The organism is Rhodanobacter sp. G2-10, assembly GCF_055809185.1.
Genome location: NZ_CM147900.1, coordinates 743,138 through 799,849, shown reverse-complemented (window position 1 = coordinate 799,849; position 56,712 = coordinate 743,138). Strand labels below are relative to the sequence as shown.

Genomic DNA, 56,712 nt, shown 5'->3' with positions numbered 1-56,712 from the left:
GGCGACATCTTCGAGATGGCGCAGTGGTATCCGCGCCTGTGCGTTTACGACGACCTGCGCGGTTGGGACACGCAGCCCTACCTCAACAGCGAGTTCTATCTCGAATACGGTGACTTCGACTATCGCATCACGGTGCCGTCGGACATGCTGGTGGTCGGTTCCGGCGAGCTGCTCAACCCGCAGGATGTGCTGACCGCGACCGAGCGTGCACGGCTGGACAAGGCGCGCCACAGCGATGCCACGGTGATGATCCGCTCGGCCGCCGAAGTCGGCGACCCGGCCAGCCGACCGAAACACGGCGGCACGCTGACCTGGCACTTCGCGATGAAGAACACGCGTGATGTGGCCTTCGGCGCGTCCAAGGCCTATATCTGGGATGCCGCCCGCATCAACCTGCCCGACGGCAAGACCGCGCTGGCGATGTCGGCCTATCCGGTGGAAAGCGCTGGCGACAAGGCCTGGGGCGTGGCCACGCAGAACCTGAAGAAATCGGTCGAGTTCTTCTCGCGCACCTACTATCCGTACCCGTATCCGGTGGCCATCAACGAGGCCGGCACCGCTGGCGGCATGGAGTACCCGGGCATCACCTTCGACCACAAGAAAGCCGCCGGACCGGTCTTGCGCATGCTGATCGCCCACGAGATCGGGCACACCTGGTTCCCGATGATCGTCGGCAGCAACGAACGGCGCGATGCGTGGATGGACGAAGGCTTCAACACCTTCGCCGACGTGTACGAAGCCGAGGCGTTCGACGGCGGCAAGTTCGCGCCAAAGCGCGACAGCGAATACGCCCCCGGCAAGGGCACCCCGGCCGAGCAGATCGCCGCCATCCTGAAGGAGGCCGACGCGCCACCGCCGATGACCCTGGCCGACGCGATCCCGGAGAAGTACCGTCACCCGATCAGCTACTTCAAGGCCGCCTTCGGCCTGGTCCTGCTGCGCGAGCAGATCATCGGACCGGAACGCTTCGACCCGGCATTCCGTCGCTACATCGCCACCTGGGCGTACAAGCACCCCAGCCCGTCGGATTTCTTCCGCTTCATGGAAAGCGACACCGGCGAAGACCTGGGCTGGTTCTGGCGCGGCTGGTTCAAACACAACTGGCAGTTCGACATGGCCGTGCAGAAAGCCGCCTACACCGAAGGTGACTACCGCAAGGGCGTCGACGTCACCGTGGCCAACCTCGACCAGCTGGTCCTGCCCGCCACGCTGCGACTCGTCTACGACGACGGCAGCAAGCAGGACGTGCGGGTGCCGTGGGAAACCTGGATGCAGCACCACAGCTATGTGATCCACGTCGATGGCGCGCGCAAGCTGAAGTCGATCACGCTCGACCCTAACCGCGATTTGCCGGATGCGGACCGCAGCAACAACGCCCTGGCGATGCCATAGACGTCTGCATGGGCCGCCAAGGCACCCGAAGTCGGAGCGCGCGCACTGGAAAGCGTGCAGAAAGAAACCCGATCTAGATTGCAGATCACCCTTTCTGCGAACCGATCCTCCATGGCCGACTGGACCATACTTTGTGATTTCGACGGCACCATCGCCGTGGAAGACGTCATCGACTCCCTGCTGGATCGGTACGGCCGACCCGGCTGGGAGGTGCTGGAGCGCGATTGGCGAGCCGGCCGCATCGGCTCGCGTGCCTGCATGCGCGGCCAGGTGGCACTGCTCGACATGCACCGCGACGAGCTGGATGAGCACCTCTCCCATCTGTGGATCGATCACGCGTTCCCGGGCTTCGTGACCCGGGCGCGCGAACTCGGCGTGCCGGTCCGCGTGGTGAGCGACGGGCTGGATTACGCGATCCACGCCATTCTTGGTCGCTACGGGCTGGACGACATTCCCGTGATTGCCAACCGGCTTGTGCCGGCCGAGCAGCCGCGGCGCTGGAAACTGGAGTCGCCACACCAGGCAGAAGGCTGCGCCAGCGGCACCTGCAAGTGCGCGTGCGTGGCCCGCGCGCGCGCCGACGGCGCCAGGCGCACCTTGCTTGTCGGCGATGGCGTTTCGGATTTCTGCGCAGCCGACCGCGTCGATTTCGTGTTCGCCAAGCACCGGCTGATCGAACACTGCCGCGCCGCCGGCATCGCCTATGTGCCGATCACCGGTTTCGAGGATGCACTCGAGCTGCTGCCGCAGCTGCTCGACGGACGTCTGTCGGAGCCGCTCGCCACCGCCGCCATTTCACTCTGACCGATTACCCCAGGATCGACCATGAACGTTTTCGACAAGAATGCCCAGATCGCGATCGACGATGCCCAATTGCTTGCCGACGAGGCGAAGTACAGTTCCTTCGGTGACACCGTGCACTACGTCGATCCGCCGAAGATCTTCCGCAGCTGCGAAGGCAGCTACATGTACGACAGTGCCGGCACGCCATTCCTGGATCTGCAGATGTGGTATTCGGCGGTCAATTTCGGCTATGGCAATGCGCGGCTCAACAACGTCCTGAAGCGCCAGATCGATCTGCTGCCGCAGGTCGCCAGCCAGTATCTGCACCAGACCCGCATCGAGCTGGCCAAGACGATCGCCGTGGACGCGAAACAGAAATTCGGCCTGGACGGTCGCGTGCATTTCAACGTGGGCGGCGCGCAGGCGATTGAGGATTCGCTCAAGCTCGTGCGCAACTTCAAGAACGGCAAGAGCCTGATGTTTGCCTTCGAGGGCGGTTACCACGGCCGCACGCTGGGCGCATCGTCGATTACCTCCAGCTACCGCTATCGCCGTCGCTTCGGCCACTTCGGCGAGCGCGCCATGTTCCTGCCGTTTCCGTATCCGTTCCGTCGCCCCCGGGGCATGACCGCAGAGGAATACTCCGACAGTTGCGTGAACCAGTTCGCGCGCCTGTTCGAGACCGAATACAACGGCGTGTGGGATCCGAAAACGAACCAGTGCGAGTACGCGGCGTTCTACGTCGAGCCGATCCAGGGCACCGGCGGTTACGTGATTCCGCCGATGAACTTCTTCCGCGACCTGAAGAAGGTGCTGGACCAGTACGGCGTCCTGCTGGTGGTCGACGAAATCCAGATGGGCTTCTGGCGAACCGGCAAGCAATGGTCGATCGAGCACTTCGGCGTGACACCGGATGTGCTGGTGTTCGGCAAGGCGCTGACCAACGGATTGAACCCGTTGTCAGGCCTGTGGGCACGCGAGGAGATGATCAACCCGACGATCTTCCCGCCCGGCTCCACCCACTCCACCTTCAATTCCAACCCGCTGGGCACGTCGCTCGGTCTGGAGGTGATCCGCATGGGCAAGGAACTGGATTACGAGACCACCGTGCCGGCCAAGGGTGCACATTTCCTTGCCGGCCTGCGCGACTTGCAGAAGCGGCACAAGGAGATCGGTGACGTCGACGGTCTGGGCCTGGCGCTGCGTGCGGAAATTTGCACGGACGACGGCTTCACGCCGAACAAGGCGTTGCTCGACCGCATGGTCGACATCGGCCTGGCCGGCGACCTGGAGCATCGTGGCAAGAAGATCGGTCTGGTGCTGGATGTGGGCGGCTGGTACAAGAACGTCATCACCTTCGCACCATCGCTGGAGATATCCCACGAGGAAATCGACCTGGCCATCGCACTGCTCGATCAGTTGCTGACCAAGGCCAAGCAAACGGCATGAACTGGCATCTGTCACCACGCTGCATCCTCCAGAATTCGAGAACATCATGAACGAGGAAAATTCCGCCGCCACCGTGCAGGATCGGGTGATCAAGATCATCGCGACCCAGACCAAGCTCGACCCGGCGCAGATACACCCCAGCTCGACCCTGAAGGACCTGGGCGTCGCCTCGCTGGACGCCATCGAGGTGATCTTCGACATCGAGGAAGCCTTCAACATCACCTTCCCCGATCAGGGCGCCAACTTCGACAGCGACACCGTGCAGCACCTGGTGGACGCCGTGACTGCTGCCCTGGCCACGCCGGACGAACACGCCGCAGGCCAGGCGTGAGCGAGCCGACCGGACGTGCCGTTGCCATCACCGGCATGGGCGCCATCAGCGTCCATGGCGAGGGTGCCGAGCCATTGTGGCGCGCGCTGCGGGAGGGACGCAGCGGCATCGCCCCGCTGCGCCACGAACGCGCCGCCGAGTTGCGGGTGAAGATTGCCGCGCAGGTTCCGCAAACATTCGACCCGGCCGGGCACTTCGACGAGCAGCTGCTGCCGCTGCTCGACCGCACCTCGCAATTCGCGCTGATGGCCGCCAACGAGGCGATACGACAGTCGGGGCTTGCCTTCGGCGACGATGCGCTGTCGCTGCGCACGGGCGTGGTGGTGGGCACCGGCGTGGGTGGGGAAACCACCCAGGACGAGCAGAGCCGGCGACTCTACGCCGAAAACGCAAGCCGGGTTCATCCACTGACCATCGTCAGGCTCATGAGCAACGCGCCGGCCAGCCAGATCAGCATCGTGCACGGCCTGCGCGGGCCATGCTTTGCCGTGGCCAGCGCCTGCGCGTCGGCCAACCATGCCATCGCGCAGGCAGCGATGATGATCCGTGCAGGCCTCATCGACGTGGCGATCGCCGGTGGCAGCGAAGCCTGCCTGACCTACGGCGCGCTGCGCGCCTGGGAGGCCATGCGCGTGCTTGCCGACGATACCTGCCGCCCCTTCACGGCGCGTCGCCGCGGCCTGGTCCTCGCCGAGGGTGCCGGCATCTTCGTCCTCGAATCGATGGCGCATGCGCGCGCGCGCGGAGCAACCATCCTGGGCGAACTTGCCGGCATCGGCATGAGCGCGGATGCCGCTGACATCGCCGCGCCCGATCCCGCCGGCAGTGCGCGCGCGATGCAGTTGGCCCTGGCAGACGGCGGGCTTGCACCGGAAGATGTCGACTACATCAATGCGCACGGCACCGCGACGCTGGCCAACGACGTCAACGAGACCGTCGCGCTGCATCGTGTATTCGGCGCACATGCCGCCGCGCTCGCGGTGTCGTCGACCAAATCGATGCACGGCCATGCGCTGGGTGCCACCGGTGCATTGGAACTGGTGGCGGTGCTCGGCGCCATCCGCGACGGCATCGTGCCACCCACGGCGAATTTCGATGAAGCCGATCCGGCCTGCGACCTCGACTACGTGCCCAATGTCGCGCGGCCGATGGCCGTGCGCGCCGCGCTGAGCAATTCGTTTGCCTTCGGTGGTCTCAACGCGGTACTGGCGGTACGCGCCGCACGCTGACGCAGGCCGGGCGCGGCCATGGACCTTCGGATGACGTATATCGCCCAACTTGAGCCGGAGAACCTGCTCGAACAATTTCTCGCCCATCCACCGATCGGCTTTCATGCCGAGCGATCGGCGTCGGGCGTACCCACCTTCGTGGCCCCGTTCGACCTGCTGACCACGGCCGACAGCGCACTGCGTCAGCGCGTGACCCGCCTGCCCGGCTATCGCCACTGGGGTCGCTGGCTGCGTTGGCGCACGCGTTTCGTCGGCTGCACGGTCACCGAATACGCTCCGCTGACGGACAACGTGTCCGCCAGCGCACTGGCCGATCAGCTGCTCGACCGCTTCGGCCATGATTGCGCATTGCTGGTGATCAAGGATCTGGCCCATGCCTCACCACTGCTGGACGCGCGTGCCAACGCCTACGCCGCCGCGTTTGCGCGACAGTGCGAAACCCGTGGATGCGTGCTGCTCGAGGGCATGGCCCTGGCGTGGGTGCCGATTGATTTCACCACGCTCGATGACTACCTGGCACGGCTTTCGTACAGCCGGCGCAAGAGCATTCGCCGCAAACTGCGTTCGAAGGGCGCGCTGCAGATCGATTGCGTCCGCACCGGCGCGACCTGCTTCGACGACGACGACCTGATCAGCCGGTTCTACGCGCTCTATCGCAACGTGTATGCACAGAGCGAGATCCACTTCGACCTGCTCAGCGAATCCTTTTTCAGGGCCGTGCTGCGCGATGGCAACAGCAGCGGATGCGTATTTACATACCGCGACGGCAACGACCTGATCGGCTGGAATCTGTGCTACGAGTACCGGGGCATGTTGATCGACAAGTACGTCGGCTTTGCCTATCCGCCCGCGCGCGATCACAACCTGTACGTGGTCAGCTGGATGGAGAACCTCGCCTACGCCCGCCGCCGCGGCCTGAGCCACTACGTGGCCGGCTGGACCGACAGCGAGATCAAGCGTCAGCTCGGTGCGCGCTTCTGCAGCACGCGGCACGCGGTCTATGTGCGCAATCCGCTGCTGCGCTTCGCATTTCGCCACCTGGCGCACTGCTTCGAGAGCGAGCCGCTGCAACCCGCGCTACTCACCGGTCGCGCCTGATGCACACCGTCGTGCTCGATCTCGATGGTTCCACCGGACCGCTGCCCGGACGACTGGTGGTCCCGCTGGCGCACCTGCAGGAGGCGCTGCGTTTCGGCTGCCCGCTGGCGACACTGCGCAGATTCCGACAGGCGCTCGACGACACCTTGCCAGAGGCTCATGGCACCGTGATGCTGGGCAGCGGCGACTTCCACCACCTCAGCTGGCCACTGGTGGAACGGGTAGCCGGCCCTGCGCCTTTTCAGGTGGTGGTGCTGGACAATCACCCGGACAACATGCGCTTTCCCTTCGGCGTGCATTGTGGCTCGTGGGTGCGCCGGGTAGCGCTGATGCCTCGCGTCAGCCATGTGCATGTGGTGGGCATCTGTTCGAACGATATCGGCCGCGGTCACGCCTGGGAGAACTACCTTGCGCCGCTCCGGCGCGGCAAGCTTAGCTACTGGAGCGCGGGCGTCGACACCGGCTGGGCCGCGCGCGCCGGGCTGGGTCACGCGTTTCACGCATTCGACGACGTGGCCTCGATGACACAGGCATTCTGCGCTCATCAGCGCATGCAGCCGCAGCCGACCTATCTCTCGATCGACAAGGACGTCTTTGCGCAGGACGTGGCGCGAACCAACTGGGACCAGGGCCGGATGCAGCTGGAGCATGCCGCCGCGATCATCCGGAGCTTGCATGGCGGTCTGGTGGGCAGCGATATCACCGGCGAGATTTCAGTCTATCGCTATCGCAGCTGGTGGAAGCGCAGGCTGTCTGCCATCGACGAGCAGCCCGTCGTGGATGACGCGTCGCTTGATGCGTGGCAGCGCCAGCAGCATGAGTTGAACCTCGAGCTGCTGGCCATGATGAAGCCGCTGACAAGGGCGGCAACGGCGTGAGCGGGTCGCCGTGCGGCGGCGCCCGCCCGACGCAAGCTCAGTCGTCGCCGTTGTCGATGGAGTTCTCCAGCACCTTGCCGTCTTTCGCGTCGACACCGATCTCGTGGGTCACGCCCTTGGCAACGATGTCGAACGAGTAGCGCAGGCCGCTGCCGCCATTTTCCTTTTCCAGTTCTTCCTTGGCGATCCTGCCGGGCTGCGTCCGGAGCGCGATCGCCCTGGCCTGGGTCATGCTGATGGCGGCCTTCATGTCGGTCTTGCCGGCTGCGTCCGTCGTGGCCGCGAATGCCGCACTGGCGAAGGCGAGTGTTGCGATGAAAAGTGTGAGCTTGCGCATGGTGTGCTCCATAAGGTTGCGTTCGATTACAGTCCCGCCAGCGAAATCATGCTGCGGTTCGGGAGCGTCGAGCGTGACAGGACGAACTTAGGTGGCGCTTATCCCGCGCGACGGCGAACATGACGACGAGTGTTCAGCGCAGCACGCGTTCCAGCTCCTGGCAGATGCGCTCGAAGCAATCGTCGTCGAGCCACGGACTGTTGCTTATGGTCAGGCTGCGGCGGGCGAAGTCCCGCGCACGCGGCACCGGCACCTGCGGCACGCGGTCGGCCAGATAGCCGTAGTCGGGCAGCGCGTGCACGAACAGCCGGCTGACCCCGATGCCGGCCGTCCACAGCGCCGCCAGCGCGGCGTCGCAACGCGCAGCGTCGGGCAGACGCAACAGCAGGAACGGCCAGCTCCCCTCGGTCTCCGGCGCGGCATCGAATATGTGCAGGCCCGGGATCTGGCGCAAGCGGTTGATACGCACGCCGGCTTGCTGCCGTAGCTGCCGGATGAAGCCGGGCAGCCGCGCCGCGGCGCGCGCGCCCACGCCCTGCCGCCAGCGCCCGACCCGATGCAGCGGAATGAAGCGTGGAAACTCGTCGCCGACGGCAGCTACCGGATCGCCTCGGCGCAGCGCGCGGCGTAGTGGCAGGCCATATGCAAGTCGCAGCGCGCGCGGCCGGTACAGCGCGGCGAGGCCGAGCAGTTCGATGGATCGTCGCAACTCCCGACGCGCGATGGCCGGCAGCTCTTCCGCCGCGGTCCGCGCCAGCGCGTCGCGCAGCGCGTCATCGCGCGAAAGCAGCAAGCCGCCTTCGTAGATCGACAGGCCCTTGCCCGCGGCCAGGCTGAAAAAGGCGATATCGCCGCGCAGTCCCACGCTCGCGCCGCGATCGCGCGCGCCCAGTGCCTGCGCGGCATCCTCGATCACCCACGCGCCGACCGCGCGCGCCGCAATCAATGCCGCGTCGACATTCGCCACCAGTCCGCCGAGATGGGTCGGCATGACGGCCAACGTGCGCGTATCGCAGGCCTCGGCCAGCGCGCGCGGATCCATGTCGTAATGTCCGTCGCTGGCGTCGCACAGGCGCAGCTCCAGATCGAGGCTGTGCACGGCAATCGCCACCAGCGGACAGGTGTAGGCCGGTACCACCACCACGCGACGCTGCGGCGCGCGTGCACTCAGCGTGCGCAGGGCCAGCCACAGCGCCGCGGTGCCGGAACAGGTGAGCAGCAGCGGCGGCGTGCCCAACTGCTGTGCCAGTGTGGTGGTCAGTGATGCATGGCCACGCGGCCACAGATCCGTCAGTCGCAGCGGCAAGCCGGCAGTCGGCGGAATTTCATGCCGTGCGCGCACCGGCGTGCCTCAGCGGCGAACGGGGTCGGGGGAGCTGCGCTCGGCAAGCCCCAGGCAGACGATACCGGCGAGTATCGCCAACGCGCCGATCAGCTTGGGCATGGTCAGCGGCTCGCGGAACAGCCAGACAGACAGCAACATCACGCTGATCACTTCCAGATGCGAGGCCGCGAAGGCAGGCCCGATCGGCGCGTGCTTGAGCAGGCTCATCCAGGTGAAAAAGGCACCGAGGTAGCCGATCACGGCGCCATACACCCACGGCTGGCCGAAGACCCGCAGCAGCCAATCGAGATTGGGCTCGACCGGCAACGCATGGTTTCCGGCAAGCTTGAATGAGACTTGGGTGAGCGTATCGAACGCCATCAGCAGCACGAAACCGAAGAAGTAGAAACGTCTCATGAGCCCATCCCCACGATCGCCACGCCCAGGCTCACCAGCACGATCCCCGCCACGCGCAGCCGGGTCAGCCTTTCGCCAAACAGGACGCGCCCGGCGAGCATGACCGCGACGATGTTGATCGATCCCAGCAGCACCCCTTCGGACAGCGGCAGCAGCGACAGGAACGCGATCCACACCAGGAACTCGAACACGTAGCAGCCCACGCCCAGCCACAGCCACGGCCGCGCGACCATGCAGCGCCAGCGGGCCAGGCCATCGCCGGCCTCGGGATCGCCGGCGGCCGCCTTGAAGGCGAGCTGGCCAGCCGTGTCCAGCAGCACGTTGGCCAGCCACAGCACGATGGTGAGCAACGGCATGGTCAGGCGGCCTCGGCGCGCGCCACGCGAGCGGCGGCGATGCCGTCAAAGAAGCGCACCGAATGCTCGATCAGGGTACGCCGCTGCTTGTCGATGGTAATCATGTGGTAGCTGTCGTCGAGCAGCAGCAACTCGGTACGCGCATTCACCCCGTGCAGCACGCGCTCGGCGTTGCGCACGCTTGCCACGTCATCATGGCTCGCGTGGGCAACCAGGCACGGCGCGGTCACCTGCCCGAGTTGGCGACGCACCTGCACGGAAAGCTGCTGCAGCTCGGCCAGCGCAAACCACGGATTGCCCAGCAACCCGGCCACGGTACTGTCGCCGCTGAGCATGGCTGCGCTGATCTGCGCGCGCAGCCTCTCGTCGCGCACGCCGTAGGGCGGCCGCTCGAGAAAGGCGCGGCCGCGGCCGAGGCCCAACTTCTTCACCAGCGGCAGCAGGAACGACAGCCGCGCCGTCCAGGGAATGCTCCAGCCGTCGTAGCGGAACGTCGCGCCATATACGCCGACGCCGGCGACCTGGCCGGGACAATCCGCGGCGAGCTTGAGCGAGAGCAGTGCCCCCATCGAAAGGCCACCGACGAACAAGTGATCCACGCGCTGAAGCAAATGCTCCGCCGCCCGCTCCACGCTGGCGTACCAGTCGTGCCAATCGGTGGCAAGCAAGTCATCAACGTCACCACAATGTCCGGCCAGTTGCATGCCGTACACGGTGAAGCCCGCCTGGTTGAGTCCTTTCGCGAGCAGGCGCATCTCCATCGGCGTACCGGTGAGTCCGTGGATAAGCAGCACGCCGCGGCGGTCGCCTTCGAGCAGGAAGTCAGTGGCCTTGATCACGGCATGCTCCGATGGGTGGAATGGGTGCGGCGCACGTCGCGCTCACTGCGGCGAATCCGCGGCCGGGGCGGCCGCAGGCTTGCCAAACTGCACCAGCACCCGTTGACCGATGCGCAGGTGCTGCGGCTGGTCGAAGGCCACCACGCAGCTCACCGTGCGTTCGTTGAGTCGCTGCTGCGGATCGTCAGCCAGTACGGAGGGTCCGACCACGCTGCCGATGCGCACGACGTGGGCCGGCCAGCGATGTACCGCGCCGCCGCCATCGCTGCTGACCACGGCCGGCATGCCCACCTTCACCGCGTCGACCAGCGCCTCGCTGAGCTCGGCACGCACGATCGGCGGCGTCTGCGGCAGCAGGGTGAACAAGGGGCCTGACTGGGGTGACACGCTGGCGCCGGGCTGAGCGAACACGCCGATGACCTGCGCCTCGATCGGCGCGCGCAAGGTTCGCAACTTGAGTTCGTAGCGCGCGCTCTGCAGTTTCTGCCGGGCCATGTCTACCGCGGCTTCAGCCGAAGTCTTGCTGGCCGCCAGCTCGGCAACCGTGCCGCGTGCCGCCTCCGCGCTCTGCGCATCACCCGCGCCGGCCTTGGCCGCTTCGCCCAGGCGCTGCGCCTGCTGGCGAGCCAGCACCTGCTTGCCCTTGAGCAGATCGACCCGGGCCCGTGCCTGCACCAGCGCCGCTTCGGCCGCCTGCACCTGCAGCGTGGCCGGCTCCGGATCCATGCCGGCAAGTACCTGACCCTTGGTGACGTGATCGCCTTCGTGCACGGCCACGCTGACCAGCGTGCCCTCGCGCGGCGCATCCAGCTGCAACAGGCCGCCTTGCACTTCCACGCGACCACGCGCCACCGCCGCATAGCTTGTGGCCGCGGCCGTGCCGTCAGCGGCAGGCGTGCGGCTGGAGCAGCCGGCAACCAGCAAGGTGGCAAACATGGCGCAGGGCAGCAGGCGCATCCGGAGAAGGTTCATGCGGGAATTCCTTTGATCACGAGGGCCGGTCCACGGGCCGCCTGTCACTGAGTACGCGACCGTCCTCCATCATGATCACGCGATCGGCGTGGCGGATCAGGCGCGGATCATGGCTGACGCATAGCACGGTGGTGCCGTGTGCATGCGCAATCCGATGGAGCAGGTCGATGATGGTCTGGCCATTGGCCGCATCCAGCGAGCTGGTGGGCTCGTCGGCGAACAGCAGCTCCGGCTGCTTGGCCAGGGCGCGGGCAATGGCCACGCGCTGCTTCTCGCCACCGGAGAGTTCGGCGGGCCGCAGTCGCATGCGATGGGCCAGGCCGACCTCTTCGAGCGACTGGGTGGCGCGCTCGCGGGCCTGGGCGCGACTGAGGCCCAGATAGTCCAGCGGCAACTCGACCTGTTCCAGCGCCGTCAATGCGGGAAACAGGTTGAAGCCCTGGAACACGAACCCGGTGTGGTGCAACCGGAAGCGCTCGAGCGCGCGCCTGTCCAGGCGAACCAGGTCGCTGCCCAGCGCCGTCACGCGCCCGGCGTCCACCGGTTGCAAGCCGCTGAGGATCGCCAGCAGAGTGCTCTTGCCACAGCCCGAAGGGCCGGAGATGAGGGTGAGTTCGGCCGCCTCGATGCGCAGCGAGAGGTTTTCAAGCACTTGCGTGCGCACGCGGCCCGAAACGAAAGCCTTGGCGATGCCTTCGGCCTGCAAGGCCGGGGCGGCGGCGGCCAATGCGATCGGCATGACAGCGCTCATCGCAGCAGGGTCGCCGGATCGGCGCGCCGCAGACTGCGCATCGCGACCAGCCCGGAAACGGCAGCCAGCGCCATCGCCAGCAGCACGCAGGCAAAGGTTACCGGCAGGTTGATGACCACCGGCACGTCCTGGCTGCGCGCCAGGGCCAGTACCAGGATACCCAGCACCGTGGCACCGACCAGACCGATCGCGCCGACCCAGCAGGCCTGCTCCAGCACCACCCAGCGCAGATTGCCCACCCCGACGCCGAGCGCATTGAGCGTGGCATATTCGCGCACGGAACCGGCCACCGCGCCCATCAGCGTCTGGCTGGTGATGACCGCACCGACCAGGAACACGATGCCGGCCAGAAACACCACGCCGGCGCCGGCCCCCGTGTCCAGCATCCAGTACAGCACCGAGCGGCGGGCAAACGATTCGGCCGTCCAGACCTCGTACGGCGCAAAGCCGCGACGGTCATGCAGGCGCTGCACCACGGCATCGACTCTGGCCGGGTCGGCGACGCTGGCCACCAGATAAGTCGGGCGCCCGGCGTCGTTCGGGTCGGTGTCGAGTTCACGCGCGGTGTCGAGCGAACTCACGATGTTGACACCGCCCAGCGCGCGCAAACCCGAAGCGACACCCACCACCCGCACGCGATGGTTGTTGATGGCCGCCTTGTCGCCCACGGTGACACCGAGCTTGTCGATGTCGGCACGGTCGATGATCACGGCATCGGGCGCGCTTAGTCGGGCCCGCAGCGCAGGCGTGAGGGCACGCGAAAACATCAGGCCGTCCGCGCGCGGATCAATGCCCGAGACGAACACCGACTGACCCCCGGTACCGTGCGGGCCACGCCAGTCGGCATCCACCCACAGGAACGGCTCCACCCGCGTCACCGCCGGATCCATGCGCAGACGCATCGCCACATCCGGATCGATGGCACGCCCCAGGTTCACGCTTTGCGTGCCCGGATAACCCACCCACAGGTCAGCCGACGAACCGGTGATGTACACGCTGGCGCTGCCGAAGATGCCCAGCACCAGGGCGGCCTGCAGCAGCTGCAGCAAGCCGGCGAAACCGATGGCGACGATGGCCGGCAGGAAACGCCGCCATTCGTAGATCAGCGTCTTGCGGGCAAGCGCCACCATCAGTCGCGCTCCGTTGAAAGCACAGGCGCCGGACTCGGCGGGAGGGGTTGCGCGTCGTCCGGCAAGGGAGCACCGCCGAGGGCTTTGTACAGGCTGACAAAAGCCACCCCGCGCGCCGCACGCGCATCGATCGCGGCGAGCCTGGCCCGGTCGAGCGCCAGCGCGCTGTCGAGCTGGTCGATCCGGTTGTCGAGTCCGAGCTGCACGCGCCGCGTGATGGCCGCATGCGTGCGGGCCGAGGCGGAGGCGGCCAGCGTGGCCTGCCGCTCGCGTACCTTCTGGCGTGCCAGTTGGCCCAGCGCGTTTTCCACTTCGGCGACACCGTTCAGAACCACTTGTCGATAGGCAAGCACCGCAGCCTTCAGCTCGTGATTCTTGGCATGTGACTGCGCCTGGAGCAGGCCCCAGTCGAACAGCGGTATGGTCAGAATGGGGCCGGCCGAGGCAATCGCGTTGTCGTTGGTGCGGCGATGCGTGGTGAGATTGGTCGACCACACGATCGAGCCGCCGATCCCGATGCTGGGAAACAGGTTGGCGTGCGCGATTCCCGCGTCGCCAGCGGCGCTCAACACGTCGGCCTGTGCCCGTGCGATGTCCGGGCGCGTGCGCAGGAGGTCGGCCGGAGTGGTGGTCACCGCCAACTGGCCCAGGTCCGGCAGCGCCGCCGGAGCCAGCCAGGCCGGATCGGGTTCCGGTCGGCCGAGCAGGGCCGCCAGACTGTGCGCACTGCCATCGGCTTCCTGTGTCGCATCGCTCAGCGAGGCGGTGGCCTCGGCCAGCGCCGCTTCGGCTGCCGCGACGCGATCGGGCCCGACCAGATGCAGGCGCTCGCGCACCCGCCACAGCTCAAGCTGCTGGCGACGCGCATGCTGCGCCTGCGCCTGCACTGTCATGCGCTGTTGCGCCGCGCGCAGCTCCAGCCAGTCACGCACCACCTCGCCGACCAGCGAAACGCGCGCCTGCTGAAGATCCGCTTCGGCCGCGTCCCGGTTGCCTTCGGCCTGGCGGCGCGCGGCCGTGCCGCGACCGAACAGGGGAAACTCCCATACCGCATCAAAGCCGGCCACCAGGAAGGACGCGCTCGCATCCGGATCGATCGCGTCATCGGTCTTGGCACGTACGGACGGCAGATAGGGCGCCGTGGCCACCCGCGCCAGCGCGCGCGCCGCCAACAGGTGTTCGTGCGCAGCTGCCACATTCAAGTTGTCATGCAGGGCGGTATCCACCAGCGCATCCAGCTGCGGATCGTGGAAAGCATGCCACCAGCCGCGCAGGTCGACCTGCTCCGCACCTGCTTCCGTCGCCTGGCGCCACTGCGCCGGAATCGACGGCGACAAAGGCTGCAGCGGCTCGCTGGCGCAACCGCCGAGTGCCAACGCCAGCGCGAACGCCAGCAAGCCAACACGGGCCGCGCTACGCGTGGCAGCGACGGGACCGCTGCGTCGTGCGCCCGCTGACGGGATCGGCGACACGGAAGAACCGACAGACGGATCAGGGCACTGGCACATCATCACGGCAGTATGCATCCGGAGTGTTTCACGAACTTTTCGCCAGGGGCGGGAACTGCACCGTCACCCGCAGGCCGCCCCCCGACGCCGCACCGAAGGCCACCCTGGCGTGGTGCTTGCCGGCGATCTGCTGGACGATGGCCAGGCCCAGGCCCGTACCACCCTCGCGCGCGCCGGGTGCACGATAAAAGCGCTCACCCAGCCGCGCCAGCACCTCCGGCGGCGCGCCCGGTCCGTTGTCCTCCACCTGCAGCAGGACGCCGTGGTCGGGCAGCGGCAGCACGCTCACCGTTACCCGCGCGCCCGTACCGGCGTAACGCAAGGCGTTGTCGATCAGATTGTCCACCAGCTCCTGCAGACTGGCCACATCGCCGCTCACCAGGGCGCGCTCGTCGGGACCGCTGTAGCCCAGGTCGATCTCCACCTGCAGCGCTTCGTGGATGCGGGTGGCAACCAGCTCCGGCACCACGCGGGCCAGATCCACCGGCTGGTTGTGCTGCGATTCGTGCCACGGGTTCTGCGCACGGTTCAGGGCAAGCAGCTGGGTGGAGGTTCGCGCGGTGCGCTGGGTCAGCCGGTGAATATGCTCGAGCGCGTCCTTCACCGTTTCCGGGCTGACCCCGGTGAGCGCACGCTCGGCATGCAGGCTCAGACCAGCCAGCGGCGTACGCAGTTGATGCGCGGCGTCGGCCATGAAACGTTCCTGCAGCGCGAGCACGGTACCAAGCCGTGCAAACAGGCCGTCGATGGTGCGCGTCAGCGGCAGGATTTCCACCGGCACGTCGGTGTCGCTGATCGGCCCGAGCTCGTGTTCGCGTGCGGCCAGGCGCCGGGTCAACGGTTGCAGGATGCGCAGCCCGCGGGTGACGCCGAGCCAGACCAGCAACAGCATGCTGAGTATCAGGATCGTCTGCAGCGGCACTGTCAGCAACAGGATCTGTCGTGCACGTTCGTGCCGGTCGTGCAGCGTCTCGGCAATGCTCACCGTCAGTATTTCGGCGGGATCGTCCGGAGAGCGGATGCTCAGCTCGGCCGCACGCAGCGCCTTGCCGTTGACGCTCGAGTCGAACAGCCGGGGGCTGCCGCCGACCGGAGGCGCGGCCGGTTGCGGAAACGGATCGTTGCTGCTGAGCAGCCCGCGCCGGTTGCTGCGCACCGTGTAGTAATTGTGCCCGTCCGGATCGTATTCGAGCAGGAACCGCGCCTGTGCCGAAAGGTCGCCGGAGATGCGCTCGGACAGGAACATTTGTGCCAGCGTGCGTACGTCGTCGGCAAGGTCGCTGTCGTGAACCCGGTTGGAGTAACTCAACGCCACGGCATACGTCACGCCGGCGTCGACTAGCAGCAGCGCCAGCATCGGAACGAGCAGGAACAGCAGCAGGCGCCGACGCAGGCTGGGGGACTTCGGCACAGTGGTGCGCTCACGCATGCTTGTCTTCTTCCAGCAGGTAGCCCAGCCCGCGAATGGTACGCACACTGGCCCCGCTTCCCTTGAGCTTTCGCCGCACGCGATGGACGGCGATGTCCAGTCCGTTGTCGGTGAGGTTCTGATCCCAGGCGCAAAGTGCCTCGATCAGCTGGGCGCGGTTGGTCACCCGGCGCACGCGCGCGGCAAGCGCCTCCACCAGCCCGAACTCCCTGGCCGTCAGGTCCAGCGCCCGGTCGTCCACCCAGGCGCGCCGGCCCGGGATATCCAGGCGCAGACGACCAATCATCAAGTGCTGGGCGCCACGTGCCAGTGATCGACGCAGCAGGGCGCGCACGCGCGCCTCGAACTCGGCCAGTTCGAACGGTTTCACCAGGTAGTCGTCCGCGCCCAGGTCGAGCACGCGCACGCGGTCATTGAGTTGATCGCGAGCGGTGATCACCAGCACCGGTACCGGGACCTGACGGCCACGCAGCGAGCGCAATACCTCGGTGCCATCCAGTCGCGGCAAGCCGAGATCCAGGATCACCAGGTCGTAATCGACATCCTTGAGCGCGTGCTCGGCCATGACACCGTCGATGACGTGATCCACCGCATGTGCGTCGCCCCGGAGCGTCGCCACGATGGCGGCGGCAATGGAGGTGTCGTCTTCAACGAGCAGAATACGCATGAACGATTCCTGGCGGTAACACGGGCGCTGCGCGATCGAAAGACGCTTGGCCCACCCTGCTCCACGGGTGCGGCGAACGCGGGTCATGTAGCGGCACGGCGGGGACGATTCTGGCTGGCCGATTGTCGGCAAGGGCAGGGGTATCCAAGTGACCTGTACCCTCCGCTGGACGTAGTGTGCGACGCGCGGCTTAGTTGCACCTTATGGCTTGCGAAGTTTCCGCCGTGCATCCCTTTCGCGGAAGCCGGTTGCGACCACCTCGCCGCGACATGCCCCGGGGTGAAAGCCCGGCTCGCTGCAGCCCATCCGGCCGGGAAAATCCAGCGCCCGGGGTATCCCTGCCCGCGCCTTCACGTCGATGCGCGCAGCGTGTCCGACGCCGAACGATTTTCGGTCGCCGCCGACCCTATGCCGCCCGCATGGTCGGACTGCACGCGTCTGAACCAGCGCGCCGCCCTCATGGCGACCTCGCCGGGGGCCAGCGCGTGCGTGTCCAGCGCCTCGTTGCCCGGACCATAGGGGGCGTACTTGGCAGGGTCGGTGGTGTTGAAAAGTCCGAGCGTCGGCGTCCCGCTTGCGGCGGCCAGATGCATGACACCGCAATCGGCGCTGATGAAGCCTTGCATGTTGGCGATCAGCGAGCCCAGTCGCCGGAGGTTTTGCGTGTAGAACGGCACGAACCTCCCGCCGATCTGGGAAGTACCGTGGGCAGCAACCAGGTCGACGATCTGCACTTCGGGGCAGCGCTGCCGGAAGGTTTCCAGGAAAATCGCCCACCAGGCCTCGTCGTACCGCTTGCGACCGGTGGCGTTGGTGAAGATGCCAAGCACCGCCACGTTGCGGCGGTCGTTCTGCGGGCACAGGCTGGCCAGCACAGGTGCAGCCTGCAATTTTTCGTCCTGGCTCAGCCCTATGTCCAGCGCTGGAAACGGTGTGTCGGGTCGGCGTCCCGAGTAGGCGGCGCGCAGCAGATAGACGCTGCGCAAGGCGTGGTGTACCGGAGCGTCGAGCATGCGCCATGCCGAGTCGGGATACGCTTCGGCATCGGGAAATCCCAGCTTGTAACGCGCCCTGGCCATGCCCAGTGCGAGACGCCCGGACTGCGAGCCGTGGCATGCGTCGATCGCCAGGTCGTACCGCTGTCGGCGCAGCTCGCGCAGCAATGAACACGTGCCGGGCAGATGCCGCGCCACCCTGCGCGGCACGGCGAACACCTTGCGTACGCGGAACCGATTGGCGAACAGTGTCGAGGCAACCTCCGAGGCAAGGATGTCGATCTCGGCCCCCGGGTAGAGCAGTTCCACTTGCCGGATCAGCGGACTCAGCAGCACCGCGTTGCCAAGCCGATGGTTGGGACGACAGATCAGCACGCGATGGATGCCGTGGGCAGGCAGGCCACCTGGCTCGCACAAGTCGTCGTTCAAGCGGTGGAAGCTGCGGCGAAACGACGAACCGACCGCAAGGCGACGCAAGCGATCCCAGACCGAACCGGAGGTCACTGCCGACAGCCATGCGCCGGCAGCTGGTGATTGTTCAAACGCGATTGAAGTGGCTTTCATGACGCCACCGTAGAGCCGGTGCCTTTTCGCAGTCTTTCTAACGACTCCGTAACAACGACGACACTGAAGCACGATGCAGCCGTGCGCTGCTCTCGCTGTGCCACTGCGACGCGCGCGCATGCAACGCGATGGCGTGTGTAAGCCAGGCGAAAGCATGGCCGAGGATGCTTGCGCGCAGAGGGTCGCTATTGGCCTCGCCGAGAGGGAGCATCACCATGCGCACGTTGACGGCATACCTGCTCGTCCTGACTCTGCTTGCGGCAAGCAGTGCCGCCCAGGCCGCGGGCGGCCCGTTTGGCATCGACCATCGGCTGCACTACGACAACAGCGGCATCTGGAAACGCGACAACCAGAAGGTACTGATGTACGGCACGATACTCACTGTTGCCGGCGGTGCGCTGGCCTTCGGCGACGACAACAAGCTCGGCGATACGTTCTGGCGCTCGGTGGATGCGATGGTGCTCACCAGCGTGACCGTGACCGCCACCAAACACGTCTTCCGCCGTGAGCGCCCTTCGGCCACCAGCAACCCGGACGAATGGTTCAAGAGTTCGGGGGCGCAAAGCTTTCCCAGCGGCGAGGTGTCGACCATTTCGGCAGCCGTGACTCCGTTCATCGTCAACTACGGCCACGATCACCCGGCGGTGTACGCGTTGGCCTTGTTGCCCGCGTATGACGCCGTGGCGCGCATGAAGACGCGCGGACACTGGCAGAGCGACGTGCTGGTGGCGGCTGCGGTCGGCACCGGCTTTGGCATCTGGGCCGCCAGACGCCACTCTCCGCTGATCCTGGGTTGGCTCCCCGGCGGATTCCAGGTCGGTTTCGTGCACCACTTCAAATAGCCATCCGTTGCGGCGACGTGTCGCGGTACCGGCGATGTCATCTTGCACCGCGCGGAAACGTGACCTCGACCCGCAAGCCGCGTCCCCATGGCGCATCGAGCAAGGCGATCTCGGCGCCGTGCAACTGGGCCACGCGCTGCACGATCGACAGTCCAAGCCCGTAGCCGTCGCCACGACCGCCGGCCTCTCGATGAAAGCGTGCGAACACATCGGCGCGGCGCTCGGGCGGAATGCCCGGGCCGTCGTCGGTCACGTCGATGCGCACGCGCCCCCCGGCATGGCTCAAGGCCAGTTCCACCCGGCCGCCACCCGGCACATGCCGCAACGCGTTCTCGACCAGATTCCGCAGCAGCGCCGAGATACCGGCGGGAAAGCAGGCCACGTGCACGGGCGCATCGGGCAATTGCAGGGACATGTCCACCCGGGCGTCGGCAATCACGGGAGCCAGTTCGTCCACCACCTCCATCGCCAGCGGCGCCAGGTCGACCACCTCGCGCGTGCCGTCCGCCGCTCCGGATTCGAGCCGTGCCAGCACCAGCAACTGCTCGACCCGCCGTGCCAGCAGGTTGAGCGCCGCATGCGCCTGCTCCAGCGTGGCCGCCGCCTCGGCCGGATCCTTGTTGCCCTGCGCGTCCTCCAGACTGATCAGGCTGGTGGTAAGCGGCGTGCGCAACTCGTGCGCAACATCGGCACTGAAGCGGCGTTCACGCTCCAGCGCATCCTCGAGCAAACCCAGCTGGCCGTTCAGCGCGTCGATCACCGGGCGCAGTTCGGCCGGCGCTGGCGAGAGTGTGATCGGCTCGCGACTGCCAGGCGCGCGCACGGCGAGCAGACGCGCAAGCTGCTCGAGTGGACGCAAGCCGCGCTGCACGGCCCAGCCCACCAGCAGTGCAATCAATGGCAGGCCGATCAGCAGTGGCAGCGAGTGATCCAGCAGCAGCGCGTGCAGGATGTCGCGCCGACTGTCGTAGCGCTCGGCGGCGCGGATGCGCGTGCCGCTTTGCGGGTCCCACAGGGTGTACGTGCGCCAGCGGTAGCCATTGAGTCGAAGGTTGCGAAACCCTTCGTCGCTGGCCGGCGGTGGCGGCAGCCCTGCGAAGTTGGCGGTAGCCAGGCGCACCTGGCCGTGCGCGTCGATCACCTGGAATGCCACTTCGGTCTCGAACGTGCCGTGCCCCACTGAAATGGTGGCGTCGGATGACCCGTTGAAATCCCCCAGCTTGCCCGCCGGCGAGGCGAGCGCATCGATTCCGGTGGTGCGCAGCAGGAGTTGCAGGGTGTGGGCGGATTGGGCGAGACGACCGTCGGACAACTCGTTGATCTCGCGCAAGGTGGCATTGAAGCTGAAGATGCCCACCGGCACCAGCACCGCGATCATGACCGCCGTGACCAGCCAGCGCAGCCGGCGCCGCAGGCTTGCTGCCCTCATTGTGGATTCCGGATCAGCATGTAGCCGAAGCCGCGCACGGTCTGCAGGATGTCTGCGTCGAGCTTGCGGCGAAGCCCGTGCACCAGCACCTCCAGGGCGCTGCGGCCAACGACGTTGTCCAGGCCGTAGATGGAATTTTCCAGCGCCTCGCGACGAACGATGCGGCCGGCCCGCTCCATCAATGCCTGCAGCAACGCGAATTCACGCCGGGTCAGGTCCAGCCGCTCACCGCGGAAACTGACCTCGGCACTGGCCAGATCCATGCTCAGCGCACCGGCTTCCAGCCGGTTGTCGGCCAGCCCGTGCTGTCGTCGCATCAGCGACCGGATACGCGCGGCCAGTTCCTCCAGATGGAACGGCTTCACCAGGTAGTCGTCGGCGCCGGCGTCCAGGCCGGCCACCCGCGCATCGAGGCCGTCGCGCGCGGTCATGACGATCACCGGGGTCGCCACATGCGCACGGCGTGTCTCGATCAGCACATCCAGGCCATCACGACCCGGCAGGCCCAGATCCAGCAGCACCAGGTCGGCACTGCCATCGGCAAGCGCAACCAGGGCCTCCCGACCATCGCGCAGCCAGGTAACGGTGTAGCTCAGCCGCTCCAGTGCACGCTGGATGGCGGCGCCGAGCTGGGCATCGTCTTCGACCAGGATGATGTGCACAGATCTCTCCACTACCAAAGGCCGCCGACGCCCTGCAGTATGAACCCCGACGCTTTGTGGAAGCTTAGGGCAACGCTGGACAGGGTGGCGAGCATGCCGAGCGCGGCATGTGGATCGGCATGGCCGTTTGTCGCTCATAAGCTGATCGAAAGGCGCGGCCGCTAAGGTTGCACGGCCGCCCCGGATTCGTGAGCCGCGCACCGGGACGGATCCAGGCTCTTGTTGCGCGACACGTTCCTCCCACTTTCCATTCAATCGCCGGGAAACACGCCAGACACCATGGTTCGACCCTCCATCACCCATCTGCGCCGCACTGCGAGACCAAGGCTGGTCGCGTGGCTGGCGATCGCTCTGGCGCTGGGCGGCTGCGCGACGTATCAGGCAGAGCCGCTCGGGAAGGTGCAGGGGGTCAAGAGCGTGGGCGAGCTGGCGGCGCCGCTTGCCGACACGCCGTGGCTGCCCGCCCATCGCTTCGATCCGGGCGACGGGCTGGACGTCACCGAGCTTGCCACGCTGGCGGTGGCCAACAGTCCCGAGCTCAGGCTCAAACGCGATGCACTGGGCGTGTCGCGCGCGCAGGCCTTTGCCGCCGGCCTGCTGCCCGATCCGCAGCTGAGCCTCGGCGAGGATTTTCCGCGCAGCAGCGCGCCAAACCTCACCTCGGCCTTCAACCTGGGCATCAGTACGGATCTCGGCGCCCTGCTCACCCGCTCCACCCGCGTGGCGGCCGCGCAGGCGCAGTCGCGACAGGTCAATCTCGATCTGCTTTGGGCCGAATGGCAGACCGTGGCGAAGGCGCGACTGCTGTTTGACCAGGTGCTCACGCTGCGCTCCACGCAACAGCGCCTGACGCAGGAACTCGCTGCCCTGGCGCCGATCACGCGCCAAGTGCAGATGGCGCTGCATGCGGGCAATCTTACTTACGATGCCGCAAGCAGCGGGCTGAATGCACTGGCGGACGTGCGCCAGCGGCTTGCCGACAATGCCGTCGCGCTGCACCAGGCCGAGGCGGACCTGCACGGCCTGCTGGGGTTGGCGCCGGACGTGCCACTGAAGTTGAGCGGGGAACCTTACCGCACCAATCCGTCGCCAGCGGCAGTGCAACAGGCGCTGGGCGACTTGCCGCGACGACGGCCCGACCTGCTCGCGCTGCAGGCGGGCTACGCTTCGCAGGAGGCTGCCCTGCGAGGCGCCATCCGCGCGCAATTCCCGGCCATCACGCTCGGGCTCAACACCGCGCGAGATACCAGCGCCATCTATACCCGAGGCTTCAGCATCGGACTGACGCTGCCGCTGTTCGACCGCAACCGCGGCAATATCGCCATCGCCAGAGCCACACGCCAGCAGCTGCGTGATGCCTACGACGCGCGCGTGCTCGCGACGCGCACCGATATCCATCGACTCACCATCGACCTGGCGACGCTGGATGCCGCCATGCACACGCAGGCCAACCACGTCGATGCGCTGGCACGCGCGCGGCGGGCAGCCGAGCACAGCTGGCAGCAGGGTTTGCTCGACTGGCCGACCTACCTGGCCATCCGCGCCAATGCGCTCGGTGCCGACCTCCGCGCCATCGATCTTCGCCAGCAGCAGGCCACGGCCGCGATCGCTCTCGATGCGCTGCTCGGCAACACCGGCCTGGCGCCGGCGGCTACTTCCGTCAAAGGCTCTACCCCATGAGGCCAACCTTCTTCCCCGGCATAACCCGCCCACTCCTGTTGCTTCTGCCGATGCTGGCCACACTGATCGGCTGCAGCGGCGGCGGTGGTGACGCGAGCGCGGCCGACAACAAGGGAGTTGTCGCCATCAGCACCGCGCCGGCGCAACAGCGGGTATTCCATGACACCGTACAGGCGTGGGGAAGCGCGACCAGCGACCCGCGCCGGGCACGCACGCTCAGCCTCGGCCACGGCGGCCGACTGGAGGCACTGAAGGCAAGCGTCGGCGAACGGGTCCTGCGCGGCCAGCCATTGCTGGTGATCGCGCCCGATCCGGCCAGCCGCAGCGCCTACCAGCAAGCGGTGGCTGCGCGCGATGCGGCGCAATCGGAGCTGGACCGCACGCAGCAACTGGCAGGCCAGCGGCTGGCGACGCAATCCCAACTGGCCGCCGCACGAAAAGCCCTGGCCGATGCGCGGGCAACGCTGGAGGCGCAGCGTGCGCTCGGCGGCGGCAGCGCGCAGGAAACCCTCGCTGCGCCGACCGACGGCGTGGTGACCGCGATCAACGTGGCGCAGGGTGACCGCTTTCCCGCCAACGCCGCCCTGCTCACCTTCACCCCGCGCCAGGCGCTGGTTGCCCAGCTCGGCGTGCAACCGCCGGATGGCGCCAGATTGCACCCCGGCATGACGGTGCAACTTCACGCCGTCTACGGCGCCGCCAAGCCCCTGACCGGCACGCTTGCCGTGATCGGCGCGGCCATCGATCCACAGACTCGCCTGCTGCCGGCGCAGGTCACCCTGCCTGCCGAGGCCAGTGCCACTCTGGTTGTCGGCGCGCCGCTGCAGGCCAGTATCCAGACCAGCGATTTCACCGCCTGGGCGGTGCCGCGTGACGCGGTGCTGCACGACGACAAGGGTGACTACCTGTTCCAGGTCGAACATGGCCGGGCCAAACGCGTGGATGTGACGCTGCGCAGCAGCCAAGGTGACCCGGTCGGCGTCAGCGGTCCGCTCGATGCCCGGGCCAGGGTCATCGTGAACGGGGTCTACGAACTCGAGGACGGCGACGCGGTGCAGGAGTCCAAACCGTGAACTTGTCGGCATGGATGCAGCGGCATCGACGCTCGCTGCTGTTCCTGGCCCTGATGCTGGCCCTGGGCGGTGTGACCAGCGCGTTTTACATGCCGGTGGCGCTGTTCCCCAACGTGGCTTTCCCCCGGGTGCAGATGGATCTGGAAGCCGGCGACAGGCCGGCCGACCAGATGGCGATCCAGGTCACCACCCCGGTCGAGGTGGCGGTGCGGCGGGTGCGTGGCGTGCGCAGCGTGAAGTCCACCACCAGTCGCGGCAGTGCGCAGATCGAGGTCAGCTTCGATTGGGGCTTCGACATGAACGCGGCACTGCAGGAGATCAACGGCGCCGCAGGACAGGTGCTGGCGCAGCTACCCGCGGGCACCCAGTTGACGACCCGGCGCATGGACCCCACCACCTTTCCGGAGCTGGGCTACAGCCTGCGCTCCCATTCCATCTCGCCCAGCGCCCTGCACGACCTGGCGAAGTACCAGTTGCGACCACTGCTGAGCAGCATCACCGGCGTGGCGCACGTCGACGTGCAGGGTGGCGAAGTGGCCGAATTTCATGCCGATGTGGATCCGGGCAAGCTGCTTGCGCTGAACCTCAGTCTGGCCGACGTCACCAGGGCGGTTGGCAACGCTGCCACGATCCAGGCGATGGGGCGGATTTCCGACCATTACAAGTTGTATCTGATGCTGGCCGACAACCAGCCGACGACGGTGGAAGCGCTGGGCAATATCGTGGTACGCGCGGGGCAAGGGGGCAGTGTCCGCCTGAAAGACGTGGCCCGCATCCGGCTCGGCCATGTGCCGCAGTGGATCAAGGTGAACGCCGACGGTCAGAACGCGGTGCTGCTGCAGGTGTACCAGCAACCCGGCGGCAACAGCGTGCAGATCGCCCGCGACGTGAAACAGAAGCTGGCCGACTACGCGCCGTCCATGCCCAAGGGCGTGCACATCGCCAACTGGTACGACCAGACCCAGCTGGTGACCGCTGCCGCCGGCAGCGTGCGCGACGCGATCCTGATCGGCATCGTGCTTGCCGGCCTGGTGCTGTTCTTGTTTCTGCGCAACACGCGGGTGATCCTGATTGCGCTGATCGTGGTGCCCGCGGTGCTGGCCATCACCGTGCTGCTGCTGTCGGTGTTGGGCATGAGCTTCAACATGATGACGCTGGGCGGCATGGCTGCGGCCGTGGGGCTGATCATCGACGACATCATCGTGATGCTGGAACACATCATGCGCCGCGTCGGCAAGGGGGCTGGCGAGGTGCATGAACGGATCGCCGGCGCGGCCTGGGAGTTCACCCGCCCGCTGACCGGATCGAGCGCGGCCACCATCATCATCTTCGTGCCGCTGGCATTCCTGTCCGGCGTGACCGGCGCGTTCTTCAAGGCCTTGTCGCTGACGATGGCCAGCGCGCTGATCATTTCCTACCTGCTGACCTGGGTGGCAGTACCGCTGCTGGCCGAGCGCTTCCTCGACCAGAAGCATCTGGCCGAACCGCCGCGTGGCCGCTTCACCCGCGGCATGATGCAGGGTTACCAGAACACGCTCGCGCGCGGCTTGAAGCGCCCCTGGCTGGTGCTGGTGCTGATCGTGCCGCTGCTGGCTCTTGGCGGTGTGGCGTATACCCAGGTCGGCTCCGGTTTCATGCCACGCATGGACGAAGGCGGCTTCATCCTCGATTACCTCTCGCCACCAGGCACCTCGCTGCAGGAGACCGATCGCCTGCTGCGCCAGGTCGAGGCGATCATCCGCGCCAACCCCAACGTGGATACCTATTCACGGCGTACCGGCCTGCAACTGGGCGGAGGCTTGACCGAAGCCAACACCGGCGATTTCTTCGTGCGCCTGAAGAACGGCTCGCGACCATCCACCGAACAAGTGATGGAGCAGGTGCGCGGCAAGGTCGAAAAACAGGTACCAGGTCTCGACATCGAGCTGTCGCAGTTGATGGAGGACCTCATCGGCGACCTGGTCGCCGTGCCGCAGCCGATCGACGTGCAGTTGTCCGGCGCCGATGGCCCCACGCTGGAGGCCACCGCCAGGAAAGTCGCTGCCGCCGTGGGCAGGATCCAAGGCGTGGTGGGCGTGCGTGACGGCATCAACCCCGCCGGCGACGCGCTGACCATCAAGGTCGATCCGACCAGGGCCGCACTCGAGGGACTTGATCCGGTGAGCGTGACCGACCAGGTCGCCGCCGCCGTCAACGGCACCGTGGCTGCCAGCATGCCGGAAGGCAGCAAGCTGGTTGGCGTGCGGGTGCGCTTGCCGGAGAGTTCCTATCGGCACATCGGCCAGATCGGCCATCTGCTGATACGCGCGCCGGACGGCCATCTGCTGCCGCTGTCGCGGGTGGCCACCATCAGCGAGGTGCAGGGACAGCCGGAAATCACGCGGATCGACCTGAAACGTACGGTTTCGGTCACGGCTCGGATCAGTGGTCGCAGCCTCGGCTCGGCCATCGCCGACGTGAAGAAGGTCCTGAACACCGGCGGATTGCTGCCCAAGGGCGTCGTGTACCAGCTCGGCGGCACCTATCAGCAGCAGCAGCAGGCCTTTCGCGGTCTGCTGGTCGTGTTCGGCGCGGCGATCGCCCTGGTGTTCACCTTGCTGCTGTTCCTGTACGAAAGTTTCCGCGCCGCCGTGACCATCATGGCGATGCCGTTGCTCGCCATTCCCGCGGTGTTCGTGGGACTGTGGCTGACCGGCATCGAGTTGAACATTTCAGCGATGATGGGCATGACCATGATCGTGGGCATCGTTACCGAGCTGGCGATCTTCTACTTCTCCGAACTGCAGGACGCCGAAACAAAGCACGACCTGCACGATGCCCTGCACGAAGCCGGCGAGCACCGCACCCGGCCCATCCTGATGTCCACCCTGGCCGCGATCCTGACCTTGCTGCCATTGGCGCTGGCCATCGGTCAGGGCTCGCAGATGCAGCAACCGCTGGCGATCGCCATCATCTCCGGCATGCTGGTTCAGGTACCGCTGGTATTGCTGGTGATGCCGGTGCTTTATGCGCTGTTGTGCTGGCGAAAGACGCCCGCGCAGTGACCCGTCGCCTGCCTTCCGGACGCATCCGGGTTGGCAGCCAAAAAGGAAGCCCCGCCAACTGGCGGGGCTTCCGTGGATCTTTCTCGAAAACAGGCGTGTCTCAGAACGGAATCTCGTCATCCGCAAAGCCGCTGTCCGGCGCGGCCGCCGGGGACTGGCGCGACTCGTTGCCGTAGTTGTCGCCGCCACGTGACTGGCCGCCGTAATTGCCGCCCTGGCGCTGGCCGCCGCCCTGCGAACGCGATCCGCCACCACCACCTTCGTTGCTGCCCAGCATCTGCATCTCGTTGGCGATGATTTCGGTGAAGTACTTCTCCACGCCATCCTTGCCGGTGAACTTGTCGGTGCGGATGGAACCCTCGATGTAGACCTGACGGCCCTTCTTCAGGTACTCGTGGGCGATTTCACCCAGGCGGCCGAAGATCTTGATGCGATGCCACTCGGTGCGCTCCTGTTTTTCGCCGGACTGCTTGTCGGTCCACGATTCGCTGGTTGCCAGGGTGAAACTGCAAATGGCGGTGCCGCTGCCGGTGTGGCGAATTTCCGGATCTGCGCCAAGGTTGCCGATCAGGATGACTTTGTTGACTCCGCGTGCCATGGGATTTCCTCGTTGAGCCGGGCGCAAGTTGAGGAGTGGTTGCGCCCGGAGTGGTGGTTCGGGTTCGCTATCATAACCGCGCCCAGGGCGGCGTCCAGCGGGTCGATGACTTGTCCGTCTGTAGGCCGGCTGCCTTCTTCGTCCTTCGGGGATGTCAACGATCTATTCGGCGCAGGTGTCACCCTTTGCCGCAGACTTGACCGGCGACAGGTGGTCGACCGTGAGGCCTGCCCGGGCCCACGCATCCAGACCACCCAGCAGCGGGCGCACGCGCCGGTAACCGAGTGTCCCCAGCAACTGCGCCGCCTTCGCCGCGGAAACCTCGTTGGGGCAGCTGCAGTAGATCACCAGTTCCCGATCCAGCGGCACGCCGCGCACGGCTTCACCCACGGTGGACATGCCGGCCAGCAAGGCGCCGGGAATCTGTCGGGAGTCCAGTTGTCGGGCTGCCTCGGAGCGCACGTCCAGCACCAGCGGCCCGTGCTCACCGGCCATCGCGCGATGAAGTTCGTCGACACTGATGCGCGCCATGCCGAGTGCGCGCAGCAACCGCCGGCGCTGCCACCATTTGACCGCCACATACAAGGCGAGCAGGCCCAGCACCAGTTCCAGCGCCACGGTGCCGGCATTCGCCAGGGCGGCGAGCAGCACATCGATCTGGCCCGCGAAGGCGTAACCCAGGGCCACCGCGACACCGATCCACAGCAGCGAACCCATGCCATCCAGCCACAGAAAGGTCGCCAGCCGCAGACCCATGGCGCCAACCAGCGGCGGCGCCACCGTGGACAGGCCCGGGATGAACTTCGCCACCAGCAACATCTGCCCACGCCAGCGCTGGAAATGCAGTTCGGACTGTTTCACGCAGGAGTCCGGCGACAATGAAATGCGGCAGATCGTGCGCATCACGCCGCCACCGTAACGGCGGCCAGCCCAGTACCAGAGCAGGTCGCCAAGCAGGCATGCCAGCAACGCCAGCCCCACCACGCCAGCCAGCGGCAAGCTGCCATTGGCTGCGAGCGCACCGGCCACCATCAACGTCGGCACCGCCGGCACCGGTGCGCCGACCTGCTCGATCAACACGTTGAGGAAGACCAGCAAGAGGCCGTACTGGGCAATCAGCAGGATGATGTCATGCGCCATCGTGAAGCCCCGGGTGAGGTTCCTGCTTGATGGGGGCGTCCGGCAGGGCATTCAAACCCCACCTGCGTGCAGGGTCGACGCTCAGACCGCGACGGGAGCATCCGCAGCGACGACCCGGGAGCGCCCCCACAACAGCAGCGGCACCCACAACAGCGTCAACGCGGCCGCCGCGGCGAACACCGCGGTCAGGCCCACTCGCTGCAGCATCAGCCCCCCCAGCACACCCCCCACGCCGGCACCGAGGAACTGGCTCGTGGCATAGGCGCCCAGCGACGCACCCCGCAGGTGGGCCGGCGCCAGGCGCGACACCAGGCTCGGCAGGCTGGCCTCCAGCAGGTTGAAAGCGCTGAAGAACACCACGGCCGACAACCACAACAACACGTGCCCGCTCCCGGCCGTACTGAAGCCACTCAAGGCCAGCCCCAGGCCCAGCGCGCAGATCAGCACCAGCCGCATGCTGCCCGCCACCGAGGTGACCCGGCGCAGCACGCCGCCCATGATCACGGCCGACACCACCATCACGGGCAGGTAAAGCTCCCACTGGCTGCCCAACGGCATGCCGGTGTTCCGCTTCAGCATCAGCGGCATGGCAACGAACGCCGCGGTCAGCATGGTGTGCATCATGAACACCGACACGTTGAGCACCATCAGCTGCGGCTTCACCAGCATCTGCAGCATCGAACCCGGCCGCGCTGCGGCAGGCGCACGATGATCGGTGGGCCGCGGCACCAGCACCCAGAGCAGCACGATCGCGCCCAGCGCCAGCACCGCGGTCAGCGCGAACAAGCCGGGCAATCCGCTGATCCTGGCCAGCGGTGCGCTCAGGATGATGGCCAGCACGAAGGCCAGGCCGATGCTGACGCCGATGATGCCCATCACCTTGCTGCGGTTGTCGGCGTGCGAGTGATCGGCCGCCAGCGCCTGGCTGGCGCCCGACACAGCACCCATGCCTTGCAGCACGCGACCGATGATGATGCCGTGGATGCCATGCGCGCACGCCGCCACCACGCTGCCGATGATGAACACCAGCAGGCCCAGCGTGATCGTGACATGCCGCCCGATCCGGTCGGACAACAGGCCGACCGGGATCTGCAGCGCAGCCTGCGCGAAACCGTAAATGCCGATGGCCAGACCCACCAGCAGCGCCGTGGCACCGGGCAGATGCAGCGCATAGGCACTGAACACCGGCATGATCAGAAACAGGCCGAACATGCGCAGGCCGACCACGCTGGAGAGCGCAAAGGAAGTCTTCAGTTCACCCTTGCTGAGCTTGCTCACGGCGTCACACCACACTTTTCTGACTGCGGAAGCGTTCGATTATAGGCACGTTTGCCCGCCGCCCCGGTGCGACACAACGCCACGAACTCGGGCGAAGATGACGACAGCTGCCACGCACACACCTCCCGACCACCAGCGCAGCGCACTGCCGCAACCCTCTATAATCGGCGCTCACGTCTCCACGAAGCATGGCATGAGCTCGCCCGCCGAAACCCTCAACGGACCCTCGCACGACTTCGCCCAGGTACGCGACCTCGCCGCGGCCGACATGCAACGCGTCGACGCGTTGATCCGCCAGCGGCTGGCGTCGGATGTGGTGCTGATCAACCAGATCGCGGACCACATCATCGCCTCCGGCGGCAAGCGGCTGCGTCCGATGCTGCACGTGCTGGCCGCCGGCGCCGCCGGCTACCGCGGCGAACACCACGTGAAACTCGCTGCGATCATCGAGTTCATCCACACCTCCACCTTGCTGCACGACGATGTGGTCGACGAATCCGACCTGCGCCGCGGCAGCAAGACCGCCAACGCGCTGTGGGGCAATGCCGCCAGTGTGCTGGTTGGCGATTTCCTGTATTCACGCTCGTTCCAGCTGATGGTGGAGCTGGACGACATGCGCATCATGCGCATCCTCGCCGACACCACCAACACCATCGCCGAGGGCGAGGTACTGCAACTGCTCAACATCGGCAATGCCGACGTCGACGAGGCCGCCTATCTGGCCGTGATCGAGCGCAAGACCGCCGTGCTATTTGCCGCCGCCACCGAACTGGGCGGCCTGCTCGGCGGCCTGCCGCAGCAACAGGTTGCCGACCTGCGTCGCTACGGCATGGAACTGGGCTACGCCTTCCAGATCGCCGACGACCTGCTCGACTACACCGGCGATGCCGGTACGCTGGGCAAGAACATCGGTGACGACCTGGCCGAAGGCAAGCCGACCCTGCCGCTGATCTACGCCCTGCAGCAGGCCAGCCCCGAGCAGGCGCAATCGCTGCGGCACGCGATCGAGCACGGCGGCCTGGATTCGCTGGACCGCATCATCGCCTCGATCCGCGACTCCGGCGCGCTCGAGCGCACCCGCGAGCGCGCGTTGGCGCATGCGTGTGCCGCGCGGGAAGCGCTGGCCTCGCTGCCTGCCTCCAGCTATCGCGATGCGCTGGTCACGCTGGCTGATTACGCGGTGCAACGCGCGTTCTGAAGCGTGCCTGCGGCTGCGCGATCGAGGGCCATCCTGCATCGAGGCGGAAGCGACGGCGGGCAGAGCCCGCCCTACGGTCGGAATGCTGTCGGGCGGGCTGTTGGTCACGCGCGACGAACTGGCACCCGTCGCGCCGATCGGCCAGACTTCACCGCATGTCTCATGTCCGCCTCCACGCCTGGCTGTTCGGGCTCGCCGCAGCCCTGCTTCCACTCACCCCGGCGCATGCCGCCATGTGGCGCTATGACACGCTCCACAGCCAGATCATCTTCAGCATCAGCCACAACGGCTACTCGCGCCCGTTCGGCCGGCTGCACATCGCCAGGGGCTGGCTGCGCTTCGATCCGGACGACTGGAGCGACGCCGCCACCGAACTGGACATCGACCTGGAAAGCCTGGACATGGGCGACGACGACTGGAACAAGGCGGTCTGCAAGAAGGCCCTGCTCGACTGCCGCACACACCGCCATGCTCATTTCGTGAGCACCCGGGTCGAGCGTACCGACGCGCGACATGGCGTGCTGCACGGACAACTGACTTTGCGCGGCATCACCCTGCCCGTGCGCATCCCCTTCACCTTCAACCGCGCCGCGGCAACCGTCTACGGCATGCACACGGTGGCCGGCTTTTCCGCCACCGCCATGCTGAACCGCAACGACTTCGGCATGCATGCCTACGCCGGTTCGATCGGCGAACATGTCAGTGTATGGCTCGAACTCGAAGCGATCCGCGAGCATCCCTCGTCCAAGGAGCAACCATGAATCTGCGCAGCAACGAACAGCAATGGGGCGCGGTCAGCAAGTTTTTCCACTGGATCATCGCCCTGGCCATTCTCTGCAATGGCACTTTCGGCCTGCTGATGGATCTGGCCAGCTCGCCGATGCAGAAGATCAACTGGCTGGCCCTGCACAAGTCGATCGGGCTCACCGTGCTGGCGCTGGTGCTGCTGCGGATCCTGTGGCGCTGGGGCGACCGCCGGCCCGCCGAACAGCCCGGGCCGCGCTGGCAGATGCTGGCGGCGCGCGCCGTGCATGGCGTGCTGTATGTGGTAATCCTGGCGATACCGCTGACCGGGTGGTGGTTCAATTCGGTCAGCGGCAAGCCACTGCAATGGTTCAAGTTGTTCAACCTGCCGCCGCTGGCGGCGAAGGACGACACGATTCGCCATTTCGCGCATGGCGTGCACGAATACCTGTTCTGGTTCCTGATCCTGGTGCTGGTGGCGCACGTGGGCGCCGCACTGAAACACCACGTGTTCGACAACGACAACGTGCTGCGCCGGATGCTGCCGTTCGGCCGCCTGCGCAAGCCTTCCGACGGAGACCGCCCATGAAGTGCCTCGCCATCCTGCTGTTGATCTTCGCCCTGCCCGGCATCGCCGCCGCCGCCGACTACACGGTGCAGCCGGCATCCAGCCAGCTCGGTTTCAGCGCCGTCTTCCAGGGCGAGGCGTTCGAGGGTCATTTCGACCAGTGGAGCGCCGACATCCGTTTTGATGCCGCAGATCTGGCCGCCTCGAAGTTCGACGTCAAGGTGACCCTGGCCAGCGTGAAGACCGGCGACAGCGACCGGGATTCTGCCCTGCCGGGCGAGGCGTTCTTCGACGTGGCGCAGTTTCCCCAAGCGCACTTCGTCACTACCGGCTTTCACCGCGACGGCGAACAGGTGATCGCCGACGGCAAGCTCACCTTGCGTGGCGTGACCAAACCCGTGCACCTGCACATCACCTTCAAGCCGCAGGCCGGCGGCGCCACGCTGGACGTGAGCGGAACCGTGAATCGGCTGGACTTCGGGGTGGGCTCGGGCGAATACGCCGATACCTCGGTGATCGGTGCCGAAGTGAAGATCAAGGCGCACCTGCAACTGGTGGCGAAGTAAGCTCCCCGCGATGAGCCGCGACACACTATGGCGACGCCTGCGCGGCTGGATCCGGCCGGATCGCGAACAACCCGGGACCGCATCCGCGCCCCGCAATGACGCGGGCTCGACCCGTGTCGCCGACAGTCTGCGCAGCCTGCTCGACGACCCGACCATACCGCCGTCGGTGCGCAGCGAACTCGGCGCGGATTTCAGCCGGATTGAAAGCATGCTGGCCCGCCTGGAGCGCGGCGAGCTGCACGTGGCGGTGTTCGGTCGCGTGTCGACCGGCAAGTCGGCGCTGGGCAACGCGCTGCTCGGCCGCGAGGCGTTCCAGGTCGGTGTCCTGCACGGCACCACGGTCAGTGCTGACGCGGCCGCGCTGGACGAGGCACGGCAGGATGGCCTGGTACTGATCGACACGCCCGGCATCAACGAACTGGACGGAGAAGCCCGGGAAAAACTGGCCTTCGAGGTGGCCGAGGTCAGCGATCTGGTGGTGTTCGTCTGCGACGGCGACCTCACTCGCGAGGAGCTCGATGCGCTGCAAACTCTCGCCGCCACCCAGCGTCCACTGCTGCTGGTACTCAACAAGGCCGACCGCTACAGCGCCGACGAACTGGCCGACCTGCTCGCGCATCTGCGTCTACGCGTGGCCGAGATGGTGCGCGAAGACAACGTGCTCGCGGTGGCCGCCCATCCTGCGCCGCGACGCGTGGTCGAAGTCGATGCGCGCGGCCACGAACACGAACACCAGCAGATTGCCGCGCCGGACGTCGCCACATTGCGCGAACGCCTGCTGGCGATTGCGGCGCGTGAAGGCAAGAGCCTGTCGGCAATCAACGCCGGTCTTTACGCCGGCCGGCTTACCGACCAGGTCAGCGCACGCATCGCCGAAACCCGGAAAGCCGTGGCGGCGAAACTGATCCACAACTACTGCATCGCCAAGGGCGTGGCAGTCGCCCTGAATCCGATACCGGTGGCCGATCTGCTCGCCGCCGCCGGACTCGATGCCGCGATGGTGGTGCAACTGTCACGCGTCTACGGCCTGCCGCTGACGCGCAGTGAATCCGGTCGCCTCGTCGCGGTGATCTCGGCCCAGCTGGCAGCGTTGATGGGCGCGATCTGGGGTATCCAGCTGGTCGCTTCGGCGCTGAAAGGCCTCAGCGCCGGCCTGTCCGTGGTGGTCACCGCCGCCGCACAGGGCGCGCTGGGTTGGTACGCCACCGTGCTGATCGGTCGCGCCGCCGAACGCTACCTGGTTGCCGGAAAATCCTGGGGCGAGGCTGGCGCCAAGCGCGCCGTCGCCGACGTCGTCGCCAGCCTCGACCGCGACTCCATCCTGCGCGAGGCGCGCGAGGAAATCCTGAAGCGCCTGAAGTCCCGCCCCCGCTGACCACGCGCAGGGCGGGCTCCGCCCGCCAATCCGGCGTTGCGGGACAAGAGCGGCGGGCAGAGCCCGCTCTACGCGAAGCCGAGGAATGCGCGTACGGCGGCGGCGTCGAAGGGCCAATCCAGTTCGCGACCATCGCGGTCGTCGCGCAGCACGGGCAAGCGCGTGCCGTAAAGTCGCTCCAGCTCGTCGGAGTCGTCCACCCAGGCGCTGTCGAAATCCGGTACACGAGCTTCGGCCATCACGGCGAGCGCCTTGTCGCACAAGTGGCAGTAATCGCGTTGGTACAGGATCAGGTCAGACATGCGGCTGCGAATGGGTGAGGGCGCCGCGTAGAATAACCGGTCATTCCCCTGCGCAGTTGCAACCATGGCCGTCAGCGTATTCGACCTGTTCAAGATCGGCATCGGGCCGTCCTCCTCGCACACGGTGGGACCGATGCGCGCTGCCGCCCGCTTCGCCGAGCGCTGGCTCGACGAGAAAGGCGTGCTCGACCAGGTAGCGCGGGTGCAAGCGGAGTTGTACGGCTCGCTGGCGCTGACCGGTCGCGGCCACGGCACCGACAAGGCGGTGCTGCTCGGCTTCGAGGGCGAGCATCCCGACACGGTCGATCCGGACAACATTCCGCAGACGCTCGAGCGCATTCGCGGCAACAAGCGACTGCGCCTGCTCGACCGCCACGAGATCGCGTTCGACGAAAAGCGCGACCTGATCTTCAACAAGCGCCAGAAGCTGCCGTTCCACCCCAACGGCATGCGCTTCAGCGCCTACGACGCGGACGGCAACGAGCTGGCCAGTCGCGACTACTATTCGGTTGGCGGCGGCTTCGTGGTGAACAACGACGAAGCGGCCGAAGACCGCATCGTCGCCGACACCACCGCCCAGCCCTATCCGTTTTCCAGCGGCGACGAACTGCTCGACCTGTGCCTCAAGCACGACATCACCATTGCGCAACTGATGCTGGCCAACGAGAGCGTGTGGCGCAGCGAAGCGGAAACCCGCGCCGGCCTGCTGACCATCTGGAAGGCCATGCAGGACTGCGTCGCCCGCGGCCTGCGTTCACCCGGCACCCTGCCCGGCGGCTTGCACGTGAACCGCCGCGCCCCGGCGATGCTGGAGGACTTGCGCAACCAGCCCGAAGCCGCGCTGCGCGATCCGCTGACCATTCTCGACTGGGTCAACCTCTACGCCCTGGCGGTCAACGAGGAGAACGCCGCCGGCGGTCGTGTGGTCACCGCGCCGACCAACGGCGCCGCCGGCATCGTGCCCGCCGTCGGCCACTACTACCTGCGCTTCTGCCCCAAGGCGGATGAAGACGGCATCATCGACTACCTGCTCACCGCTGGCGCGATCGGCATTCTGTACAAGGAAAACGCGTCGATCTCCGGCGCCGAGGTCGGCTGCCAGGGCGAAGTCGGCGTGGCCTGCTCGATGGCCGCCGGCGGCCTTGTCGCCGCGCTCGGCGGCAACGTGATGCAGGTCGAAAACGCCGCCGAGATCGGCATGGAACACAACCTCGGCCTCACCTGCGACCCGATCGGCGGGCTGGTGCAGATCCCGTGCATCGAGCGCAACGCGATGGGCTCGGTCAAGGCCATCAACGCCAGTCGCATGGCGCTCAAGAGCGACGGCAAGCATCGCGTGTCGCTGGACAAGGTGATCAAGACCATGCGCGACACCGGACGCGACATGAAGGACAAGTACAAGGAAACCAGTCGCGGCGGGTTGGCGGTCAACGTCATCGAGTGTTGAAGTGAGGTCGTGACGCTGCGGTGCGCACGCATGGATGTAGTGCCGCTTTCCCTCGCCTTCCAGCGCCGCAGCTCCACCAGTTCATCCCCGGGCAAACGCGCCCTGCCGGAAGCACTTCAAAAAACAATCCCCGTTGCCGGGGATTGTCTGAAGGTCACAGGGAACGGCTATCGCCTTGCCCATGACGACGACGAATTGCCAGCAAGCCGCCAACCAATGACAAACCCAAGCCGAACAAACCCAGGGCCGCGGGCTCCGGGACGCGCGTCGGGGCATCTCCGAACGTGATGTAGTGGCTAAGACCAGCCGCTCGGCCAGTCTTGGTGAACCACACGTCCGGCGTGCCACCCAGGTTTCTTAGCAAGGCGTAGGCCTGCCCGGTTGAGCCGCCACCAACCTTGACCAGCAAATATCCTGCATCCAGAGAAAACTGGAATGAATTGCTGTTGCTTGGCAGGAGGTTGCCCGTATTGGCCGACAAGGCGGTGCCAAGCATGCCGTTGACGAAAGTCGTCTCGCTTGCCGGACTCGCGTTGGAAGGACCTCCCAACATCTCGCCAACCGTCGAGCTCCACGCCAGCGGACTGGTGTCGCTGACAGCCTCGAGCACACCAGCGCAATCGCCGTTCGCGCCACCGCATCCGACCGTAAAGCGTTCCGTGGTATGCGTACTGGCGTCGTTGTAGAAGACGATGGGGGTAGCTTGCGCGGCCGGCGACAGAAAGCCTACGGCGAAGGCGGTGGCGAGGGTGGCGCCAGCGATCTTGAAAACAAAGCGAATCGACATCTTCTGTAATCCGGGATTCTGTAGCTGGGGTTATGCAGCCAGGCTGTCGGGGTATCAAAGAGAATCAAGCACAAATCGTGCCTTGCTCGCAACATGTTGTTTTCGCGAACAAACGTGCAAAAGACTTATCGGATAGCGCCGCAAAGTGTAAAGCATGCCGACACTTTGACCAGTTCTGCCGCCCGATCTCATCGGCAGCCGAAACCCGCACTTGCCGTGCGCTGATCATCTGAAGGCGGGAGATTTACGGTGCGCGGTTGCGGCTGCGAAAAGCTGCCAGCACCGGGCGGCTTTCACACAAGCAGGATCGCCTGGAGCCGGCCGGGAACTGCCCTCCGCGAACCCGGTTCATTGCCGGAAGCAGTCACTCGCAATTTTCCAGTGGCATAGCACGAGTCCCAAGGGCTGTCGGAAACCTTTACGTTATTGCGATTTCGGCAAAATGACACATGCAGGGTGGGTTTCAAGGCAAAAAAAGCATTCTTTGCAATTTCCCACGTCGGAAGACTTAACACATCTTGCACGCATCGGGCGGACTTTCCACCTTCAAACAATCAGGGAAAACAATGACTTATGAAAATGGCGCGCTCGATGCTTGCAAATCTGCCGACATCCATCCGTCAGAGGTCAGCAAATGCTGATCAACCTCGATTCAACAGATGCATGTTTAGCGCCCGCTGCAACGGCTGCCGCGGCTTTCTTCGCGGCGGCAGGCATCGTGATCCATCAGCTCACGGGCGAGACGACTTGTTCAACCTTCCAAATGGGGTAGGAAATTCATGATGAACACACTATTTTCGAGAGGCCACGTCCTAGCTTTTTCAGCTCTGTTCGCGCTGATTCCTTCGCTTGCCTCCGCGACAGTTGTCTCCAGCGTAGACCGTGCCACATTCCAAACTGCCGTCAACGGTGGCACCGTTATCCAGCAGAATTTCGATTCTCTTGCTGCGGGGACAATTCTTGGCGCGACTGCTGATGTCACGTACGGCGCTTCTCTTGGCTCACCAGTCGTCACGGCCAACTTTCTTACCACCACCTTCCCCAACGGGTTGGGCTCCACTTCAGCTGGCTACTTCCTGGCAGGCGAGACAGCCACGTTTTTTTTCAACAGTTCGACCACTGCGTTCGCCATTGATATAAATACGTACGCCACTTCTGCCGGAGCCTATACGGCATCTCTCGACACTGGCGACATAGTCAACAGTATTTATGAGACGTTCCCGAACACCAGCACCGGGGAGTTCATCGGATTCGTATCGGCCATCCCCTTCAGCAGCGTAACGATAGCTTCCAGAACAGGATTTTCGTACACCCTCGATACTCTTGTTTACGGTGACGCAGCGGCGGTGACTGGGCCGACGACTGTGCCGGAACCGGGGTCCCTGGCCATGTACGGCGTCGGCCTCCTTGCCCTGGTCGGACTCACGATCATCCGCCGCCGCCGCGCCTGAAGCCGGAGGCGGCGACATGAGTCTCCAGGTTCACTTCTTGATGCTTCGTTGGTGACCTGCGTCAGGCATCCGACCGAGGTATCGAGGCCGCCGCCCGCGTCAAACGGTCGTGGGCGCCGGAGTTTTCGCGGATGCAGACCGTCGTGGGCAGCAGTCAAGCGCCAAGCGCGCTGTCTTTTTCTCTTGGGTACATTTCTTTCGGACAAGCACCAAGAAAAAGTACCTCGGGCGCCGAAGACGCACGTAAGCCCTTGCTCTTGAGGTACGTGGCCCATCACGAAACCACACTCAAGCGGCCTCCGTAAGGCGACTTCCGGAACCAACAGCGCGAGAGCGCCCTTCGCTCCGGCCCTCTCCCCCATTGCGCCGGGGAGAGGGAGCAAAGCGGCCGCCATGACCACCGGGAGATGACATCTGCCGGCCGATTCTGCAAACATCCGCCCCTTCACGGCGCATTTCGTGCCGGCAAGGGAACCCTCGATGACCCAGGAACGCGCAATCCGCCGCGACGTCGGCCCGTTCGCCCTGATGCTGACCGGGCTGGGCTCGATCATCGGCTCGGGCTGGCTTTTCGGTGCCTGGCGCGCCGCGCAGATTGCCGGTCCCGGCGCGATCTGGGCGTGGGTGCTGGGCGCGGCGATCATCATGACGATCGCGCTCACCTATGCCGAGCTGGGCGCGATGTTCCCGGAATCGGGCGGCATGGTGCGTTACGGGCACTATTCGCATGGCTCGCTGGTGGGCTTCATCGCCGCCTGGGCGAACTGGATCGCGATTGTCTCGGTGATTTCGGTCGAAGCGGAAGCGTCGGCGCAGTACATGTCGTCGTGGAAGTGGCAGTGGGCGAAGGACCTGTATCACTCGGTCCCCGGCGGTCATGGCGAACTGAGCACCGCCGGCCTGCTGATCGCCGCCGCGTTGGTGGTGATGTACTTCCTGTTCAACTTCTGGAGCGTGAAGCTGTTCGCGCGCTCGAACACCGCGATCACGCTGTTCAAACTGGTCATTCCGGCCCTGACCGCCGTGCTGCTGATGATGAGCGGGTTCCATCCGGAAAACTTCAGCGTCGGCATCCACGGCGAACTGCACAAGACCGACTTTGCCTCGATCCTCACCGCCGTGGCGATCGCCGGCATCGTCTTCAGCTTCAACGGCTTCCAGAGTCCGGTGAACCTGGCCGGCGAGGCGCGCAATCCCGGCAAGAGCATTCCGTTCGCGATCGTTTGCGCGATTGCGCTGGCCACCGTGGTCTACGTGCTGCTGCAGGTGTCCTTCATCGGCGCGGTGCCACGCGAGATGCTGGCCAACGTGGGCTGGCACGGGATCGACTTCAGCTCGCCGTTCGCCGACCTCGCCATCATCCTCGGATTGCAGTGGCTGGCCACGCTGCTGTTCATCGACGCGGTGATCAGCCCCAGCGGCACCGGCATGACCTACACCGCCACCACGGCGCGCATGTTGTACGGCATGGAGCGCAACGGCACGCTGCCGAAGATCCTCGGCCGCGTGCATCCGAAGTGGGGCGTGCCGCGCCCGGCGATGTGGGTGAACCTGGGCGTGTCGTTCCTGTTCCTGTTCTTCTTCCGCGGCTGGGGTTCGCTGGCGGCGGTGATCTCGGTGGCCACGATCATCTCCTACCTCACCGGGCCGGTCAGCGTGATGACGCTGCGCCGCACCGCGCCGGAACTCGGCCGTCCGTTCCGGCTGGCTGGCCTGCCGATCGTGGCCGGGATCGCCTTCATCATGTCCACCGAGTTGCTTTATTGGGCCAGGTGGCCGCTGACCGGCCAGATCATCCTGCTGATGGTGGTCGCGTTGCCGGTGTATTTCTACTACCAGGCCAAGAGCGGGTGGCACGATTTCGGCCGCCAGTTGAAGGGTGCCTGGTGGTTGATCTGCTACCTGCCGACACTGGCGATCGTGTCATGGGCCGGCAGCACCACCTTCGGCGGCCGCGGCTACCTGACCTATGGCTGGGATCTGGCGCTGGTGGCGGTGATCGGCCTGGGGTTCTACCTGTGGGGCGTGCGGTCAGGTTGGCGTACACCGTCGGTGGAAGCCGCGCGGCTGGAAGCGCACGAACATCCCGGCACCGTGCTGGTACCGCCCGATGAGGAAACCGCGGAACGGATCACCGGTCACTGAGCCGCAGCGCACTCAGGCCAGCGCCAGCACATCCCCCAGCAATGCCTGCGCCGTCACTTCCGGGCCCGCGCCCGGCCCCTGGATCACCAGCGGCTGGGTGTTGTAGCGGGTGGTGCTGAGCGCGAACTGGTTGTCGGTGCCGTACAAACGGGCCGCCGGATGGGTGGCAGGCACCTCGACCAGACCTACGCGGGCATGGCCGCGCTGGTTAAGCCGCGCCAGGAATCGCAACACGTGGCCGTGGTTGGCCGCCTCGGCGTGGCGCGCCGCCAGGGGCGCGTCGAGTTCTTCCAGTCGCGTCAGGAAAGTCCCGCTGTCGATGTCGCGCAAGGACTCCGGCACCAGGCTCTCCACGATCACCTCTTCGCTGCTGATCGAGAAGCCGGCGTGGCGGGCGATGATCAGCAGCTTGCGCGCGACATCCTCGCCAGACAGGTCCGAGCGCGGGTCCGGCTCGGTGTAGCCAAGCTGGCGCGCCTCGCGCAACAGGGCCGAGAACGGGCGGCTGCCGTCGTACTGGTTGAACAGCCACGACAGCGAGCCGCTGAACACGCCTTCCAGGGTGAGTAGCGCGTCGCCGCAAAGACGCAGGCGGCGCAGCGTGGAAAGCACCGGCAGCCCCGCGCCGACCGTGGCCGAATCACCGTAATGCGCGCCATGCGCCAACGCCGATTGAAGTGCGCGCCAGCCGGACAGTTCGCCGCCGGCCAGCGCCTTGTTGGCGGTAACCACGTGATAGCCACGGGCCAGCCACTCGGCATGTCGCGCCGCGACCTCGGTACTGGCGCTGGCATCCACGATCACCCGGGTGCCGGCCCCGCTGGCATCCAGCGCGTCGAGCAGGCGTGCGTTGTCGCGCGTATCACCCCAGCCATTCAGCTGCTCGCGCAAGCCGCGACTGGCCAGGCGAACAGGATCGGTCTGCTGCCGGCGGGAATTTGCCGCGCCGACCAGGCGTATGCCGGCGGCTGCCGGCGTGTTGAGCAACTTCAGCAGTGCGCCGCCGACCACGCCGGTGCCGAGCAGCACGATGGCGATGTTTGCGGGAGCGCACCCTGTGCGCGAATGCTCTTTGGGGAGGTCGCGCACAGGGTGCGCTCCTGCGCGCACGGTCTCCCCCTGGACCACCGCACTCATGCCACTACCCGACGTTTCGATTTTTCCACGCCTTCGGCGCGCACCAGCGCCGCGTCCAGATCGCGCAGCAGATCGTCGCCATCCTCGATCCCCACCGAGACCCTCAGCAAGCTGTCCGAGATGCCGGCGATGTGGCGCGCTTCTGCCGCCATCGACGCATGCGTCATCGTGGCCGGGTGCGCAATCAGGCTCTCCACGCCACCCAGCGATTCGGCCAGCGAAAAATTTTCGAGTCCATTGACGAAGGCCGCGATCTGGGCAAGCTCGCCCTCCAGCTCGAAGCTCAACATCGCGCCGAATCCCTGCTGCTGGCGCGAGGCCAGCGCATGGCCGGGATGACTCGCCAGCCCCGGGAAGTACACAGTGCGCACGGCCGGGTGAGCTTCCAGGTGCGCGGCGACGCGCTCGGCATTCTCCTGGTGCTGGCGCAGGCGTACGCCCAGCGTGCGCAATCCACGCAAGGTCAGGTAGCTGTCGAACGGCGCGCCGGTGAGACCCGAGCAGTTGGCCCACCACTGCAGTTGTTCGAGCACCGCGGCGTCGCGTGCCACCACCGCGCCACCGACCACGTCGCTGTGACCGTTGATGTACTTGGTGGTCGAGTGCAGGACCACGTCCGCGCCGAGCAGCAAAGGCTGCTGCAAGGCCGGCGACAGGAAGGTGTTGTCGACCACCAGCAAGGCGCCCACGGCATGCGCCGCCTGTGCCACGTGGCGGATGTCGGTGATGCGCAGCAGCGGGTTGGACGGCGTCTCCACCCACACCAGGGCGGGCTTGCGCGCCAGCCCGGCGGCCAGCGCGACGCTGTCGGTGAGGTCGGCGAACTCGACCTTGAATCGCCCCTTCTTCGCCCAGGCATCGAGCAACCGCCAGGTACCGCCATAGCAGTCATGCGCCGCCAGCACGGTAGCGCCTGCGGGCACCAGTTCCAGCGCCAGCGCCACTGCCGCCATGCCGCTGGCCGTCACCACCGCACCGGCCCCCTGCTCCAGATCCGCCAACGCCTCGCCCAGCAGGTCACGCGTGGGGTTGCCGCTGCGCGAGTAATCGTACGCGCGCTTGCGGCCGAAACCCTCGAAGCTGTAATTGGTCGACAGGTGCAACGCGGGCACCACGGCGCCGTGCTGGGTATCGCTCTCGATGCCGGCGCGCACGGCGCGGGTACAGGGGGTGGGCAGGGTCATCTCGATCTCCGGATTCTTGATCAATCGCTGAGTGCTGCTTGTCGTAGGGCGGGCTCTGCCCGCCGGCGGTTGGGGCGTCGCGTGTCACCGAAGAGCTGGCGGGCGGAGCCCGCCATGCGGGGCGTCGCTATGCCAGGGCTTCGCGCAGCAGGGGCGCGAGTTGTTCGGGTTCTTTCAGGAAGGCGTCGTGGCCGTACGGGGACTCCACCACTTCGAGCGTCGCCGCGCCGCGCAGGCGACGCTGCAGCTCGCACAGGTCGGCCAGCGGCACCAGGCGGTCCGACGGAAAGCCGATCAGGGTGGCCGGCGTCGGCACCTGCTCCGGCGCCACGTCGTGCAGGTCGATCGACTCCGACAGGGCAAGGAAGCGCTCGGCATCGAAGCGCTCCACGAAACGATGCCCCTGATGTTCGAGATAGTCCTCGACCGGGAAATGGAACCGGTCATCGCGCCGCTCGGGCGCACCGGCGAAGCGCCGACCGAACTCGGCACTGCCGCGATAGGTGGTGATCGCCAACTGGCGTGCCAGGGCGAGCGCCTCGTCGCCCCGCCCGCTGGCCTGGCCCAGCCGCACGATGCCGCGCTGCACGCTGCGCTGCGCGGTGCTGAGCGGATGCGGCCGGTGCGCGCCGGCCAGCAACACCAACCTGCCGACCCGACGCGCGTGCCGCGCCCCGAACGCCAGCGCCACCATCGCGCCATAGGATGAACCGACGAAGGCATGCGCCTGGGTCACGCCGAGCGCCTGCAGCAAAGCTGCCAGGGCGTCGGCCTGGTCCTCGCTGGATACCGCGTTGGCACCCAGTTGGGCCGCATCCAGCCAGTCGAAGGCCAGTACCCGCCAGCGCGACAGGTCGATCGCCGCGCCGTCGCCCACCAGCGCTTGCCACCAACCGGCAGGTGCCTGTTCGTCCAGGGCCGTGACGTTGCGATCAGCCGAAATGCCACCTTGCACGATCACGACGGGCGCTCCAAGCGTGCCGAACCACGCGTAGCTGACCTCGACCTCGCGCTGGCCCTCGCCATACTTCGGCGCGAGCGTCACGCGGCGCGTGCCGCGCTGCACGGCAACCTCCGGCTGGCTGCGCAGCGCCTCGAACATGCCCTCAAAGGTGGCATGACATTCTTCGACTCGACGGGTTTGGGTCTGCAGCGTCATGGCTCCTCTCCGGCAGGCATCGCTCCGCGGGTGCCGGAAAGGTCGTCACGGCGGCGGCAGCTGGCTGCTGCGGAACCGATGACGCCCATCTTCCGGCAGGTGCACCAGGCACCTCCGCAGGAGTTGGCACCGTGGCGGAAACATTCCGCAGGTTGCCCCGGCGTCAAAGGGCCTGTCCCTCAGCCGGTCTCGATGAGTGGGTGGATAGTGAGTGCTTCGATGGATGTTGTCAATAGACGTCTAAACATCTAAACGGCCATCTTTCATGCAAGGCGGATTGATCTGGTCAGACACGCTCATTCCAGACCGCCCTGCCGGCTCCGCAGGCCATATCTACGCTCCATGCGCCTGATGGCCAACCCCGCCTTGCAGCCCGGCGAGGGCGCGAGCAGCAACCGACCGCGCAGGGCACGGGCTGCACGAAGCGATTGGCCGCCACCGGCGATCCTGCTACCGTGACGCCCATGACCGCCCCTCCCGACCGCGCCGCCCTGCAGGAATCCCTGCATCGCGACGGCTTTGCCTTCCTCACTGCCGACAACATGCGTCACTTCCTGGGCAAGGAGGACATGGACGACTGGGAGGCATTCCGCGCCAGCTGGGATGACCTGGCGCCCGACACCTACCTGGCCAGGCTGGGCCGGCATCGGCGCCGGCGCCATGCCACGTTCACGATCGAGGCCGATGGCAGCGTGCAACGCGAGCCGCACCAGGCACATTGGCAGAGTGCGCGCTACAACCCCTTGCAGGGCGACATCCAGCGCTGGTTTCTGCCGATACGCCCGGTGATTTCCAGGGGCGCCAGCATGCGCGCGATCCTGCAGTTCGCACACGCGCTGTTTACGCCGATGAAGCCCGGCGGGCCACGGCGCTGGCATGTCGAGGCGCACCAGTTCCGGATCGAGGCTCGCGCCGACGAACCCGGCGAACCCACCCCCGAAGGCGTCCACCGTGACGGCGTCGACTACGTGCTGGTGATGCTGGTCGATCGGCTCAACATCGAGAGCGGCACGACGACGATTCATGCCGACGACGGTTGCATGCTCGGCAGTTTCACCCTCGCCCACCCGTTCGACGCCGCCCTGGTCGAGGATGCCCGCGTGTGCCACGGCGTAACGGCTGTCACACCGATCGATCCGACCCAACCCGCGCATCGCGACGTGCTGGTGGTGACACTGAAGGCGATCGAGCCGGCGACGGAGTAGGTGCGTCGCGGCGTTGCCGCCAAAGGTCGCGGCTGCAACACTTCGGCATCGACCGCGCCCCGGAGAACCCATGTCCACCGCCGCCCATGTCCTGATCGCGCTGATCGCCCTGCTGCACTTGTGGTTTCTGATCCTGGAGATGTTCTTGTGGACGCGGCCCTCCGGCCGGAAGGCATTCGGCCTCAGCCCGGAGTTCGCCGAACAGACCAGGGCGCTGGCCGCCAACCAGGGGCTTTACAACGGCTTTCTTGCCGCCGGACTGGTCTGGAGTCTGTGGCTGGGCGCCGACGGTTTGGCAATCAAGCTGTTCTTCCTCGGTTGCGTGCTGGTCGCCGGTGTCTTCGGCGGCCTGACCGCGGCGCGCAAGATCCTGTGGATCCAGGCGTTGCCGGCAGCGATCGCCCTGCTGCTGGTGTTCGTGTCGACGTGACCACGGCGCACGACGCGAATTCCGGCCGCGAGGCGGTCGGCCCTGGTTTCGATCCCGCCTTGATGCAGCATGCGCGTGAGCGCAGCTGGGCTGCTTTGCGGGGCATCCACCATCGCATGCACCCCGGCATCAGCGAAGCGGAGGCCAAAGTGGTGGCGGCCGAGGTGTTCGACGAGCTCGGTTGCGAGCGGCTGTGGCACCCGCCGCTGATCCGGATCGGCCCGAATACCACCAGGACTTTTCGCCAGCGCTCCGACCCGAACGTACGGCTCGGTGAAAACGACAGCTACTTCATCGACCTGGGCCTGGTTTTCAACGGGCATGAGGGCGATGTGGGTGACACCTTCGTGCAGGGGCACGCGCCGCAGCGGCAGGCGTGTGCCGAGGCGGCACGCGAGCTGTTCCGGGAGGTCGCCGCCAGCTGGCGTCACGAAGGATTGAGTGGGCGTGCCCTGTATGCCTTCGCGCAGCAGCGCGCGCAGGCCATGGGCTGGCGGCTCAACCACGCGATCAAGGGCCACCGGCTGAGCGATTTTCCCCATGCAATCCACCGCGGCGGGGACCTGGGCGACCTGGAGCAGGCTCCGGCCAGCGGCCTGTGGGTGCTGGAAATCCAGATTGCCCACCCGGACCAGCCGTTTGGCGCGTTCTACGAGGATCTGCTCGACCGCGCGACGTCGGCCTGAACCCGCCTTCGGTCAGAACCTGACGCACTGCGTCGCTGCCAGCGGGCGGCGTACCCGGCGCGTCAGCACCCGGTTTGTGGCGCGCAAGGCGCCAGCGAGGCGCCTCTCCGATCCCGGCCCAGCGCTTGGCATTGCCCATGCATGGTTTTTCGCGAAACGAATGGCGGCGACCCGGCTCCAGGCGGTCTGTCCAGCCTTTCAATACTTCCTTCGCGAGGACAGACACATGCTGGCAATGACGGGGAGCTCCCTTTCAGCATCCGATGAACACGGCGCTACGGTGCGCAACTTTCTCGAGCACGCCCGGGCGATCGCGGCCGGCGAGGCGGAAGGCGATGTGTTCACTTGGTTTCTCGCCACCGAGTACCAGTGGGAAATGGAATCGGCCTGCACCTGGCTGGTCGAGTCACCCGCAAGCCGGCTCAGCAGCGGCGAGAAGGAGACGCTGCGCCACTTCCTGCAGTGCATGCCGGAGATCCGCGCGGCCATCGCGGCCGGACGCAAGGCCGCGACAAAGCGCGCCGATCGCTCGCTGCAACCGGAATGGACCGACTGGCTGGAGCTGGCGTCGCTGCCGAGCTGGCACGACTTCACCGTGCGCACCGCCATCTTGCTGAGCCAGCTGGGTGAGCCGGCCAGAAACGACTGCCACTACGACGCCATCGCCTGAGCCGGCCCGGGCAGCGGAAGCCGCAAGGGAAGCGAACCGGGTCACGCGTAGCCTTCACGGCCACGCTCGTTACAATGGATGGCTTGCGAATGGGCGCTGTGGCGCCCATCGCCCCTTGGAACGGAGTTGTACCGTGGCCCGTCAGAAATCCCTGAAGCTTTTTCGCAACATCGGCATCATCGCCCACATCGATGCCGGCAAGACCACCACCACCGAGCGGGTGCTGTACTACACCGGCAAGAAGCACCAGATCGTCAATACGCACGAGACCAAGGACGGCAAGGGCTCCACCACCACCGACTACATGGAGCAGGAGCGCAAGCGCGGCATCACGATCCAGTCGGCCGCGGTGTCGACCGAGTGGAAGGGTCACCAGATCAACGTGATCGATACGCCGGGACACGTGGACTTCACAATCGAGGTGAATCGCTCGCTGCGCGTGCTCGATGGCGCGGTGGTGGTGTTCGACGGCGTCGCCGGGGTGGAGCCACAGACCGAGACCAACTGGCGTCTGGCCGATCAATATCACGTGCCGCGCGTGTGCTATGTCAACAAGATGGACCGCATCGGCGCCAATTTCGCCCATTGCGTGAAAGGCATACGCGAGCGCCTCAACGCGCCGGCGCTGCTGTGCCAGATTCCGTTGGGCAGCAGCGACGAGTTCTGCGGCATGGCCGATCTGGTCGCGAACGTGGCCTACATCTGGCAGTCCGATGACAAGGACAGCAAGTGGGAAACCGTTTCCTTCGAGGAGGCGAAGAACCGCCTGAAGTTCAGCTCCACCGCCGACAACGACTGGCTCGCCCAACTGCCCACGCTGCGCGAGGAAATGCTGGAGACCGCGCTGGCGATGGACGACGACGCCTTCGGTCGCCTGATCGAAACCGGCGAACACGATCCGGACATGCTGAAAAAGTGCATCCGCAAAGGCTGCGTCAGCGGCAAACTGGTGCCGGTGCTGTGCGGCTCGTCCTACAAGAACAAGGGCGTGCAGCAGTTGCTCGATGTGGTCGTGGACTACATGCCCTACCCCGGCGAAAACGGCGGCATCTCGATGGTCGACGAGGACGGCAACGTCATCGGCGAGCAGGAGGTCACCGACGACGCGCCGGCACGTGCGCTGGCCTTCAAGGTCATCAACGACCAGTTCGGCACGCTGACCTTCTGCCGCATCTATTCCGGCGTGATCAAGAAGGGCGACACCCTGCTCAACGTCACCCGCGGCAAGAAGGAGCGCGTGGGCCGCATCGTCGAGGTGCAGGCCGATCACACGCGCGAGATCGATGAAGTGCGCGCCGGCGACATTTGCGCCTTCGTCTCGATGAAGGAAACCGAAACCGGCGACTCGCTGTCCGACCCGAACCACCCGGCCCTGCTCGAACGCATGCGTTTCCCCGACCCGGTGATCAGCGTGTCGGTAGAACCGAAAAGCCGCAACGACGTCGACAAGCTCTCCACCGCGCTCTACAAGATGGTCAAGGCCGATCCGTCGCTGCAGATGGAAGTGGATCAGGAAACCGGCCAGACCGTGCTCAAGGGCATGGGCGAACTGCACCTGGAGATCACCATCGACCGCATGCGTACCGAATTGGGCGTGGACGCCAACATGGGCAAGCCCAAGGTCAGCTTCCGCGAAGCCTTCGGCCAGACTGTCGAGCACACCTACACGCACAAGAAGCAGTCCGGCGGCTCGGGCCAGTTCGCCGAGGTGAAGATGATCTTCGAGCCGGGCGAACCCGGCTCGGGCGTGATCTTTTCCGACGAGGTTGTCGGCGGTCGCGTACCGCGCGAGTACATCCCGGCGGTGCAGCACGCCATCGAGGTCGAGGCACGCCAGGGCCAGGTCGCCGGCTACGAAGTGCTGGACTTCAAGGCGCGCCTGGTCGACGGCAAATATCATGACGTCGACTCCTCCGCGCTGGCCTTCGAGATCGCTGGTCGCGCCTGTTTCCGCGAAGCGCAGCGACTGTCCAAACCAAAGTTGCTGGAGCCGATCATGAGCCTGGAGGTGGTGACCGAAGCCAGCTATCTCGGCGACATCATCGGCGACATCAATCGCCGTCGCGGCCAGATCACCGACCAGGGCCAGAAAGGCACGTCGGCCTTCGTGCAGGGCTTCGTGCCGCTGTCTGAAATGTTCGGCTACATCAACTTCCTGCGCTCGGCCACCAGCGGCCGCGGCAACTTCAGCATGATCTTCGATCACTACGAGGAAGTGCCTGCCAGCATGGTCGAGAAGCTGATGGAGAAGGAGGCGAAGTAAGCGCCGGACGATTGCCTCCAGGACATCCGTTTGCAAATTGACTTTCGCGCACATGAAGAACGGCGACGTACCGCTACGTCGCCGTTCTACATTCTGCTGGCGCAGAAATTACTGCTGCAATGCGTCAGCCGTTTCGGCATCCAGGTGGCCGGTCACGTCCAGCCCGCGGATCTTCTGGAATTTCCGGATCGCTGCCGAAGTACCGGGCCCGGACAATCCGTCGACCTTGCTGGTGTACAAGCCCAACGATGCCAGCTTGCGCTGGGCATCCGCCACGGAGAGATTCCCGGCGGACGAGGGATGGGCGCCATCCACCGCAAGCGCACCGCCGGTACCCAGCCCGCCGGCCACGCGCTGCGGCGCGTACTCCCGAACGGACTTTACCATCTGGTTGTAGGAGTCCAGGAACGCCGCTGCAATGACCTTGCCTTCTGGCGTCTTGCTGTAGGCGCCAGCGGCACCTGCACCACCTATGCCGCCCAGCGCCCCTCCGAAACCGAAGTCGGTGTTCTTCGCGCTTCCTTGCGAAATGGCCACCTGCACGCCGGAGCGGGTGTCGGTGAGCATCAGCGTGGTGGATGCCTCGCTGCTCTTCATCGAACCCACCACGGCCCCGATCAGCGCGCCGTATCCGCCAGCCAGACCACCCAGCGCCGCCGCACCGCCGCCGCCAGTGCTCTCGGAGAACTGGATGCTCGGTGTCACCACATAATCGGCCGCCACCATCTGACCCTTGCCGAAACGACTGTTGCCGCGCATTTCGCCGGAAGCGGCAAGGTCACGCTCCTGCATCATCGAGCCCATCGCACGCCCGCGATCCACCACCACAAAGCAATTGCTCTGCTGGATCATCAATCGAATGAGCGGCGTGGTTGCCGGCAGGTGATACTGATTGGTCAGCACGGCATACCAGGGAGTGCCCGTATCCTCTTCGACCGCCAGCGTGCCGAGCGGGCGGTCGCAGTGCTCCAGCGTCTTGTTGGCGTCCGTGCTGTTCGCGCCACCCGCCGACCCGCCGACCGGGTTCTTTCCGCCGCCCGTGGTCAAGGTGGCGCAGCCGCTCAGCGCAAGCACGGAACCCAGGCCGAGTGCCAACAACGTCCGCTTTACCGATTCAATTCGCATAACAGCTCCATTCTTCCAAGGGATGATTCGGGCGTGTACAGATCCGACTCCGCCACGGTCCGTGCGGAAATCGAATGCGATGAAAAGCCCCCATGCGGACCAACAATTTGCCGAGATGCCGACACGGCCAGACACGGCTCGACGCATTGATCCGGGCACGACAAGTCCGTGCCTCGTGCCGCGAACGGCACCCGCTCAACACGCGGGAGCCACCAACAGCTCGCCTATTTTCCCTTGGAAGAGGTGTCGCAATCTGGCGACAAACCACCCTGCCTCCTGCCAGATTTCCGGCAGCGGTCATGTAGCGGATTCCCGACACGGAGTCGGCGTTGCACCACGAATCGTTCCGGTCCGCTTACGCCGCCATGCTCATCCGGCGAGATGCTCATACAGGATCACCACGCCCACGCCGATCAGGATGATGCCGCCGAGCACTTCCGCGCGCTTGCCGACCATCTCGCCCAGCACGCGACCAAGCATGATGCCCAGCGTCACCATGCCGAACGTGCACAGGCCGATCACCACCGCGACCAGTGCGATCGGGACGTCGACGAAAGCCAGCCCCATGCCCACCGCCAGTGCGTCGATGCTGGTGGACAGGCCGGTGAGCGCAAGGGCGACGAAGCCATGCTTCCTCGCCTCGTCGACCGGCTCCGCCGACTCCGGCTTCAGTCCGTTCCGGATCATGTGCAGGCCCAGCACCAGCAGCAGGCCGAAGGCGACCCAATGATCCCAGGCCTCGATGTAGCGCGAGGCACCCTTGCCCAGCAGCCAGCCGACCACGGGAGTGATCGCCTCGATCACGCCAAAGATCAGACCGGCGCGCAGCGCCTGACCGAGACGCGGCCGGGTCATGGCCGCGCCCTTGCCGATCGCCGCGGCAAACGCGTCGGTGGACATGGCAAAGCCGAGCAAAAGGATGGAAACGGGATTCATGGCTATCCGGATCGGTCGGGCTAGGCGCAACGGCACGACAGCGCGCCCCACCGAGGTGACGCCGTCAGCCGTTGGTCTCGCCAACCAGGATCGGTGTCTTCGCCACGGCAGGCTTGCCGAGCATGTTGACGAAGACGCCTCGCACCAGCGAGGCAGGCTACTCCCCAAGGGGTATCGTGCTGCCGGCATTGCCGACAGCACGACGGCAAGATTAGCACGCTGCCGCCGCGATCCCAGGGGGCAGATGCAAGCGTGCGATCCGCCGCGCATACTCGAGCCTTGCCAAAGCCATGCACAGGGTATTTCGAATGAAAGCAGCACGCGCCATCGGCTCCGCCACCGCAGCCACCCTGGCCTTCTGTGCCAGCATCGGACTGGCACACGCCGGCACCAGCGCCGCGGCGTTGCCCGACACCATGGCCACACTGAAGCACGCAATCAGCATCCCCACGGTGGAAGGCAAACACCAGGTACCGGTGCTGGCTGCCTATCTGGCCGACAAGCTGAAGGCCGGTGGTTTCGCCGCCGGCGATGTCGAGATCATCCCGGTGGGCGAGACGGCCGCCCTGGTCGCAGTTTATCGCGGTACCGGCCAGCGCAAGCCGATCCTTTTGTCCGGGCACATGGACGTAGTCGCGGCCAACCGCAAGGACTGGACCCGCGACCCGTTCACCCTGATCGAAGAGAACGGTTACCTCTACGGCCGCGGCAGTGCCGACATGAAAACCGCCGTGGTGGTGCTGGTCGAGACCCTGATCCGGCTCAAGCACGAGGGCTTCAAACCACGTCACGACCTGATCCTGCTGCTGTCCGGCGATGAGGAGACCACGATGGCCTCCACCCGCGAACTGGCCAAGCGCTATCACGACGCCGAATTCCTGCTCAACGCCGACGCCGGCGGCGGCACGCTTGATCCAGCCACCGGCAAGCCCCTGCTGTACCAGATCCAGGCTGCGGAAAAGACCTACGCAGACTTCCAGATCGGCCTGACCTCGCCGGGCGGCCACTCCAGCGAACCCAACCACGACAACGCCATCTACCGACTCGCGCGCATTATTGATCGCGTTGCCGCCTACCAGTTCCCGCCGAAGAGCAACGAGATCACCCTAGCCTCCCTGCGCGCGCTCGGCGCCCACACGCCCGGCCCGCTGGGCGCCGCGATGACCCGATTCGCCGCTCACCCCGACGATGCCGCGGCCGCTGCCATCATCTCGGCCGACCCCGCCTACGTCGGCCAGGTCCGTACCACCTGCGTAGCCACCATGCTCAACGGCGGCCACGCGCTCAACGCCCTGCCGCAGAGCGCAACCGTCAACATCAATTGCCGCATCTTCCCCGGCACCTCGGTCGCCAGCGTGCGCGACACCCTGATCAAGGTGATCAACGACAAATCCGCCACCGTCACCGTGCAACCACCACCGCCCGTCGCCAGCCCCGCCTCACCGCTGCGCAAGGACGTGATCGCCGCCGTCACCGCCGCCGTCCACGCCCGCTTCCCCGGCGTGGAAATCGTCCCCGGCATGTCCGCCGGCGCCACCGACAGCATGTACTTTCGCAACGCCGGCGTGCCCAGCTACGGCATCGATGCCGCCTTCACCAAGCCTGACGACACGTTTGCGCACGGGCTCAACGAGAAGCTGCCGGCGTCGGAAGTCGAGGCGGGATTGGAGTTCTGGCATCGGGTGTTGGTGCAGTTGGCAAAGTGAGGTGGGTAGCGGAGCTGGCGTCATGTCGGCTCCCGGCCTCGGACGGATGCTGGAACAGCTGAATCTGACTCCGTTTTCGGGGTGCGGCATGCGACCGGCCGCCACAATCCCTGGCGGGACTCACTGAAGTTATCAGCAGATGATATATAGCCATGTCAAAGGAAGACGTGGGACTGGAAACGCTGCTGTTGCTCAACGGCAAAATCTACGGTCAGGGCAACGGTTGCCGGATCAGGCTCGAGGCATGGCGTATCGAGGCGAACGAGCATGTGCCACACGGCATACGCTGCGCTGACACTGCGTGACCGTTGCGGCACGCGGTTACCCGGTTTCGACAAGGCGCATGCCGTCAAGCCACCAACGCGCAAGCGTTAGGCAGGTCGGCGGCTGGCCTATGACCATCGCCATCGTCACGTCAGCGACAAGGGCGTGCCGTACGAATTCACCAGCCCGCCGCAGTTGCTGGAGGACTTCTTCAACGAAGTCGATCGCGTACTTGGGGAAACGAAGTCATGAAAAAGTTGGTCATCGGCATCGCTCCCGACAAACTATCCGCGCCCGCGCACTGGCCATGGCGCGCGGCGATCACAAGCCACGTCCCAGCGAGCCGAAGATCTGGTTCACCTCCATGCGCTCACTCGCCGAAGTGTTGTCCGACGACAACCGTGCGCTGCTGCGTGTGATCAGGGAACAGAAGCCCGAGTCACTGACCCAGCTCGCGGAGTTCACCGGTCGCGCGCCCAGCAACCTTTCGCGGACGCTCAAGACGATGGAACGCTATGGACTGGTCGAGCTGCGTCGCACGATGCGTAACGTACGGTCAGTCGCCACAGCCAGTGAGTTCGTGATTCAGGCGGCGTGAGGTCGACGATTCAGATGAACCTGACCTTTTGTTTTCCGGTCGTTCCCCGAACCCGGGGCCACGGGGAAATCAGTCGGCGGACAACTTGCGTTGCGGCTGCCCCGCGGCTCTGCCTTGCGTGGCCTTGCGGATGGCATCAGCCAATTCCTGCCGGCCATAGGGCTTGCTGAGCCGATCCACCGAAACTCCCACCGCGTCGATATCCGTGTAGCCAGAGGCCAGGATCACCGGAAGCTCAGGCGAGCGGGAGCGGATCGCGTCGATCAGCTGTGTCCCGCTCATCCCGGGCATCGCGTAATCCGTGATCACCAGATCGATCTCGGCATCACGCAGCACCTCGAGCGCGTGCTCGCCGGATTCTGGCCTCGACGGGTTCATGCCCCATGATTTCCAACAGCATGGTCAAGGTGGTCAGGATCAAACCATCGTCATCAACAGCGAGGATCCGCAGACCGCTGCCGTCGGCAGGGGCGCCGTGTTCGAGTAGCTCCCCGGCGCATTCTTCCGGCTCGCCGGAAGCGGCGGGAAGCCACAGCTCGACTGTCGTTCCGTGTCCAAGCCGACTCTTCACGACCAGGCATCCCTTGGACTGTTCGGCCAGGCCGTGAACCATCGAAAGTCCCAGACCGGTGCCCTCACCGACACCTTTGGTGGTGAAAAACGGTTCGACCGCGCGCTCCAGAGTCTCCTGGTCCATGCCGATCCCGGTGTCGGACACCGACAGGCACACATACGAACCCGCAGGAAGCTTGGCCTTGCCGCCGTCGGTCACCCGTTCCATTCGCGCACGCACATCGATGCGTCCGCCTTGCGGCATGGCGTCGCGCGCATTGACGATCAGGTTCATCAAGGCCAGCTCGAGCTGGTTGGCATCAACCAGGGCGCGCTCCAAGTGAAGTTGGAACGTCGTCTCGATGGACACACCCGAGCCTATCGAACGCCGCAGCAGGGAAGCCATGCCGTGCACCAGCGAGGGAATGTCCACCGGCGTGGGATCGAGCTGCTGTCGCCGGGCGAAAGCAAGCATTCGCTGGGTCAGCGCAGCCCCACGTTGCGCGCCCGCAATGGCGTTGTCCAGCAAGGTCCGCGCCCGGGTCCCCGGTGGCAATGTTTCACCGAGCAAGTCCAGATTGCCTATCACGGCCATCAGCAGATTGTTGAAATCGTGCGCGACGCCGCCGGTAAGTCGGCCGATGGATTCCATCTTCTGCGCATGGAACAATTCCTCACGCGCCAACGCCAGCTGCGCATCAGCCTTGCGCTGTTCGGTGACATCGCGGGTGATCTTGGCAAAGCCAAGCAACTTCCCATCGGGGCCGCCAACGCGATCGATGACCACGTGCGCCCAGAACAGATCGCCATTCTTCCGCACGCGCCAGCCTTCGGACTCGGTGCGGCCTTTCTCCGCGGCCAGCTGCAGGTTGCTGGCCGGGATGCCCTTGGCCTGGTCTTCCGTCGTGTAGAACGTGCTGAACGACCGACCCAGGATTTCCTCTTCCGTATAGCCCTTGATGCGTTCGGCGCCGATGTTCCAGCTGCAGACATGGCCCTCGGTGTCGAGCATGTAGATCGCGTAGTCCGTCACGCTCTGCACGAGCAGGCGGAACTGCTCGGCGGACCCGGTCAGCAGGCTGGTCTCATGCGGGGCGGTCAAGGGCATCGGGATAGGTTTGGACGGGAGTTCGTGAGTCTAAGCCGAGTTTGCGTGAAGGACGGATCAAGTTGCGATCGAGCATCGGTCCACCGCGCGGGCAAGCGCCGTCCCGCTGCCGCATGAGCAGCCCGATCGCTGATCCGCGCTACAATAGCCGGTTCGCATTCCATCCAGCCGCGCCTCATGCCCAGTCACCTCCAGGAAACCCGCCGCCGCCGCACTTTCGCCATCGTCAGCCACCCTGACGCGGGCAAGACGACGCTGACCGAAAAGCTGCTGCTGTTCGGCGGTGCGATCCAGATGGCCGGCTCGGTGAAGAGCCGCAAGACGGCGCGGCATGCCACCTCGGACTGGATGGCGCTGGAGAAGGAACGCGGCATCTCGGTGACCTCGTCGGTGATGCAGTTCCCGTACGAAGGCAAGATCATCAACCTGCTCGACACCCCGGGGCACGCGGACTTCTCCGAGGACACCTACCGCGTGCTGACCGCAGTCGACTCGGCGCTGATGGTGATCGACTGCGCCAAGGGCGTGGAGGAGCGCACGATCAAGTTGATGGAGGTGTGCCGGCTGCGCGACACGCCGATCATGACCTTCATCAACAAGCTCGATCGCGAGGGCCGCTCACCGATCGAGTTGATGGACGAGGTGGAGTCGGTGCTGGGCATAGCCTGCGCCCCGGTGACCTGGCCGATCGGCATGGGCAAGCGGCTGAAGGGCGTATATCACCTGATCCTGGACGAAGTGCATATTTTCGAGCCGGGCAAGAACTTCACCCGCCAGGACTCGACCATCTTCCAGGGTCTGGATGCACCGGGCTTGCTGGAGCGTGTCGGCGAGGCGGCGATGGCCGAACTGCGCGAGGAACTGGAACTGGTGCAGGGCGCCGCGCCGTCGTTCGATCTGGACGAATACCT

54 protein-coding genes and 2 riboswitches (2 of these 56 only partly in view) are annotated in these 56,712 nt (G+C 65.9%); of the genes, 28 read left to right on the top strand and 26 right to left on the bottom strand.

From position 1 onward, the window contains the following. From AC0L58_RS03535 to AC0L58_RS03505, 7 genes are all read left to right on the top strand, one after another. Window positions 1-1,392: the 3' portion of a M1 family metallopeptidase gene (locus tag AC0L58_RS03535; RefSeq protein WP_473686750.1), read on the top strand. It extends 582 nt beyond the left edge of the window; the window shows 1,392 of its 1,974 coding nt (coding positions 583-1,974); the start codon falls outside the window, past its left edge; it ends in the stop codon at window positions 1,390-1,392. 111 nt (window positions 1,393-1,503) lie between these two features. Then, entirely contained in the window at window positions 1,504-2,196 is a 693-nt protein-coding gene (locus tag AC0L58_RS03530; RefSeq protein ID WP_473688547.1) for an MtnX-like HAD-IB family phosphatase, read from the top strand. Between the two features lie 21 nt (window positions 2,197-2,217). Continuing rightward, window positions 2,218-3,624: an aspartate aminotransferase family protein gene (locus tag AC0L58_RS03525; RefSeq protein ID WP_473686748.1), complete on the top strand. Its 1,407-nt coding sequence runs from the start codon at window positions 2,218-2,220 to the stop codon at window positions 3,622-3,624. A 46-nt stretch (window positions 3,625-3,670) separates the two neighbouring features. Further along, window positions 3,671-3,955, top strand: a complete 285-nt coding sequence (locus AC0L58_RS03520; protein ID WP_473686746.1) for an acyl carrier protein — start codon at window positions 3,671-3,673, stop codon at window positions 3,953-3,955. Beyond that, a complete protein-coding gene (locus tag AC0L58_RS03515) occupies window positions 3,952-5,184 on the top strand; it encodes a beta-ketoacyl-[acyl-carrier-protein] synthase family protein (protein WP_473686744.1) in 1,233 nt (410 codons plus the stop codon). Before AC0L58_RS03520 ends, AC0L58_RS03515 begins: the two co-directional genes overlap by 4 nt. A gap of 30 nt (window positions 5,185-5,214) precedes the next feature. Then, a complete protein-coding gene (locus tag AC0L58_RS03510) occupies window positions 5,215-6,282 on the top strand; it encodes a GNAT family N-acetyltransferase (RefSeq protein ID WP_473686742.1) in 1,068 nt (355 codons plus the stop codon). Continuing rightward, the gene (locus AC0L58_RS03505) at window positions 6,282-7,160 is read left to right on the top strand and encodes an arginase family protein (protein WP_473686738.1); all 879 of its coding nucleotides are present in this window, start codon (window positions 6,282-6,284) and stop codon (window positions 7,158-7,160) included. The genes AC0L58_RS03510 and AC0L58_RS03505 overlap by 1 nt, the downstream gene beginning before the upstream one ends. A gap of 37 nt (window positions 7,161-7,197) precedes the next feature. Here the strand turns inward: AC0L58_RS03505 and AC0L58_RS03500 are convergent, their stop codons facing one another. From AC0L58_RS03500 to AC0L58_RS03445, 12 genes are all read right to left on the bottom strand, one after another. Further along, a complete protein-coding gene (locus AC0L58_RS03500) occupies window positions 7,198-7,497 on the bottom strand; it encodes a PepSY domain-containing protein (protein ID WP_473686736.1) in 300 nt (99 codons plus the stop codon). A 133-nt stretch (window positions 7,498-7,630) separates the two neighbouring features. Further along, the gene (locus AC0L58_RS03495; protein ID WP_473686734.1) at window positions 7,631-8,839 is read right to left on the bottom strand and encodes a DegT/DnrJ/EryC1/StrS family aminotransferase; all 1,209 of its coding nucleotides are present in this window, start codon (window positions 8,837-8,839) and stop codon (window positions 7,631-7,633) included. A 9-nt stretch (window positions 8,840-8,848) separates the two neighbouring features. Beyond that, entirely contained in the window at window positions 8,849-9,238 is a 390-nt protein-coding gene (locus AC0L58_RS03490) for a DMT family transporter (protein WP_473686732.1), read from the bottom strand. Further along, window positions 9,235-9,594: a hypothetical protein gene (locus AC0L58_RS03485; protein ID WP_473686730.1), complete on the bottom strand. Its 360-nt coding sequence runs from the start codon at window positions 9,592-9,594 to the stop codon at window positions 9,235-9,237. The genes AC0L58_RS03490 and AC0L58_RS03485 overlap by 4 nt, the downstream gene beginning before the upstream one ends. Window positions 9,595-9,596: 2 nt before the next feature. Further along, a complete protein-coding gene (locus AC0L58_RS03480; protein ID WP_473686728.1) occupies window positions 9,597-10,433 on the bottom strand; it encodes an alpha/beta hydrolase in 837 nt (278 codons plus the stop codon). A gap of 42 nt (window positions 10,434-10,475) precedes the next feature. Beyond that, entirely contained in the window at window positions 10,476-11,405 is a 930-nt protein-coding gene (locus AC0L58_RS03475) for an efflux RND transporter periplasmic adaptor subunit (RefSeq protein WP_473686726.1), read from the bottom strand. A gap of 16 nt (window positions 11,406-11,421) precedes the next feature. Next, window positions 11,422-12,144 (bottom strand): ABC transporter ATP-binding protein, encoded by a 723-nt coding sequence (locus tag AC0L58_RS03470; RefSeq protein WP_473686724.1) that lies wholly within the window; start codon window positions 12,142-12,144, stop codon window positions 11,422-11,424. A gap of 8 nt (window positions 12,145-12,152) precedes the next feature. Beyond that, the gene (locus AC0L58_RS03465; RefSeq protein WP_473686722.1) at window positions 12,153-13,286 is read right to left on the bottom strand and encodes an ABC transporter permease; all 1,134 of its coding nucleotides are present in this window, start codon (window positions 13,284-13,286) and stop codon (window positions 12,153-12,155) included. Further along, window positions 13,286-14,758: an efflux transporter outer membrane subunit gene (locus AC0L58_RS03460; RefSeq protein ID WP_473686720.1), complete on the bottom strand. Its 1,473-nt coding sequence runs from the start codon at window positions 14,756-14,758 to the stop codon at window positions 13,286-13,288. Before AC0L58_RS03460 ends, AC0L58_RS03465 begins: the two co-directional genes overlap by 1 nt. 64 nt (window positions 14,759-14,822) lie before the next feature. Beyond that, on the bottom strand, window positions 14,823-16,223 hold the full coding sequence (locus AC0L58_RS03455) for a sensor histidine kinase N-terminal domain-containing protein (protein WP_473686718.1): 1,401 nt from the start codon (window positions 16,221-16,223) through the stop codon (window positions 14,823-14,825). Next, window positions 16,216-16,890, bottom strand: a complete 675-nt coding sequence (locus tag AC0L58_RS03450) for a response regulator (RefSeq protein ID WP_473686716.1) — start codon at window positions 16,888-16,890, stop codon at window positions 16,216-16,218. Before AC0L58_RS03450 ends, AC0L58_RS03455 begins: the two co-directional genes overlap by 8 nt. Window positions 16,891-17,240: 350 nt before the next feature. Beyond that, the gene (locus AC0L58_RS03445; RefSeq protein ID WP_473686714.1) at window positions 17,241-18,449 is read right to left on the bottom strand and encodes a glycosyltransferase family 9 protein; all 1,209 of its coding nucleotides are present in this window, start codon (window positions 18,447-18,449) and stop codon (window positions 17,241-17,243) included. 215 nt (window positions 18,450-18,664) lie between these two features. Between AC0L58_RS03445 and AC0L58_RS03440 the strand changes: the two genes are divergently transcribed. Next, on the top strand, window positions 18,665-19,291 hold the full coding sequence (locus AC0L58_RS03440) for a phosphatase PAP2 family protein (RefSeq protein ID WP_473686712.1): 627 nt from the start codon (window positions 18,665-18,667) through the stop codon (window positions 19,289-19,291). A 37-nt stretch (window positions 19,292-19,328) separates the two neighbouring features. Here the strand turns inward: AC0L58_RS03440 and AC0L58_RS03435 are convergent, their stop codons facing one another. Both AC0L58_RS03435 and AC0L58_RS03430 read right to left on the bottom strand, forming a co-directional pair. Then, a complete protein-coding gene (locus tag AC0L58_RS03435; RefSeq protein ID WP_473686710.1) occupies window positions 19,329-20,720 on the bottom strand; it encodes an ATP-binding protein in 1,392 nt (463 codons plus the stop codon). Further along, the gene (locus AC0L58_RS03430) at window positions 20,717-21,382 is read right to left on the bottom strand and encodes a response regulator (RefSeq protein ID WP_473686708.1); all 666 of its coding nucleotides are present in this window, start codon (window positions 21,380-21,382) and stop codon (window positions 20,717-20,719) included. Before AC0L58_RS03430 ends, AC0L58_RS03435 begins: the two co-directional genes overlap by 4 nt. Window positions 21,383-21,661: 279 nt before the next feature. On the opposite strand from AC0L58_RS03430, the gene AC0L58_RS03425 reads away from it, so the two are divergent. The 3 genes from AC0L58_RS03425 to AC0L58_RS03415 are packed head-to-tail and all read left to right on the top strand — an operon-like array spanning window position 21,662 to window position 27,179. Further along, window positions 21,662-23,062 carry a TolC family protein gene (locus AC0L58_RS03425; protein WP_473686706.1) on the top strand — a complete coding sequence of 467 codons (1,401 nt, stop codon included), beginning with the start codon at window positions 21,662-21,664 and terminating at the stop codon, window positions 23,060-23,062. Next, window positions 23,059-24,135 carry an efflux RND transporter periplasmic adaptor subunit gene (locus AC0L58_RS03420; RefSeq protein WP_473686704.1) on the top strand — a complete coding sequence of 359 codons (1,077 nt, stop codon included), beginning with the start codon at window positions 23,059-23,061 and terminating at the stop codon, window positions 24,133-24,135. The genes AC0L58_RS03425 and AC0L58_RS03420 overlap by 4 nt, the downstream gene beginning before the upstream one ends. Next, window positions 24,132-27,179 (top strand): efflux RND transporter permease subunit, encoded by a 3,048-nt coding sequence (locus tag AC0L58_RS03415; RefSeq protein WP_473686702.1) that lies wholly within the window; start codon window positions 24,132-24,134, stop codon window positions 27,177-27,179. The genes AC0L58_RS03420 and AC0L58_RS03415 overlap by 4 nt, the downstream gene beginning before the upstream one ends. A 100-nt stretch (window positions 27,180-27,279) precedes the next feature. On the opposite strand, the gene ssb is transcribed toward AC0L58_RS03415, so the two are convergent. The 3 genes from ssb to AC0L58_RS03400 all read right to left on the bottom strand — a co-directional run bounded on the left by ssb (window position 27,280) and on the right by AC0L58_RS03400 (window position 30,195). Next, the gene (ssb, locus tag AC0L58_RS03410) at window positions 27,280-27,777 is read right to left on the bottom strand and encodes a single-stranded DNA-binding protein (protein ID WP_473686700.1); all 498 of its coding nucleotides are present in this window, start codon (window positions 27,775-27,777) and stop codon (window positions 27,280-27,282) included. Window positions 27,778-27,939: 162 nt separating this feature from the next. After that, on the bottom strand, window positions 27,940-28,917 hold the full coding sequence (locus AC0L58_RS03405) for a DedA family protein/thiosulfate sulfurtransferase GlpE (protein WP_473686698.1): 978 nt from the start codon (window positions 28,915-28,917) through the stop codon (window positions 27,940-27,942). A gap of 81 nt (window positions 28,918-28,998) precedes the next feature. Beyond that, on the bottom strand, window positions 28,999-30,195 hold the full coding sequence (locus tag AC0L58_RS03400; RefSeq protein WP_473686696.1) for an MFS transporter: 1,197 nt from the start codon (window positions 30,193-30,195) through the stop codon (window positions 28,999-29,001). A 193-nt stretch (window positions 30,196-30,388) separates the two neighbouring features. Here AC0L58_RS03400 and AC0L58_RS03395 point away from each other — a divergent pair, with 193 nt between their 5' ends. The 5 genes from AC0L58_RS03395 (at window position 30,389) to AC0L58_RS03375 (ending at window position 34,646) form a co-directional block, all read left to right on the top strand. Then, entirely contained in the window at window positions 30,389-31,393 is a 1,005-nt protein-coding gene (locus tag AC0L58_RS03395; RefSeq protein ID WP_473686694.1) for a polyprenyl synthetase family protein, read from the top strand. A 155-nt stretch (window positions 31,394-31,548) separates the two neighbouring features. Then, the gene (locus AC0L58_RS03390) at window positions 31,549-32,154 is read left to right on the top strand and encodes a YceI family protein (RefSeq protein ID WP_473686692.1); all 606 of its coding nucleotides are present in this window, start codon (window positions 31,549-31,551) and stop codon (window positions 32,152-32,154) included. Then, window positions 32,151-32,726, top strand: coding sequence for a cytochrome b (locus tag AC0L58_RS03385; RefSeq protein WP_473686690.1), 576 nt, complete (start codon window positions 32,151-32,153; stop codon window positions 32,724-32,726). The genes AC0L58_RS03390 and AC0L58_RS03385 overlap by 4 nt, the downstream gene beginning before the upstream one ends. Beyond that, window positions 32,723-33,271 (top strand): YceI family protein, encoded by a 549-nt coding sequence (locus tag AC0L58_RS03380; RefSeq protein WP_473686688.1) that lies wholly within the window; start codon window positions 32,723-32,725, stop codon window positions 33,269-33,271. Before AC0L58_RS03385 ends, AC0L58_RS03380 begins: the two co-directional genes overlap by 4 nt. A gap of 10 nt (window positions 33,272-33,281) precedes the next feature. Then, window positions 33,282-34,646, top strand: coding sequence for a DUF697 domain-containing protein (locus AC0L58_RS03375; RefSeq protein ID WP_473686686.1), 1,365 nt, complete (start codon window positions 33,282-33,284; stop codon window positions 34,644-34,646). Window positions 34,647-34,714: 68 nt separating this feature from the next. Here AC0L58_RS03375 and AC0L58_RS03370 read toward each other — a convergent pair whose 3' ends face one another. After that, window positions 34,715-34,948, bottom strand: a complete 234-nt coding sequence (locus AC0L58_RS03370) for a glutaredoxin family protein (protein WP_473686684.1) — start codon at window positions 34,946-34,948, stop codon at window positions 34,715-34,717. 64 nt (window positions 34,949-35,012) lie between these two features. On the opposite strand from AC0L58_RS03370, the gene AC0L58_RS03365 reads away from it, so the two are divergent. Continuing rightward, window positions 35,013-36,395 carry an L-serine ammonia-lyase gene (locus tag AC0L58_RS03365; RefSeq protein WP_473686682.1) on the top strand — a complete coding sequence of 461 codons (1,383 nt, stop codon included), beginning with the start codon at window positions 35,013-35,015 and terminating at the stop codon, window positions 36,393-36,395. Between the two features lie 154 nt (window positions 36,396-36,549). Here AC0L58_RS03365 and AC0L58_RS03360 read toward each other — a convergent pair whose 3' ends face one another. Beyond that, complete coding sequence (locus AC0L58_RS03360) at window positions 36,550-37,182, bottom strand: PEP-CTERM sorting domain-containing protein (RefSeq protein WP_473686680.1); 633 nt, start codon at window positions 37,180-37,182, stop codon at window positions 36,550-36,552. Between the two features lie 779 nt (window positions 37,183-37,961). On the opposite strand from AC0L58_RS03360, the gene AC0L58_RS03355 reads away from it, so the two are divergent. Further along, on the top strand, window positions 37,962-38,633 hold the full coding sequence (locus AC0L58_RS03355; RefSeq protein ID WP_473686678.1) for a PEP-CTERM sorting domain-containing protein: 672 nt from the start codon (window positions 37,962-37,964) through the stop codon (window positions 38,631-38,633). 480 nt (window positions 38,634-39,113) lie between these two features. Further along, window positions 39,114-40,778: an APC family permease gene (locus AC0L58_RS03350; protein ID WP_473686676.1), complete on the top strand. Its 1,665-nt coding sequence runs from the start codon at window positions 39,114-39,116 to the stop codon at window positions 40,776-40,778. A gap of 12 nt (window positions 40,779-40,790) precedes the next feature. On the opposite strand, the gene AC0L58_RS03345 is transcribed toward AC0L58_RS03350, so the two are convergent. The 3 genes from AC0L58_RS03345 to metX form a co-directional block, all read right to left on the bottom strand. After that, complete coding sequence (locus AC0L58_RS03345) at window positions 40,791-41,867, bottom strand: homoserine dehydrogenase family protein (protein WP_473686674.1); 1,077 nt, start codon at window positions 41,865-41,867, stop codon at window positions 40,791-40,793. Window positions 41,868-41,911: 44 nt separating this feature from the next. Beyond that, on the bottom strand, window positions 41,912-43,099 hold the full coding sequence (metB, locus tag AC0L58_RS03340; RefSeq protein ID WP_473686672.1) for a cystathionine gamma-synthase: 1,188 nt from the start codon (window positions 43,097-43,099) through the stop codon (window positions 41,912-41,914). Window positions 43,100-43,226: 127 nt separating this feature from the next. Continuing rightward, on the bottom strand, window positions 43,227-44,201 hold the full coding sequence (metX, locus tag AC0L58_RS03335) for a homoserine O-succinyltransferase MetX (protein ID WP_473688545.1): 975 nt from the start codon (window positions 44,199-44,201) through the stop codon (window positions 43,227-43,229). Window positions 44,202-44,340: 139 nt separating this feature from the next. Then, window positions 44,341-44,457: riboswitch (SAM riboswitch) on the bottom strand. Window positions 44,458-44,722: 265 nt separating this feature from the next. Here metX and AC0L58_RS03330 point away from each other — a divergent pair. The 5 genes from AC0L58_RS03330 (at window position 44,723) to fusA (ending at window position 49,512) form a co-directional block, all read left to right on the top strand. Then, on the top strand, window positions 44,723-45,463 hold the full coding sequence (locus tag AC0L58_RS03330; RefSeq protein WP_473686670.1) for a 2OG-Fe dioxygenase family protein: 741 nt from the start codon (window positions 44,723-44,725) through the stop codon (window positions 45,461-45,463). Window positions 45,464-45,533: 70 nt separating this feature from the next. Continuing rightward, window positions 45,534-45,893, top strand: a complete 360-nt coding sequence (locus tag AC0L58_RS03325; protein ID WP_473686668.1) for a DUF1304 domain-containing protein — start codon at window positions 45,534-45,536, stop codon at window positions 45,891-45,893. Continuing rightward, window positions 45,890-46,579, top strand: a complete 690-nt coding sequence (locus tag AC0L58_RS03320; protein ID WP_473686666.1) for a M24 family metallopeptidase — start codon at window positions 45,890-45,892, stop codon at window positions 46,577-46,579. Before AC0L58_RS03325 ends, AC0L58_RS03320 begins: the two co-directional genes overlap by 4 nt. Before the next feature lie 280 nt (window positions 46,580-46,859). Beyond that, on the top strand, window positions 46,860-47,249 hold the full coding sequence (locus AC0L58_RS03315) for a hypothetical protein (protein WP_473686664.1): 390 nt from the start codon (window positions 46,860-46,862) through the stop codon (window positions 47,247-47,249). Window positions 47,250-47,382: 133 nt separating this feature from the next. Further along, window positions 47,383-49,512, top strand: coding sequence for an elongation factor G (fusA, locus tag AC0L58_RS03310; protein ID WP_473686662.1), 2,130 nt, complete (start codon window positions 47,383-47,385; stop codon window positions 49,510-49,512). A gap of 108 nt (window positions 49,513-49,620) precedes the next feature. Here the strand turns inward: fusA and AC0L58_RS03305 are convergent, their stop codons facing one another. Both AC0L58_RS03305 and AC0L58_RS03300 read right to left on the bottom strand, forming a co-directional pair. After that, window positions 49,621-50,637: a peptidoglycan-binding protein gene (locus AC0L58_RS03305; RefSeq protein WP_473686660.1), complete on the bottom strand. Its 1,017-nt coding sequence runs from the start codon at window positions 50,635-50,637 to the stop codon at window positions 49,621-49,623. A gap of 369 nt (window positions 50,638-51,006) precedes the next feature. Next, window positions 51,007-51,573: a manganese efflux pump MntP gene (locus AC0L58_RS03300; RefSeq protein ID WP_473686658.1), complete on the bottom strand. Its 567-nt coding sequence runs from the start codon at window positions 51,571-51,573 to the stop codon at window positions 51,007-51,009. 6 nt (window positions 51,574-51,579) lie between these two features. Beyond that, a riboswitch (yybP-ykoY riboswitch) is annotated at window positions 51,580-51,751 on the bottom strand. Window positions 51,752-51,881: 130 nt separating this feature from the next. Between AC0L58_RS03300 and AC0L58_RS03295 the strand changes: the two genes are divergently transcribed. The 3 genes from AC0L58_RS03295 to AC0L58_RS03285 all read left to right on the top strand — a co-directional run bounded on the left by AC0L58_RS03295 (window position 51,882) and on the right by AC0L58_RS03285 (window position 54,141). Beyond that, window positions 51,882-53,279: a M20/M25/M40 family metallo-hydrolase gene (locus AC0L58_RS03295; protein ID WP_473686656.1), complete on the top strand. Its 1,398-nt coding sequence runs from the start codon at window positions 51,882-51,884 to the stop codon at window positions 53,277-53,279. Window positions 53,280-53,431: 152 nt separating this feature from the next. After that, on the top strand, window positions 53,432-53,584 hold the full coding sequence (locus tag AC0L58_RS03290) for a hypothetical protein (RefSeq protein ID WP_473686654.1): 153 nt from the start codon (window positions 53,432-53,434) through the stop codon (window positions 53,582-53,584). 89 nt (window positions 53,585-53,673) lie between these two features. Continuing rightward, complete coding sequence (locus tag AC0L58_RS03285; RefSeq protein ID WP_473686652.1) at window positions 53,674-54,141, top strand: HVO_A0114 family putative DNA-binding protein; 468 nt, start codon at window positions 53,674-53,676, stop codon at window positions 54,139-54,141. A gap of 69 nt (window positions 54,142-54,210) precedes the next feature. Here the strand turns inward: AC0L58_RS03285 and AC0L58_RS03280 are convergent, their stop codons facing one another. After that, the gene (locus AC0L58_RS03280; RefSeq protein WP_473686650.1) at window positions 54,211-54,477 is read right to left on the bottom strand and encodes a response regulator; all 267 of its coding nucleotides are present in this window, start codon (window positions 54,475-54,477) and stop codon (window positions 54,211-54,213) included. Next, window positions 54,467-55,795: a two-component system sensor histidine kinase NtrB gene (locus AC0L58_RS03275; protein WP_473686648.1), complete on the bottom strand. Its 1,329-nt coding sequence runs from the start codon at window positions 55,793-55,795 to the stop codon at window positions 54,467-54,469. Before AC0L58_RS03275 ends, AC0L58_RS03280 begins: the two co-directional genes overlap by 11 nt. A gap of 183 nt (window positions 55,796-55,978) precedes the next feature. On the opposite strand from AC0L58_RS03275, the gene AC0L58_RS03270 reads away from it, so the two are divergent. Continuing rightward, window positions 55,979-56,712, top strand: the beginning of a protein-coding gene (locus tag AC0L58_RS03270) for a peptide chain release factor 3 (protein ID WP_473686646.1). 868 nt of this gene lie beyond the right edge of the window; only the first 734 of its 1,602 coding nucleotides appear in the window; its start codon is at window positions 55,979-55,981; its stop codon lies beyond the right edge, outside the window.

Excerpts from the sequence above, each read along its gene's own strand:
- AC0L58_RS03435 (WP_473686710.1), bottom strand. The coding sequence starts at position 20,720 with ATGAGGGCAGCAAGCCTGCGGCGCCGGCTGCGCTGGCTGGTCACGGCG.
- AC0L58_RS03455 (WP_473686718.1), bottom strand. The coding sequence starts at position 16,223 with ATGCGTGAGCGCACCACTGTGCCGAAGTCCCCCAGCCTGCGTCGGCGC.
- AC0L58_RS03425 (WP_473686706.1), top strand. The coding sequence starts at position 21,662 with ATGGTTCGACCCTCCATCACCCATCTGCGCCGCACTGCGAGACCAAGG.
- AC0L58_RS03420 (WP_473686704.1), top strand. The coding sequence starts at position 23,059 with ATGAGGCCAACCTTCTTCCCCGGCATAACCCGCCCACTCCTGTTGCTT.
- AC0L58_RS03375 (WP_473686686.1), top strand. The coding sequence starts at position 33,282 with ATGAGCCGCGACACACTATGGCGACGCCTGCGCGGCTGGATCCGGCCG.
- AC0L58_RS03305 (WP_473686660.1), bottom strand. The coding sequence starts at position 50,637 with ATGCGAATTGAATCGGTAAAGCGGACGTTGTTGGCACTCGGCCTGGGT.
- AC0L58_RS03380 (WP_473686688.1), top strand. The coding sequence starts at position 32,723 with ATGAAGTGCCTCGCCATCCTGCTGTTGATCTTCGCCCTGCCCGGCATC.
- AC0L58_RS03370 (WP_473686684.1), bottom strand. The coding sequence starts at position 34,948 with ATGTCTGACCTGATCCTGTACCAACGCGATTACTGCCACTTGTGCGAC.
- AC0L58_RS03290 (WP_473686654.1), top strand. The coding sequence starts at position 53,432 with ATGTCAAAGGAAGACGTGGGACTGGAAACGCTGCTGTTGCTCAACGGC.
- AC0L58_RS03530 (WP_473688547.1), top strand. The coding sequence starts at position 1,504 with ATGGCCGACTGGACCATACTTTGTGATTTCGACGGCACCATCGCCGTG.
- AC0L58_RS03465 (WP_473686722.1), bottom strand. The coding sequence starts at position 13,286 with ATGGTGGCGCTTGCCCGCAAGACGCTGATCTACGAATGGCGGCGTTTC.
- AC0L58_RS03405 (WP_473686698.1), bottom strand. The coding sequence starts at position 28,917 with ATGGCGCATGACATCATCCTGCTGATTGCCCAGTACGGCCTCTTGCTG.
- AC0L58_RS03350 (WP_473686676.1), top strand. The coding sequence starts at position 39,114 with ATGACCCAGGAACGCGCAATCCGCCGCGACGTCGGCCCGTTCGCCCTG.
- AC0L58_RS03365 (WP_473686682.1), top strand. The coding sequence starts at position 35,013 with ATGGCCGTCAGCGTATTCGACCTGTTCAAGATCGGCATCGGGCCGTCC.
- AC0L58_RS03360 (WP_473686680.1), bottom strand. The coding sequence starts at position 37,182 with ATGTCGATTCGCTTTGTTTTCAAGATCGCTGGCGCCACCCTCGCCACC.
- AC0L58_RS03385 (WP_473686690.1), top strand. The coding sequence starts at position 32,151 with ATGAATCTGCGCAGCAACGAACAGCAATGGGGCGCGGTCAGCAAGTTT.
- AC0L58_RS03490 (WP_473686732.1), bottom strand. The coding sequence starts at position 9,238 with ATGAGACGTTTCTACTTCTTCGGTTTCGTGCTGCTGATGGCGTTCGAT.
- AC0L58_RS03505 (WP_473686738.1), top strand. The coding sequence starts at position 6,282 with ATGCACACCGTCGTGCTCGATCTCGATGGTTCCACCGGACCGCTGCCC.
- AC0L58_RS03355 (WP_473686678.1), top strand. The coding sequence starts at position 37,962 with ATGATGAACACACTATTTTCGAGAGGCCACGTCCTAGCTTTTTCAGCT.
- AC0L58_RS03440 (WP_473686712.1), top strand. The coding sequence starts at position 18,665 with ATGCGCACGTTGACGGCATACCTGCTCGTCCTGACTCTGCTTGCGGCA.
- AC0L58_RS03325 (WP_473686668.1), top strand. The coding sequence starts at position 45,534 with ATGTCCACCGCCGCCCATGTCCTGATCGCGCTGATCGCCCTGCTGCAC.
- ssb (WP_473686700.1), bottom strand. The coding sequence starts at position 27,777 with ATGGCACGCGGAGTCAACAAAGTCATCCTGATCGGCAACCTTGGCGCA.
- AC0L58_RS03295 (WP_473686656.1), top strand. The coding sequence starts at position 51,882 with ATGAAAGCAGCACGCGCCATCGGCTCCGCCACCGCAGCCACCCTGGCC.
- AC0L58_RS03330 (WP_473686670.1), top strand. The coding sequence starts at position 44,723 with ATGACCGCCCCTCCCGACCGCGCCGCCCTGCAGGAATCCCTGCATCGC.
- metX (WP_473688545.1), bottom strand. The coding sequence starts at position 44,201 with ATGTTCGAGGCGCTGCGCAGCCAGCCGGAGGTTGCCGTGCAGCGCGGC.
- AC0L58_RS03470 (WP_473686724.1), bottom strand. The coding sequence starts at position 12,144 with ATGCCGATCGCATTGGCCGCCGCCGCCCCGGCCTTGCAGGCCGAAGGC.
- AC0L58_RS03500 (WP_473686736.1), bottom strand. The coding sequence starts at position 7,497 with ATGCGCAAGCTCACACTTTTCATCGCAACACTCGCCTTCGCCAGTGCG.
- AC0L58_RS03525 (WP_473686748.1), top strand. The coding sequence starts at position 2,218 with ATGAACGTTTTCGACAAGAATGCCCAGATCGCGATCGACGATGCCCAA.
- AC0L58_RS03475 (WP_473686726.1), bottom strand. The coding sequence starts at position 11,405 with ATGAACCTTCTCCGGATGCGCCTGCTGCCCTGCGCCATGTTTGCCACC.
- AC0L58_RS03450 (WP_473686716.1), bottom strand. The coding sequence starts at position 16,890 with ATGCGTATTCTGCTCGTTGAAGACGACACCTCCATTGCCGCCGCCATC.
- AC0L58_RS03510 (WP_473686742.1), top strand. The coding sequence starts at position 5,215 with ATGACGTATATCGCCCAACTTGAGCCGGAGAACCTGCTCGAACAATTT.
- AC0L58_RS03285 (WP_473686652.1), top strand. The coding sequence starts at position 53,674 with ATGACCATCGCCATCGTCACGTCAGCGACAAGGGCGTGCCGTACGAAT.
- AC0L58_RS03445 (WP_473686714.1), bottom strand. The coding sequence starts at position 18,449 with ATGAAAGCCACTTCAATCGCGTTTGAACAATCACCAGCTGCCGGCGCA.
- AC0L58_RS03520 (WP_473686746.1), top strand. The coding sequence starts at position 3,671 with ATGAACGAGGAAAATTCCGCCGCCACCGTGCAGGATCGGGTGATCAAG.
- AC0L58_RS03395 (WP_473686694.1), top strand. The coding sequence starts at position 30,389 with ATGAGCTCGCCCGCCGAAACCCTCAACGGACCCTCGCACGACTTCGCC.
- AC0L58_RS03485 (WP_473686730.1), bottom strand. The coding sequence starts at position 9,594 with ATGCCGTTGCTCACCATCGTGCTGTGGCTGGCCAACGTGCTGCTGGAC.
- AC0L58_RS03390 (WP_473686692.1), top strand. The coding sequence starts at position 31,549 with ATGTCTCATGTCCGCCTCCACGCCTGGCTGTTCGGGCTCGCCGCAGCC.
- metB (WP_473686672.1), bottom strand. The coding sequence starts at position 43,099 with ATGACCCTGCCCACCCCCTGTACCCGCGCCGTGCGCGCCGGCATCGAG.
- AC0L58_RS03300 (WP_473686658.1), bottom strand. The coding sequence starts at position 51,573 with ATGAATCCCGTTTCCATCCTTTTGCTCGGCTTTGCCATGTCCACCGAC.